The 57,671-nt window shown below is 70.3% G+C and carries 48 protein-coding genes and 1 pseudogene (2 of these 49 cut by a window edge); 30 read left to right on the forward strand and 19 right to left on the reverse strand.

All coding sequences use genetic code 11. The features are described 5' to 3' along the window. Both OG972_RS29755 and OG972_RS29760 read right to left on the reverse strand, forming a co-directional pair. Nucleotides 1-1,112 carry the 5' portion of a YhgE/Pip domain-containing protein gene (locus OG972_RS29755; protein ID WP_266986626.1) on the reverse strand. The gene continues 976 nt to the left of window position 1, outside the view, so the window shows 1,112 of its 2,088 coding nt (coding positions 1-1,112); the start codon lies at nucleotides 1,110-1,112; its stop codon lies beyond the left edge, outside the window. Further along, nucleotides 1,084-1,884, reverse strand: coding sequence for an ATP-binding cassette domain-containing protein (locus OG972_RS29760; protein WP_266986628.1), 801 nt, complete (start codon nucleotides 1,882-1,884; stop codon nucleotides 1,084-1,086). Before OG972_RS29760 ends, OG972_RS29755 begins: the two co-directional genes overlap by 29 nt. Before the next feature lie 164 nt (nucleotides 1,885-2,048). Here OG972_RS29760 and OG972_RS29765 point away from each other — a divergent pair, with 164 nt between their 5' ends. From OG972_RS29765 to OG972_RS29775, 3 genes are all read left to right on the forward strand, one after another. Then, nucleotides 2,049-2,603, forward strand: a complete 555-nt coding sequence (locus tag OG972_RS29765; RefSeq protein ID WP_266986630.1) for an SAV_6107 family HEPN domain-containing protein — start codon at nucleotides 2,049-2,051, stop codon at nucleotides 2,601-2,603. 102 nt (nucleotides 2,604-2,705) lie between these two features. After that, nucleotides 2,706-3,464: a bifunctional 2-polyprenyl-6-hydroxyphenol methylase/3-demethylubiquinol 3-O-methyltransferase UbiG gene (locus tag OG972_RS29770; protein WP_266986632.1), complete on the forward strand. Its 759-nt coding sequence runs from the start codon at nucleotides 2,706-2,708 to the stop codon at nucleotides 3,462-3,464. A gap of 272 nt (nucleotides 3,465-3,736) precedes the next feature. Further along, on the forward strand, nucleotides 3,737-4,129 hold the full coding sequence (locus OG972_RS29775; RefSeq protein ID WP_266986634.1) for a DUF3040 domain-containing protein: 393 nt from the start codon (nucleotides 3,737-3,739) through the stop codon (nucleotides 4,127-4,129). Nucleotides 4,130-4,463: 334 nt separating this feature from the next. On the opposite strand, the gene OG972_RS29780 is transcribed toward OG972_RS29775, so the two are convergent. The 4 genes from OG972_RS29780 to OG972_RS29795 form a co-directional block, all read right to left on the reverse strand. Further along, on the reverse strand, nucleotides 4,464-6,875 hold the full coding sequence (locus tag OG972_RS29780) for a DUF3488 and transglutaminase-like domain-containing protein (protein WP_266986636.1): 2,412 nt from the start codon (nucleotides 6,873-6,875) through the stop codon (nucleotides 4,464-4,466). A 10-nt stretch (nucleotides 6,876-6,885) separates the two neighbouring features. Continuing rightward, nucleotides 6,886-8,265, reverse strand: coding sequence for a DUF58 domain-containing protein (locus OG972_RS29785; protein ID WP_266986638.1), 1,380 nt, complete (start codon nucleotides 8,263-8,265; stop codon nucleotides 6,886-6,888). Beyond that, nucleotides 8,265-9,317, reverse strand: coding sequence for a MoxR family ATPase (locus OG972_RS29790; RefSeq protein WP_266986639.1), 1,053 nt, complete (start codon nucleotides 9,315-9,317; stop codon nucleotides 8,265-8,267). The genes OG972_RS29785 and OG972_RS29790 overlap by 1 nt, the downstream gene beginning before the upstream one ends. Nucleotides 9,318-9,557: 240 nt before the next feature. Beyond that, nucleotides 9,558-10,121: a carbonic anhydrase gene (locus OG972_RS29795; RefSeq protein WP_266986641.1), complete on the reverse strand. Its 564-nt coding sequence runs from the start codon at nucleotides 10,119-10,121 to the stop codon at nucleotides 9,558-9,560. A gap of 381 nt (nucleotides 10,122-10,502) precedes the next feature. On the opposite strand from OG972_RS29795, the gene rsmH reads away from it, so the two are divergent. From rsmH to OG972_RS29875, 16 genes are all read left to right on the forward strand, one after another. Then, nucleotides 10,503-11,468 (forward strand): 16S rRNA (cytosine(1402)-N(4))-methyltransferase RsmH, encoded by a 966-nt coding sequence (gene rsmH / locus OG972_RS29800; RefSeq protein WP_266986643.1) that lies wholly within the window; start codon nucleotides 10,503-10,505, stop codon nucleotides 11,466-11,468. Between the two features lie 49 nt (nucleotides 11,469-11,517). Beyond that, on the forward strand, nucleotides 11,518-12,114 hold the full coding sequence (locus OG972_RS29805) for a septum formation initiator family protein (RefSeq protein ID WP_266986645.1): 597 nt from the start codon (nucleotides 11,518-11,520) through the stop codon (nucleotides 12,112-12,114). A gap of 4 nt (nucleotides 12,115-12,118) precedes the next feature. Next, nucleotides 12,119-14,119, forward strand: a complete 2,001-nt coding sequence (locus tag OG972_RS29810) for a penicillin-binding protein 2 (RefSeq protein WP_266986647.1) — start codon at nucleotides 12,119-12,121, stop codon at nucleotides 14,117-14,119. 165 nt (nucleotides 14,120-14,284) lie between these two features. Continuing rightward, nucleotides 14,285-15,865: a UDP-N-acetylmuramoyl-L-alanyl-D-glutamate--2,6-diaminopimelate ligase gene (locus OG972_RS29815; protein WP_266986649.1), complete on the forward strand. Its 1,581-nt coding sequence runs from the start codon at nucleotides 14,285-14,287 to the stop codon at nucleotides 15,863-15,865. Nucleotides 15,866-15,869: 4 nt separating this feature from the next. Further along, nucleotides 15,870-17,276 carry a UDP-N-acetylmuramoyl-tripeptide--D-alanyl-D-alanine ligase gene (gene murF, locus OG972_RS29820; protein WP_266986651.1) on the forward strand — a complete coding sequence of 469 codons (1,407 nt, stop codon included), beginning with the start codon at nucleotides 15,870-15,872 and terminating at the stop codon, nucleotides 17,274-17,276. Beyond that, nucleotides 17,273-18,343 (forward strand): phospho-N-acetylmuramoyl-pentapeptide-transferase, encoded by a 1,071-nt coding sequence (gene mraY / locus OG972_RS29825; RefSeq protein ID WP_266986653.1) that lies wholly within the window; start codon nucleotides 17,273-17,275, stop codon nucleotides 18,341-18,343. The genes murF and mraY overlap by 4 nt, the downstream gene beginning before the upstream one ends. Then, nucleotides 18,340-19,758 (forward strand): UDP-N-acetylmuramoyl-L-alanine--D-glutamate ligase, encoded by a 1,419-nt coding sequence (gene murD / locus OG972_RS29830; protein WP_266986655.1) that lies wholly within the window; start codon nucleotides 18,340-18,342, stop codon nucleotides 19,756-19,758. Before mraY ends, murD begins: the two co-directional genes overlap by 4 nt. 113 nt (nucleotides 19,759-19,871) lie before the next feature. Further along, nucleotides 19,872-21,311 carry a putative lipid II flippase FtsW gene (gene ftsW, locus OG972_RS29835; protein ID WP_266986657.1) on the forward strand — a complete coding sequence of 480 codons (1,440 nt, stop codon included), beginning with the start codon at nucleotides 19,872-19,874 and terminating at the stop codon, nucleotides 21,309-21,311. 6 nt (nucleotides 21,312-21,317) lie between these two features. Next, nucleotides 21,318-22,412: an undecaprenyldiphospho-muramoylpentapeptide beta-N-acetylglucosaminyltransferase gene (gene murG / locus OG972_RS29840; protein WP_037697089.1), complete on the forward strand. Its 1,095-nt coding sequence runs from the start codon at nucleotides 21,318-21,320 to the stop codon at nucleotides 22,410-22,412. Between the two features lie 50 nt (nucleotides 22,413-22,462). After that, entirely contained in the window at nucleotides 22,463-23,251 is a 789-nt protein-coding gene (locus OG972_RS29845) for a cell division protein FtsQ/DivIB (protein ID WP_266986660.1), read from the forward strand. Nucleotides 23,252-23,526: 275 nt separating this feature from the next. After that, nucleotides 23,527-24,741, forward strand: a complete 1,215-nt coding sequence (gene ftsZ, locus OG972_RS29850) for a cell division protein FtsZ (RefSeq protein ID WP_266986662.1) — start codon at nucleotides 23,527-23,529, stop codon at nucleotides 24,739-24,741. Further along, a complete protein-coding gene (pgeF, locus tag OG972_RS29855; RefSeq protein WP_266986664.1) occupies nucleotides 24,738-25,487 on the forward strand; it encodes a peptidoglycan editing factor PgeF in 750 nt (249 codons plus the stop codon). The genes ftsZ and pgeF overlap by 4 nt, the downstream gene beginning before the upstream one ends. A 6-nt stretch (nucleotides 25,488-25,493) precedes the next feature. After that, nucleotides 25,494-26,213, forward strand: a complete 720-nt coding sequence (locus OG972_RS29860; protein ID WP_266986666.1) for a YggS family pyridoxal phosphate-dependent enzyme — start codon at nucleotides 25,494-25,496, stop codon at nucleotides 26,211-26,213. Nucleotides 26,214-26,339: 126 nt separating this feature from the next. Beyond that, nucleotides 26,340-26,957, forward strand: a complete 618-nt coding sequence (locus tag OG972_RS29865; RefSeq protein ID WP_266986668.1) for a cell division protein SepF — start codon at nucleotides 26,340-26,342, stop codon at nucleotides 26,955-26,957. 70 nt (nucleotides 26,958-27,027) lie between these two features. Then, nucleotides 27,028-27,312 carry a YggT family protein gene (locus OG972_RS29870; protein WP_037697102.1) on the forward strand — a complete coding sequence of 95 codons (285 nt, stop codon included), beginning with the start codon at nucleotides 27,028-27,030 and terminating at the stop codon, nucleotides 27,310-27,312. Nucleotides 27,313-27,361: 49 nt separating this feature from the next. Continuing rightward, complete coding sequence (locus OG972_RS29875) at nucleotides 27,362-28,492, forward strand: DivIVA domain-containing protein (RefSeq protein WP_266986671.1); 1,131 nt, start codon at nucleotides 27,362-27,364, stop codon at nucleotides 28,490-28,492. A 283-nt stretch (nucleotides 28,493-28,775) separates the two neighbouring features. Here the strand turns inward: OG972_RS29875 and ileS are convergent, their stop codons facing one another. After that, complete coding sequence (gene ileS / locus OG972_RS29880) at nucleotides 28,776-31,934, reverse strand: isoleucine--tRNA ligase (RefSeq protein ID WP_266986673.1); 3,159 nt, start codon at nucleotides 31,932-31,934, stop codon at nucleotides 28,776-28,778. Between the two features lie 538 nt (nucleotides 31,935-32,472). Between ileS and OG972_RS29885 the strand changes: the two genes are divergently transcribed. From OG972_RS29885 to OG972_RS29900, 4 genes are read left to right on the forward strand one after another with little or no spacing between them, the layout of a single operon-like run. Further along, nucleotides 32,473-33,318 carry a TraR/DksA C4-type zinc finger protein gene (locus OG972_RS29885; protein ID WP_266986675.1) on the forward strand — a complete coding sequence of 282 codons (846 nt, stop codon included), beginning with the start codon at nucleotides 32,473-32,475 and terminating at the stop codon, nucleotides 33,316-33,318. Between the two features lie 58 nt (nucleotides 33,319-33,376). Next, nucleotides 33,377-33,991: a signal peptidase II gene (gene lspA, locus OG972_RS29890; protein ID WP_266986677.1), complete on the forward strand. Its 615-nt coding sequence runs from the start codon at nucleotides 33,377-33,379 to the stop codon at nucleotides 33,989-33,991. A gap of 23 nt (nucleotides 33,992-34,014) precedes the next feature. Continuing rightward, complete coding sequence (locus tag OG972_RS29895) at nucleotides 34,015-34,956, forward strand: RluA family pseudouridine synthase (protein ID WP_266986679.1); 942 nt, start codon at nucleotides 34,015-34,017, stop codon at nucleotides 34,954-34,956. After that, nucleotides 34,953-35,432 carry a GNAT family N-acetyltransferase gene (locus OG972_RS29900; RefSeq protein WP_266986681.1) on the forward strand — a complete coding sequence of 160 codons (480 nt, stop codon included), beginning with the start codon at nucleotides 34,953-34,955 and terminating at the stop codon, nucleotides 35,430-35,432. The genes OG972_RS29895 and OG972_RS29900 overlap by 4 nt, the downstream gene beginning before the upstream one ends. 60 nt (nucleotides 35,433-35,492) lie before the next feature. On the opposite strand, the gene OG972_RS29905 is transcribed toward OG972_RS29900, so the two are convergent. Next, on the reverse strand, nucleotides 35,493-37,814 hold the full coding sequence (locus OG972_RS29905; RefSeq protein ID WP_266986683.1) for a hypothetical protein: 2,322 nt from the start codon (nucleotides 37,812-37,814) through the stop codon (nucleotides 35,493-35,495). Between the two features lie 239 nt (nucleotides 37,815-38,053). On the opposite strand from OG972_RS29905, the gene OG972_RS29910 reads away from it, so the two are divergent. Further along, complete coding sequence (locus tag OG972_RS29910; RefSeq protein WP_266986685.1) at nucleotides 38,054-39,640, forward strand: Na+/H+ antiporter; 1,587 nt, start codon at nucleotides 38,054-38,056, stop codon at nucleotides 39,638-39,640. A 53-nt stretch (nucleotides 39,641-39,693) separates the two neighbouring features. Here the strand turns inward: OG972_RS29910 and OG972_RS29915 are convergent, their stop codons facing one another. Further along, complete coding sequence (locus tag OG972_RS29915; RefSeq protein WP_266990786.1) at nucleotides 39,694-40,821, reverse strand: mechanosensitive ion channel family protein; 1,128 nt, start codon at nucleotides 40,819-40,821, stop codon at nucleotides 39,694-39,696. Between the two features lie 46 nt (nucleotides 40,822-40,867). On the opposite strand from OG972_RS29915, the gene OG972_RS29920 reads away from it, so the two are divergent. Next, nucleotides 40,868-41,437: a dienelactone hydrolase family protein gene (locus OG972_RS29920; protein WP_266986687.1), complete on the forward strand. Its 570-nt coding sequence runs from the start codon at nucleotides 40,868-40,870 to the stop codon at nucleotides 41,435-41,437. Nucleotides 41,438-41,495: 58 nt separating this feature from the next. Here the strand turns inward: OG972_RS29920 and OG972_RS29925 are convergent, their stop codons facing one another. The 5 genes and pseudogenes from OG972_RS29925 to OG972_RS29945 all read right to left on the reverse strand — a co-directional run bounded on the left by OG972_RS29925 (nucleotide 41,496) and on the right by OG972_RS29945 (nucleotide 46,275). Then, on the reverse strand, nucleotides 41,496-42,479 hold the full coding sequence (locus OG972_RS29925; protein WP_266986689.1) for a zinc metalloprotease: 984 nt from the start codon (nucleotides 42,477-42,479) through the stop codon (nucleotides 41,496-41,498). Nucleotides 42,480-42,932: 453 nt separating this feature from the next. Further along, nucleotides 42,933-43,202 (reverse strand): annotated as a pseudogene (locus OG972_RS29930) (alkaline phosphatase D family protein); the annotation flags it as partial. 91 nt (nucleotides 43,203-43,293) lie between these two features. Beyond that, entirely contained in the window at nucleotides 43,294-44,109 is an 816-nt protein-coding gene (locus OG972_RS29935; protein ID WP_266986691.1) for a DsbA family protein, read from the reverse strand. A gap of 42 nt (nucleotides 44,110-44,151) precedes the next feature. Beyond that, nucleotides 44,152-44,883 (reverse strand): hypothetical protein, encoded by a 732-nt coding sequence (locus OG972_RS29940; protein WP_266986693.1) that lies wholly within the window; start codon nucleotides 44,881-44,883, stop codon nucleotides 44,152-44,154. A 66-nt stretch (nucleotides 44,884-44,949) separates the two neighbouring features. Then, entirely contained in the window at nucleotides 44,950-46,275 is a 1,326-nt protein-coding gene (locus OG972_RS29945; protein ID WP_266986695.1) for a DUF2252 domain-containing protein, read from the reverse strand. A 169-nt stretch (nucleotides 46,276-46,444) separates the two neighbouring features. On the opposite strand from OG972_RS29945, the gene dnaE reads away from it, so the two are divergent. Then, nucleotides 46,445-49,981, forward strand: a complete 3,537-nt coding sequence (gene dnaE, locus OG972_RS29950; RefSeq protein WP_266986697.1) for a DNA polymerase III subunit alpha — start codon at nucleotides 46,445-46,447, stop codon at nucleotides 49,979-49,981. 89 nt (nucleotides 49,982-50,070) lie between these two features. Here the strand turns inward: dnaE and OG972_RS29955 are convergent, their stop codons facing one another. Continuing rightward, nucleotides 50,071-50,244: a hypothetical protein gene (locus tag OG972_RS29955; RefSeq protein WP_266986699.1), complete on the reverse strand. Its 174-nt coding sequence runs from the start codon at nucleotides 50,242-50,244 to the stop codon at nucleotides 50,071-50,073. A 223-nt stretch (nucleotides 50,245-50,467) separates the two neighbouring features. Here OG972_RS29955 and OG972_RS29960 point away from each other — a divergent pair, with 223 nt between their 5' ends. From OG972_RS29960 to OG972_RS29975, 4 genes are all read left to right on the forward strand, one after another. Beyond that, nucleotides 50,468-51,733, forward strand: coding sequence for an NYN domain-containing protein (locus OG972_RS29960; protein WP_266986701.1), 1,266 nt, complete (start codon nucleotides 50,468-50,470; stop codon nucleotides 51,731-51,733). A 94-nt stretch (nucleotides 51,734-51,827) separates the two neighbouring features. Further along, the gene (locus OG972_RS29965) at nucleotides 51,828-52,802 is read left to right on the forward strand and encodes an ABC transporter ATP-binding protein (RefSeq protein ID WP_266990788.1); all 975 of its coding nucleotides are present in this window, start codon (nucleotides 51,828-51,830) and stop codon (nucleotides 52,800-52,802) included. A gap of 19 nt (nucleotides 52,803-52,821) precedes the next feature. Continuing rightward, nucleotides 52,822-53,715, forward strand: coding sequence for an ABC transporter permease (locus OG972_RS29970; RefSeq protein WP_266986702.1), 894 nt, complete (start codon nucleotides 52,822-52,824; stop codon nucleotides 53,713-53,715). A gap of 34 nt (nucleotides 53,716-53,749) precedes the next feature. Then, complete coding sequence (locus OG972_RS29975; RefSeq protein WP_266986704.1) at nucleotides 53,750-54,484, forward strand: ABC transporter permease; 735 nt, start codon at nucleotides 53,750-53,752, stop codon at nucleotides 54,482-54,484. A gap of 300 nt (nucleotides 54,485-54,784) precedes the next feature. Here OG972_RS29975 and ybaK read toward each other — a convergent pair whose 3' ends face one another. The 4 genes from ybaK to OG972_RS29995 all read right to left on the reverse strand — a co-directional run. Continuing rightward, nucleotides 54,785-55,294: a Cys-tRNA(Pro) deacylase gene (gene ybaK, locus OG972_RS29980; protein ID WP_266986706.1), complete on the reverse strand. Its 510-nt coding sequence runs from the start codon at nucleotides 55,292-55,294 to the stop codon at nucleotides 54,785-54,787. A gap of 17 nt (nucleotides 55,295-55,311) precedes the next feature. After that, nucleotides 55,312-56,061 (reverse strand): LON peptidase substrate-binding domain-containing protein, encoded by a 750-nt coding sequence (locus tag OG972_RS29985; RefSeq protein ID WP_266986708.1) that lies wholly within the window; start codon nucleotides 56,059-56,061, stop codon nucleotides 55,312-55,314. A 5-nt stretch (nucleotides 56,062-56,066) separates the two neighbouring features. Next, nucleotides 56,067-57,104, reverse strand: a complete 1,038-nt coding sequence (locus OG972_RS29990) for a hypothetical protein (protein WP_266986710.1) — start codon at nucleotides 57,102-57,104, stop codon at nucleotides 56,067-56,069. A 232-nt stretch (nucleotides 57,105-57,336) separates the two neighbouring features. Further along, nucleotides 57,337-57,671: the final stretch of an oxidoreductase gene (locus OG972_RS29995; protein ID WP_266986712.1), read on the reverse strand. The gene runs 1,267 nt beyond the window's last position; the window shows 335 of its 1,602 coding nt (coding positions 1,268-1,602); its start codon lies beyond the right edge, outside the window; its stop codon occupies nucleotides 57,337-57,339.

The following is a 57,671-nucleotide window of genomic DNA, read 5'->3' on the forward strand; positions in this document are numbered from 1 at the left end:
TTCTGCAGAGTGGTGAGCTGCCCGCGCAGCTTCTTCAGGTCCCCGTTCTGGTCCTTCACCAGGACGTTCACGTCGTCGGCGACCTTCGCGACGTCGGCGGCCGCGGTCGTGGCGCGCTTCAGCGGGGGACAGACGGTGGGGTCGGGGAGCGGCTGCTCCGTGCAGCGGGTGCGGTAGACATCGGCCAGATCGTCGGAGGCGTTGTGGGCGGCGGTCGCCGCGGTGGGCGCCGCCTTCACCAGCACGTCGAGGTTGTCCCGCACGGTCTGCGAGGAATCGGCGACCAGCCGGGCGGTGTCACCGATCGACTTGCCGTTGTCCTTCAGGAACGGGCGGACGTCGGCAGCCACGCCGTTGACCTTGTCGGCGAGGAGCTGGGTGCCGTCGGCGACCTGCCGGGAGCCGGTTTCGAGGTCTCCAGCGCCCTTGTCCAGCTTGACGATCCCGCTCTCCAGGCGCCCGCTGCCCGCCTTGGCGTCCTTCAGCCCGTCCGCGAGGTCCTTCGAGCCCTTCTTGGCCTTGACGATCCCGTCCTTGAGGTCGTCGGCGCCCTTGGCCGCCTCGGCCGTCGCGTCGTGGAGGTCGGAGAAGGAGATGAAGATCCGGTCCAGGAAGCCGCGCGAGGCGTTGGTCGAGGCGGCGGTGCGGACCTCGGAGAACACCGTCCGGGAGATCTGCCCGACGATGTAGTTGTTGGCGTCGTTCGTCCGGACCTGGAGAGCGCCGGTCTCGGGGGAGTCACCCGAACTGGACGCGATCCGCTTGCTGAAATCCGACGGCATGGTCAGCGAGAGGTAGTAGGTACCGTCCTCGACGCCCCGGCCGGCCTCGGCGGAGCTCACCTCGTGCCACTCGAAGACCTTGGAGTCGAGCAGCTTGGCGGTGATCTCGTCACCCGCCTCGACGCGCTTGCCGGCCGCGGTGGCGCCCTTGTCGTCGTTGACCAGCGCGACGGGGATCTTGTCGAGGCGGCTGTACGGGTCCCAGAAGGACCACAGGTACAGGGCGCCGTAGAGCAGGGGCAGCAGCAGGAGCGCGACGAGTGCGGCGCGGGGCAGCTTCCCTCTGCCGAAACGCTTCAGCTCAAGCGCGGCCAGTCTCGGCGATCGCATCGGCCGTCCCCTTCTCGGTCGCCGTCGCCACAGGAGCGTCGGTGGTCTCTGCGGTGTCGGTGGTGTCCGTGGCCCCGGTGCCGTCCGTGCGCACGGTGATCGCGCCCTCGGGGGCCTGGCTGCAGACGGCGATCACGGTCGTCCCGCCGGCGGCGACGGAGCGCAGCATCTCCCAGGCTTCGGCGCGCTCGGCGTCGGAGAGCTTGAGATCGGTGTCGTCCACGGCGAGCAGCCGTGGGCGGCCGATCAGCGCGAGGGCGACGGACAGCCGCAGCGCCTCCAGCCGTTCCAGATCGCGTACGGAGGTCCGCTCGGCCTTGGGCAGGGTCGTGGGGTCGAGTCCGGCGGCGTCCAGTGCGGCGTCGATCCGGGCCCGGGCCGTGCCGGCGCGCTCGGCGCGCGGGCGGAGCAGGGCACGCAGCGAGCCGTCGAAGCGGCGCTGCAGGAGGGCCCGCTCGCGCAGGTGCTCGGAGACGGTGAGGGCCGGGTCGAGCTCGCTGACGCCGGGGACCGGGCCGAGGGCGCTGATCCTGCGTACGGCGGCCATCTGGCGCGGCAGGCGCAGACCGCCGATCTCCGCACGGCCCTCGGAGGGACGCATCCGGCCGGTGAGGGCGAGCAGCAGACAGGTGCGGCCGGAGCCGGACGGGCCCTCGATCGCGACCAGTGCGCCGGGCCCGGCATCGATCCGCACGCTCCGGAAGGCCCAGCCACGTGGTCCCTTGAGCCCGAAGTCCTCGGCGGTGACAGCTGCCCCGTGCGGGCTGTCCACAGATCCTCCCTTTTTGAACTGACCAGTCAGTTCAAAAGGTAGCCCGAACTCGCGAGCGAAGCAAAAGTGCAGGTCAGGGGCCGATCGGGGCCGATTGTCAGTGGTGTCCCCCACGATGGATACATACGGCCACGGAGCCGTCACACGACGACAGGAGGTTCGTCATGGCCAACTCGTCCGCAGCAGCCGCCTCTCGGCGCCGCGCAGGCGGCCCTGCCCCCTCACCGACCGGCCCCGCCCCGTCCTCTCCATCGAGCGGTCCGGCGAACGACGTCCACCCCGTGCTGCGCCGCGCCACGGCGCCGCCCGCAGCCCTCGACCTGCTCGCCCAGGCCCGCATCGGCCTCGACGAGGCCGCCGTGCTCACCGTGCCGAACGAGCGCTATGCCACCGCCCACCTCGCGGCCCTGCGCACCGCCGCCGCCGTGCTCGCCGCACGCGGACGGCCCGAGACCACCAGGCGGAGGCGGGAAAGGATCCGCAGCGCCTGGGAAGTCCTTCCGGAGATCGCCCCGGAACTCACCGAATGGAGCGCCCTCTTCGCCTCCGGGGCCCGCCGCCGGGCCCGCGCGGAAGCGGGTATACCGGGGGCGGCCAGCAGTCGTGACGCCGACGACCTGCTGCGCGACGCGGCCATGTTCCTGCGCCTCGTCGAGCGGCTGCTGGTCCTCCAGCCGACACTCCCACAGGCCCGGAAGGAGCGGCCCGACGCGGGATGACGGCGGCGGTGGCCCGAGGCAATAGGGTGGACAGCACCTGCATCACCTGCACTGTTCACGCTCCGCCGTCAGCGGCGGCACCGTGCCGAGGAGTCATCTGCCGTGTCGGACCAGCTGCGCCCCCGCGCCTCCCTCCGTACCGCCGTGGTCTGGGACGTCCTGAAGGACGCCCTCGGCCGCCAGGTCAAGGCGACCGGCCGGGACGCCCTGGACGTCCTGGACACCGGTGGCGGCACCGGCAACTTCGCGGTGCCGGTCGCCCGGCTCGGCCACAAGGTCACCGTCGTCGACCCCAGCCCCAACGCGCTTTTCGCGCTGGAGCGCCGCGCCGCCGAGGCCGGGGTCGCCGACCGTGTCCGCGGCGTCCAGGGCGACATCCTCGGTCTGTTCGAGGTGGTCGACCGCGGTGGGTACGACGCGGTGCTCTGCCACGGAGTCCTGGAGTACGTCGACGACCCCGCCGAGGGCGTACGGAACGCGGTCGACGCACTCCGCCCGTCCGGCGAACTCAGCCTGCTCGCCGCCGGACTCGGCGGCGCCGTCCTGGCCCGGGCGCTCGCCGGGCACTTCACCGAGGCCCGGCGGGCGCTCACCGACCCGGCGGGCCGCTGGGGCGAAGGCGACCCGGTGCCCCGGCGGTACACCGCGGAGCAGCTCACCGAACTGGTCTCCGCAGCGGGCGTCGAGGTCGGCGCGGTCCACGGTGTACGGGTCTTCGCCGACCTCGTACCCGGCGTCCTCGTGGACACCGAATCCGGTGCGATGGATGCACTGCTCAAGCTGGAGAGCGCCGTCGCGGAACTGCCGGCCTTCCAGTCGGTCGCGACCCAGCTGCACGTTCTGGGCACCAAGGGCGCCTGAGGGGCGGCTGCAGCGCGGCTGATCAGCAACGCAGCTGCAGACGGAGTACGCCCCAGGACGCCCGATCGGGGGCTGCGCCACGTATGATCGGGGGAGACCATCCGGCATGACGGATCGGAGGTTGGGGAATCTACGCCTCAGCAGCTGAGCCGTCGTGGCGGCCCGGACTGGCTGATTGGCGATGAGGGCGGGTTTCACGGGGGCGAATCCCTGCCTATCCTGGAAGGGCCGCATACCGGCCGCCCCCCGCGGCCGACGACGAGGAGGACTCCGTGCCGCTCTCGGAGCACGAGCAGCGAATGCTCGAGCAGATGGAGCGAGCGCTGTACGCCGAAGATCCCAAGTTCGCGACAGCGCTCGAGGGAAGCGGGCTGCGTACGTACACCCGACGACGGGTCTACCAGGCGGTCGCAGGCTTCCTGGTGGGTATCGCGCTCCTCATGGCCGGAATGGTCGCCCAGCAGATCTGGATCAGCGTGGTGGGATTCCTCGTCATGCTGGGCTGCGCGGTCCTTGCGGTCACTGGTTGGCGCAAGGCGCCCAAGCCCGGCGAGCAACAGGCAGCCGGCGGCGGGAGCGGGCGCCGACAGTCCAAGCAACGCCGAACGGTGATGAACCGGATCGAGCAGCGGTGGCAGCGACGCCGCGACGAGCAGGGCCAGTAACGCTTCGGAAAACCGTGGGTGAGGGGCGGCCGCAGAAATGCGGCCGCCCCTCACCCATGTTCGCCCGGGGCTGTGACCGCTCACGGGTGTTTCCAGGCCCTGCCCGGCGCCGATCAAGTACGTCCTGTACGAGGACGATCCTCCGCCTTGCGATGCACCGCACCGGACGCCGCAGGCTGATCCACGAAGATCGACCGGACAGGACCTGAGCGCCGGACGGGCCGCGGCCGCTCGACGGGCTTGTGAAATCAAGCCCGTCGAAGGGACCCGCCATGCCCTTGAGGCTGTGGGGTAGCTCCAGGGCACGGCGCAGGCGCAGGCCGCGCGCCATGCCTCAGCTCTGCTGCCGGGACGGCCACCGCAGCCAACCGCCCCACCGCGCAGCCCACCTGCTGGTGAAAGCCGACCGGCGTTCCGAGAGCGCGTCCATCACCCGAATGGCCGAGCGCGGTGCCATGACCGCCCGGATCCGGGTGAAGCGGTCGGCGGAGATCCGCAAGCTGTTCCGCACCGTCTCCACGTCCTCGGCGAACCCGGCGCCCGTCCGGGGCTGCGGGGCGTAGAGCACCTGCTCCACCGCCCCCGCCACCCGGTGCACCGCGGCCGCCGCCTCCGTGTCGAGCCGCCCCAGCCGGACCACCCGGGCCGCCGTCTTCCGCGGGGTCTGTGAGTCGTCCGGCTCGATGCCGTGGTCCCACGCGGTATCGATGATCTCCAGCCAGGCCGCCAGCGTTCTGGCCGTCACATCGGCAGGCGTGCGCCCGGTGGACGACGCCAGCCTCCGCCTACGCACCCGTACCCGCCACAGCATCGGCAGCAACGGCAGCGTGATGACCACCAGCGCGGCCAAAGCCACCCAGACAACGGTGCTCGTCGGGGTCCCCGAGTCCGTCGGCCCCGCGGCGGCCGGCGCCACCGCGTTGCCGCACTCGCCCAGCTTGCGCAGCTGCTGCGGGCAGCTCTGCGAGGCGGACGGTACGGCGGACGGCGCCGCCGAGGCGCCCTGCTCGGGCCGGCTCGGGTCGGCTGCGCCGCCCGCCGGGGCGTCCGGCTGGGTATAGCCGGGCGCGCTGCCACGCGTTGGGGTCGGCTCGAACCGGGTCCATCCGACGCCCTCGAAATACAGCTCGGGCCAGGCGTGCGCATCGCGCAGCCCCACCGACACCGCACCGTTCGACTGCACGGTGCCGGGAGTGAAGCCCACCGCGACGCGGGCCGGAATGCCCAGTGTCCGCGCCATCGCGGCCATCGTGAACGAGAAGTGGACGCAGAAGCCCCTCTTGTCCCTGAGGAACCGGCCGATCGCGGCCGAGCCGGTGCCGGAGGTCACTGTGGTGTCGTAGCTGAAGCCGCCCTCCGAGGCGAAGTAGTTCTGCAGCTTCACCGCTCGCTCGTAGTTGTTGGCGGCGCCCTTCGTCACCCGGTCCGCCGTCTTCTTGACCACCTCCGGCAGCGAGCCCGGCACCTTGGTGTACTCCCGCAGCATCTCGGAGGGCGCGTCGGGAGCCGCGGCGAGCTGGTCCGCCGTCGGCTGCACGACCAGGCTCGACACCTCGTACCGCGCGCCGCTGGTCGTCTGGCCGCGGTCGCCGACGAGGGTGCGCCCCGCGGGTTCGTACCGCCAGCGCCCGCCGATCCTGACCTCGGTCGCGGGGTAGGGGAGCGGCAGATAGGTCTGCTGGTAGGAGCGGGAGGAGGAGATGTTCGACCGGATCTCCGTGACAGCGACATCCGGACTCAGCCCGTCCGGCCCCGGGATCCGCTTCGGCACATCCTTCAGGCTGCGCCGGGAGGCCCGCCACTCGCTCCCGTTGAACTGGTCCAGGGCCAGAATCCGCAGATAGAAGTCCTGCGGGTTCCGGGAATTGGTGCGATACGACATCACCTCCCGGTTCTCCGGCTGGTTCAGATTGTTCTGCAGCGAGACCAGCGGGTTCACCGCGGAGATCGTGCCGCCGCCACCGCCCTTGCCGTTCCCGCTGCCGGTCCCCGCGAGGAGCCCGCCGTCGAGAGCGGGCAGGGCCGCCGGTACGGCCAGTGCGATGCCCAGCGCCAGCGCACCGATCCGCCGCCCGGTGCGGACCGGGGCGAGCGCCCGGCCGCCCGACACGTCGAGACCGGCCGCCCCACCGCTCGGTGACCGCCCCGCACCGCCGAAGACCCGCCCCCACTGGGAGATCCGGTCCCGGCCCTCGGCCAGCAGGAGCAGCAGATAGCCGCAGGCGGCGAGCAGGAACCAGAGCCAGCCCGCGCCGCCGCCGCCGGACAGTCCCGCGGCGACCGAGTAGAGCGCCAGGAGCGGCAGCCCGGCCGGGGCCGCGCTGCGAAACGTCACCGCGAGGGTGTCCACGGCCAGACCGATCAGCAGTACACCGCCGACCAGCATCAGCCGGATGCCCGCCGTCGCGGGCGCCGGGATGGCGTACTGCCCCACGTCGTCCGCGCCCGCCCGCAGCAGGTCCGCCAGGTGCCGTACGGCCTCGGGGCCCGGCAGGAAGCCGACCAGGGCCTGCTCCCGTGCGAACACCGCGGTCAGCAGCACAAGGGTGACCAGGAACTGTGCCGTGACGATCAGCAGTCGTGGCAGCGGCACCCGGCGGGCGAGCGCGCCCACCCCGCTCTGGATCGCCAGCAGGACCGCGGCCTGCAGGATCCATCCGGCCGGGTCGACCAGCGGCAGCATCGAACCCGCCGCCAACAGCGTCGCCGCAAAGGCGCACAGCGCCAGCCGACCGCGACCGCTCATGACCGTCCCCTCATGACCATCCACCGGTGAAACCTGTCGTGCCGCCCGGTGCGCCGCCCGACAGCGCGGACTGCGTCACGGAGCTCTGCTGTCCCGCCTGCTGCCACAGCTGGGCGAGATCCGCCCCCGGCCCCACCGCGACCGCCGTCCAGCCCGACTCGCGCAGCAGTCGCAGGCGCTCCTCGGACGCCGTGAGCGCCGCGTCGGACGCGCTGCCGTGCATCCAGGCGGCACTGTCCAGGACGAATGCGACGGCGCCGCCGCTGCGCTGCCGCATTCGGGCGGCCACCGCCGTCTGCTCGTCGTCCAGATCGCCGAGGAACGCGACCAGCAGCCCTTCGTTACCGCCGCGCAGTACGTCGTACGCGCGTGACAGACCGCCTCCGTCGGAGTGGTCGACAACCGCGAGGGTGTCCATCATCAGTCCCGCGGACTCCTGGGTCGATCCGGCGAAGCCGCCCTCGCCCTCGCCCGGCACCGAACTGCCGTCGTCGGTCAGCAGCCGCACTGCGAAGCCCCGCTCCAGCATGTGCACCAGCGCGGACGCCGCCCCCGACACCGCCCACTCGAAGGGCGAGTCGGGCCCCGTCCCCTGATAGGCGATCCGCCGGGTGTCCAGCAGCACCGTGCACCTGGCCCGCTGGGGCTGCTCCTCGCGGCGCACCATCAGCTCGCCGTAGCGCGCGGTGGAGCGCCAATGGACCCGGCGCAGGTCGTCGCCGTGCCGGTAGCCGCGCGGAATCACGTCGTCCTCACCGGCCAGAGCGAGTGAGCGCTGTCGCCCCTCGCCGTACCCGGACGCCTCGCCCGACAGCCGCACCGGCGGCAGCGGCTGGGTCCGTGGGACGACGACCAGGGTGTCGTACGCACTGAACGACCGGGTCAGCTCGCACATCCCGAACGGATCGCTCAGCCGCAGCTGCAGCGGCCCGAGCGGATACCGCCCGCGCAGATCCGACCGGACCCGGTAGGACACCTCGCGCCGACCGCCCGCCTCCACCCGGTCCAGGACGAACCGGGGGCGCGGCCCGAGCACATAGGGCACCCGGTCCTGCAGCATCAGCAGCCCGGTGGGCAGCCGGGACACGTTCTCCATCCGCAGGTGCACCCGTGCCTCGGTGCCCGCGGGCACTCGGGACGGGGAGAGCCGTCGGGTGCCCGCGACCCGGTAGCGGGTGCGGAGGAGCACCGTCACACAGACCAGCGGAAGCACGCTGAGCAGTAGCCCGACCCGCAGCAGATCACCTTGGCCCAGCACATACGCGCAGATCGCGGCCGCGATTCCGGCAGCGAGGAAGGACCGCCCGCGCGTGGTCAGCCCGCCCAGTGCGGCCCGCAGACCGCCTTTGCCCTCGCCGTCCTCCATCGAGGCGGACCCCCCGGCCGTCATCACGCCCGCCGTGCGCCGGGCGGCTGCTGCCGGCCGTACACCGGCCGGCCCGGCTGGTGCTGCGGCGCCGGGACCGACGTACCGCCGGCCGCGGTCGGCACCGGCGTCTGCTGGAGGATCTCCAGCACGACCTGCTCCGCGGTGCGGCGGTTCAGCTGGGCCTGCGCGGTGGGCAGCAACCGGTGCGCGAGCACCGGGACGGCCAGCGCCTGCACATCGTCGGGCAGACAGTAGTCCCGCCCGGTCAGCGCCGCGGACGCCTTGGCGGCTCGCAGCAGATGCAGGGTGGCGCGCGGCGAGGCGCCGAGTCTGAGATCCGGGTGGCTGCGGGTGGCGCCGACCAGCTCCACCGCGTACCGCCGCACCGACTCGGCCACATGGACCGTCCGCACGGCTTCGATCAGCTTCACGATGTCGTGGGCGTGCGCCACCGGCTGCAGATCGTCGAGCGGTGAGATGCCGCCGTGCACATCGAGCATCTGCAGTTCGGCCTCCGCACTGGGGTAGCCGATCGACACCCGGGCCATGAACCGGTCGCGCTGGGCCTCGGGCAGCGGATAGGTGCCCTCCATCTCGACCGGGTTCTGGGTGGCCACCACCATGAACGGGTCCGGCAGTTCGTAACTGTGCCCGTCGATGGTGACCTGGCGCTCCTCCATCGACTCCAGCAGAGCGGACTGGGTCTTCGGCGAGGCGCGGTTGATCTCGTCGCCGATCACGATCTGGGCGAAGATCGCGCCCGGCTTGAATTCGAAGTCGCGCCGCTGCTGGTCGAAGATCGACACACCGGTGATGTCCGAAGGCAGCAGGTCCGGCGTGAACTGGATGCGCCGCACCGAGCAGTCGATCGACCGCGCGAGCGCCTTGGCCAGCATCGTCTTGCCGACCCCGGGGACGTCCTCGATGAGGAGATGCCCCTCCGCGAGCAGCACGGTCAGCGAAAGCCGTACGACCTCAGGCTTGCCTTCGATCACACTCTCCACCGACCTGCGCACCCGCTCCGCTGTGGCGGTCAGATCTGTGAGGCTCGCTCGATCGTCATAGGTCGTCACCCGGCCCTCCTCGGCCCTGTCCCGCGCTCTCAAGGAGCAGGGGGTACCCCATTCACGGGCCGATGCGCTGTAGTTGGCCCGGCCCACCCCGATGTACGGACACCCTCCGGACAGGTCCGGCGGGTGTCACACACGCATTCTTGTTGCCGTTACCGCTTCGTGTCACTCGCCTGTGGACAAGTGGATGCGAAATGTCGGGGTCCAGGCCATTTTCGGTACCCGCCGGACGTGCGATCAGGGTCAGGCGACGGGAAGGATCTCGCGGAGCAAGCCGCTGGTCACGTCGAAGACGAAGCCGCGGACGTCGTCCGTGTGCAGCAGGAACGGCGAGGTGCGGACGCGCTGCATGGACTGCCGTACGTCCTGATCCGCGTCCTTGTAGGCCTCCACGGCCCAGACCGGGCGCTGGCCGACCTCCGCCTCCAGCTCCTGCCGGAACTCCTCGGTGATCGATTCGAGGCCGCAGTTGGTGTGGTGAATCAGGATGATGCTGCGGGTGCCGAGGGCTCGCTGGCTGATGGTGAGCGAGCGGATCACGTCGTCGGTGACCACGCCGCCCGCGTTGCGGATGGTGTGGCAGTCGCCGAGCGCCAGGCCGAGCGCGTCGTGCAGGTCGAGCCGGGCGTCCATGCAGGCGACCACGGCGACCTTCAGCACCGGCCGTGCGTCCATGCCGGGGTCGTCGAAATCGGCCGCGTAACGGATGTTCGCCTCGACCAGCCGGTCGGTGACGGTTCCGCCGGTACGGGCCTGACCGGCAGCGGGTGCGGAGAGCTCGGCGTGGGGGTGCGCGGAAGTCGACATGGATACGACGTTAGCTCGCACAGTTCGCTCCGGCGTGCTGTGAGAGCGGACAAAGAACGTCAACGAGGCTTGTTGTGAGGTAACCCACAAGCCTCACAACGAATCGCTCGACCGGGTGACGGAGAGGGCGGGGCGACGCGCTGCCCCGTTGATTGATCGGGAATCGATCGAATGGCAGGGTGGACTAAAGTGACCGGAAGTTACCGACACCCTGCACATCCCGAAGAATTCCCCTGTGTGCGCGGCGTACGTACGGCCCGGCCCTCTCCCGCTCGCCGGTCGGCTGACGCCACTTCCCCGGCGCCGGTGGACCTCCCCTTCCGAGCGGGCGGGGACCAGGCCGTACGTGCAGCCACACGGGACCTGAGCCTGAGAGGGCGCATGAGCCAGACCCGACACGTCCCGGTGATGCTCCAGCGATGCCTGGACCTGTTGGCCCCGGCTCTGGAAGCACCGGGCCCGCAGCAGCCCGTGGTCGTCGACTGCACCCTCGGCCTCGGCGGTCACAGCGAGGCCCTGCTCGCCGCCTTCCCGTCCGCCCGGCTGATCGCTCTGGACCGGGACAAGGAAGCGCTGCGGCTCTCCGGCGAGCGGCTCGCCCCGTACGGCGACCGGGCCACACTGGTGCACGCCGTCTACGACGAACTGCCCGAGGTGCTCGCCCGGCTCGGCATCCCCAAGGTCCAGGGCATCCTGTTCGACCTCGGTGTCTCCTCCATGCAGCTGGACGAGGCCGACCGCGGATTCGCGTACGCCCAGGACGCCCCGCTCGACATGCGGATGGACCAGACGACCGGCATCGGCGCGGCCGAGGTGCTCAACACCTACCCGCCGGGCGAGCTCGTCCGGATCCTGCGCGCGTACGGCGAGGAGAAGCAGGCCAAGCGGATCGTCTCCGCGATCGTGCGCGAGCGCGAGAAGGAGCCGTTCAGCAACAGCGCCCGGCTCGTCGAGCTGATCCGGGACTCGCTGCCGCAGGCCGCCAAGCGCACCGGCGGCAACCCGGCCAAGCGCACCTTCCAGGCGCTGCGCATCGAGGTCAACGGCGAGCTCACCGTCCTGGAGCGGGCGATCCCGGCCGCGGTGCAGTCTCTTGCCGTCGGTGGCCGGATCGCCGTTCTCTCCTACCACTCGCTGGAGGACCGCCTGGTCAAGCAGGTGTTCGCGGCGGGCGCCGCCAACACCGCGCCGCCCGGACTGCCCGTCGTCCCCGAGCGTTACCAGCCCCGGCTCAAGCTGCTGACCCGCGGCGCGGAACTGCCCACGGAGGAGGAGGTCGCCGAGAACCGGCGAGCCGCCCCCGCCCGGCTGCGCGGCGCCCAGCGGATCCGCGAGGAGGAGCGGTGAGCGCGGCCGGTCCGGCCGGCACGGCACCGGGAGAGCCCGAGGTGGCGCGGTGAGCGGACCGGCCGGACAGCTGAAGGGGCGGGCCGCCCGGCTCGCCCGGCTGATGCCCTCCGGGCCCAGCAACGCGGCCCGTACACCCTTCGTCCTGCTGGTCGTGCTGCTCCTCGGCGGCGGACTGATCACCCTGCTGCTGCTGAATTCCGCGCTCAATGAGGGTTCGTTCAGGCTGAGCGAACTGAAGAAGCGGACCACCGAGCTCACCGACGAGCAGCAGGCGCTCCAGCACGACGTCGACGGGTATTCGAAGCCCGACGCACTGGAGCGCCGCGCCCGCGAACTGGGCATGGTGCCCGGCGGCAGCCCCGCCTTCCTCGAACCCGACGGCACGGTCCGCGGCGTCCCCTCCGAGGCCACCGCCCCGCCGACTCCCGCGGCCCCCCGGCAGACCCAGCAGGCGGCGCCCCCGCCGCCCGCCGCTGCCTCGCCCACGTCCACAGCGTCGGTCACCGGCTCGCCGTCGGCGCCGCCCGTGACGAAGCCCAGCACCTCGGCAGCCCCGCCCGCGACGAAGCCCAGCACCTCCGCAGCCCCGCCCGCGCAGCCGCGTACCCCGGCAAACCAGTCCTCGACGAGCCCCGGCAGGTGACGCAGTGCCCTCCAAGGAACCACCGCGCCGCCGGGTCCCCGGCCCCGCGCGTCCGCGTAGCGCCGCAGCCGGCTCCGGCCGTCCCCGCCCCGCCGCCCGCCGCCCGTCGTCCGCCGCGGCCGCGCCCCGCGCAAAGGGCCGCCGCACCCCGCGCAAGGGATCGGCGCGCCCGCTGCGGCTGGGCAGCCCGCGTCCCCGGCTCCGCCTGGTCAGCCTGGCGCTGACGCTCGTCATGCTGGCGTTCGTCGTGCGGCTCCTGCAGGTGCAGGCCGTCGATGCCAGTGCGTACGCGGCCAAGGCCGACAAGAACCGCTACCTGGAGTACACGGTCGCCGCCGAGCGCGGTGAGATCACCGACCGCAGCGGGATCGCCATGGCCACCAGCGTCGACGCGTACAACATCACCGCCGACCCCAAGATGTTCACACCCGAGGACAGCAAGGCCCCGGACGCACCGGAGCAGGCCGCGGTCCTCCTCGCACCCATCCTCGGCGTCGAGGCCGGGGAGCTGACGAAGAAGCTGTCGAAGCCGAAGAGCCGGTACGTGGTGCTGGCCCGCCGCCAGACCCCGCAGGTCTGGAAGCAGATCAAGGACCTCAAGTCCGTTTTCGCCGAGAAGGCCCAGAAGGACAGGGCGAACGGCGGTACCGGGGCCAATGTGCTGGCCGGTGTCTTCCAGGAGACGACCACCAAGCGGGTCTACCCCAACGGCGGGCTCGCCGCCGGGATACTGGGTTACGTCAATGCCGAGGGCAAGGGTGCGGGCGGCCTCGAGTCACAGCTGGACAAGGAGCTTGCGGGCGAGGACGGCAAGATCAGGTACGCCCAGTCCGGCGGCCGCCGGGTGCCCACCGCGGGTACCAGCGAGGTTCCGGCGGTCGCAGGTTCCGACATCGAGCTGACCATCGACCGGGACATCCAGTGGGCCGCGCAGAAGGCCATCTCGGACCAGGTGAAGAAGTCCAGGGCGGACCGCGGCTATGTGATCGTGCAGAACGCGAAGACCGGCGAGGTCCTCGCCATGGCCAACGCCCCGGGATTCGACCCCAACGACCTCTCGCAGGCCGACGCGGCGTCGCTGGGCAACGCGGCGCTGCAGGACGTGTACGAACCGGGCTCCACCAGCAAGGTCATGTCCATGGCCGCCGTGCTGGAGGAGGGGGCGGCCACCCCCGGCACCCATGTCACCGTCCCCAACCGGCTGCACCGCGGCGACCGGCTCTTCAAGGACGACATCGACCACCCCACCTGGTACCTGACGCTCAACGGCGTACTCGCCAAGTCCAGCAACATCGGCACCATCCTGGCCACCGGGCAGCTCGGCAGGACCCAGCCGAAGTCCAACAAGGTCCTCTACTCGTATCTGCGCAAATTCGGCATCGGCCGCCCGACCGGACTGGACTACCCGGGTGAGACGCCCGGCATCCTCGCCAAGCCGCAGGACTGGTCGACCTCGCAGCAGTACACGATCCCGTTCGGCCAGGGACTCTCGCTCAACGCCATGCAGGCCGCCTCGGTCTACTCGACGATCGCCAACGGCGGCGTCCGGGTCCAGCCCACCCTGATCCGCGGAACCAAGGGCGCGGACGGCCGCTTCATCCCCGCTGCCGCCCCCGAACGGACCCGGGTGATCAGCAAGAAGACCGCGAAATCACTCGCGGGCATGCTGGAGTCGGTGGTCGGTGACGAGGAGGGCACCGGCACCAAGGCCCGCATTCCCGGATACCGGGTCGCGGGCAAGACCGGCACGGCCAACCGGGTCGACCCGGTCCGCGGCGGCTACCACGGCTACACCGCGTCCTTCGCGGGCTTCGCACCCGCCGACGACCCGCAGATCACCGTCTACTGCGCGATCCAGAACCCCACCGAGGGAAGCTACTTCGGCGGCCAGATCTGCGGTCCCATCTACAAGCAGGTCATGGAGTTCGCGCTGAAGACGCTCCAGACCCCACCGTCCGGCAGCGAGTCAGCCCGGCTGCCGGTGTCCTTCAATCCCGGCGAGTGAACTCGGGGAAACCAGCCAGTGACAACCATCACCCCCGAACCCGGGAACCGGAACGGGAACCACCGCAACCCTGCCCCCTCACTTAGCGAGGCGCCGGGTGCGCCCGGTACGCTCACCGCCGTGCCCCACGCTGAACAGTCCCAAACCACCCCGAAGGACGCCCCTGTGACCTACCCGGGAGCGCCCCGCCCGGATCGGCTGCGGCCGACCCCCCTCGGTGAACTGGCAGCCCGGCTGGGAGTCGATCCGCCGGGATCCGGTGAGGTCACCGGCATCACCCACGACTCGCGGGCGGTACGGCCCGGCGATGTGTACGCGGCGCTGCCCGGCGCCCGGCTGCACGGCGCCGACTTCGTCGCCCAGGCGGCCGGTCTCGGCGCTGCAGCGGTCCTCACCGACCCGGCGGGCGCCGAGCGCGCCGTCGCGACCGGGCTGCCGGTGCTGGTCACCGAGAACCCGCGCGGCCGGATGGGCGAACTCGCCGCCGAGATCTACGGGCGGCCCGGCGCCGACCTCCTCCAGATCGGGATCACCGGGACGTCCGGGAAGACCACCACCGCGTACCTCATCGAGGGCGGCTTCCGTGGCGCCGGACGCAGCACCGGCCTGATCGGCACCGTCGAGACGCGGATCGGCGACGAGCGCATCAAGTCCGAGCGCACCACCCCCGAAGCCACCGATCTCCAGGCCCTTTTCGCCGTCATGCGCGAGCGCGGCGTCGACGCGGTCACCATGGAGGTCTCCAGCCACGCACTGGTGCTCGGCCGCGTCGACGGCTGCGTCTTCGACGTCGCCGTCTTCAACAACCTCAGCCCGGAGCACATGGAGTTCCACTCCGGCATGGAGGACTACTTCCAGGCCAAGGCGAAGCTGTTCACCCCGCAGCGGAGCCGGCAGGGCGTCGTCAACTTCGACGACGAGTACGGCCGCAGGCTGGTCACGGAGGCAACCGTCCCGGTCGTCACCTTCTCCGCCGAGGGCCACCCGGACGCCGACTGGCGCGCCGAGGACGTCGAGGTCGGGCCGTTGGGCTCCGCCTTCACGGCCGTCGGTCCCAAGGACGAACGGATCACGGCCAGGGCCCCGTTGCCCGGCCCGTTCAACGTCGCCAACACCCTCGCCGCGATCGTCACCCTCGCCGTCGCGGGTGTCGACCCGCAGACCGCGGCCGACGGCGTCGCCGCTGTCCCCGGCGTCCCGGGCCGGCTGGAGCGGGTGGACGCCGGCCAGCCGTACCTCGCGGTCGTCGACTACGCGCACAAGACCGACGCCGTCGAGTCGGTCCTGCGCTCGCTGCGCAAGGTGACCGAGGGCAAGCTGCACATCGTGCTCGGCTGCGGTGGCGACCGCGACACGACGAAACGCGGCCCGATGGGCGCCGCCGCGGCCCGCCTCGCCGACACCGCCGTACTGACCTCCGACAACCCTCGCTCCGAGGACCCCCTGGCCATCCTTGCCGCGATGCTTTCGGGCGCCGCCGAGGTGCCCGCACACGAGCGCGGTGACGTCCTCGTCGACGCCGACCGGGCCGCCGCCGTCGCCGCCGCGGTCGCCCGCGCCCGGCCCGGCGACACCGTGCTGATCGCCGGCAAGGGGCACGAACAGGGCCAGGACATCCACGGAGTGGTACGCCCCTTCGACGACCGTACGGTGCTGCGCGCGGCCATCGCACGGTCCCTGGGGCACGGGAGCGCCGAGGGCGCCCCGGAACTCGCCCACACCCACGAGAACAACAGTCAGGGATGACCAAGTGATCGCCCTTACCCTCGCCGAGATCGCCGAAATCGTCGGCGGGCAGTCGCACGACATACCCGATCCGGCAGTGACCGTCAGCGGGCCCGTCGTCATCGACTCCCGAGAGGTACAGCAAGGCAGCCTGTTCGTCGCCTTCGCCGGCGAGCGGGTCGACGGCCACGACTACGCGCAGCGCGCCGTCGAGGCGGGCGCGGCAGCCGTACTCGCCGCCCGCCCCGTCGGTGTTCCGGCGATCGTCGTCGACGACGTCGTGGCCGCGCTCGGCACCCTCGCCCGGACCGTCGTCGAACGCCTCGGCACCACTGTCGTCGCCCTCACCGGCTCCGCGGGCAAGACCTCGACCAAGGACCTGATCGCCCAGCTCCTGGAGCGCAAGGGCCCCACCGTCTTCCCCGCGGGCAACCTCAACAACGAGATCGGCCTGCCGCTCACCGCCCTGCGCGCCACCGAGAAGACCGAGCACCTGGTCCTCGAAATGGGTGCCCGCTACATCGGCGACATCCGCTACCTCACCGGCCTGGTCCCGCCGCGGATCGGCCTCGTCCTCAACGTCGGCACCGCGCACATCGGTGAGTTCGGCGGCCGCGAGCAGATCGCGATCGCCAAGGGCGAGATGGTCGAGGCGCTCCCGGAGGACGGAGTCGCCGTCCTCAACGCCGACGACCCGCTCGTCCTCGCCATGTCCTCCCGTACGAAGGCCCGGGTTCTGCTCTTCGGTGAAGCCGCGGATGCGGACGTACGGGGAGAGAAGGTCCGTCTCACCGACGACGGCCGCCCCGCTTTCACGCTCCAGACACCCACCGGGTGCAGCGATGTGACCATGCGCCTGTACGGTGAGCACCACGTGTCGAACGCGCTCGCCGCGGCCGCCGTCGCCCATGAGTTGGGCCTGCCCGTGGACGAGATCGCCGTCGCGCTCTCCGAGGCGGGCACCCTCTCCCGCTGGCGCATGGAGGTCACCGAGCGTCCGGACGGCGTGACGTTCGTCAATGACGCCTACAACGCGAACCCCGAATCCATGCGAGCAGCGCTGCGCGCGCTGGCCGCCATGGGGAAGGGGCGGCGTACGTGGGCGGTGCTCGGCCCCATGGCCGAGCTCGGCGACGCCTCGCTCGCCGAGCACGACGCGGTCGGGCGGCTCGCCGTCCGGCTCAACGTCAGCAAGCTCGTCGCGGTCGGGGGCAGAGAAGCCTCCTGGCTGCAACTGGGCGCATACAACGAGGGTTCGTGGGGTGAGGAGTCGGTGCACGTGTCCGACGCACAGGCGGCCGTCGACCTGTTGCGCAGTGAACTGCGCGCGGGAGACGTCGTGCTGGTGAAGGCGTCCCGGTCGGCCGGCCTGGAACAGGTCGCCCAGGCACTGCTGGAGAACTCGACCGAGGGCGAGGTCACCGGCCGATGAGGCAGATCCTCTTCGCGGGGGCCATCGGGCTCTTCCTGACCCTGGTCGGTACCCCGCTGCTCATCAAGCTCCTGGCCCGCAAGGGATACGGGCAGTTCATCCGTGACGACGGCCCGCGCAGCCACGGCAGCAAGAAGGGCACGCCCACCATGGGCGGCATCGCCTTCATCCTGGCCACGCTGATGGCGTACTTCCTGGCGAAGGTGATCACCGGCGAGCAGATGCGCTTCTCCGGTGTGCTGGTCCTCTTCCTGATGACCGGGATGGGCCTCGTCGGGTTCCTCGACGACTACATCAAGATCGTCAAGCAGCGTTCGCTGGGTCTGCGGGCCAAGGCGAAGATGGCCGGTCAGTTGATCGTCGGTATCGCCTTCGCGGTGCTGTCGCTCCAGTTCGCCGACGGCCGCGGCAACACCCCGGCCTCCACCAGGCTGTCGTTCGTCACGGACTTCGGCTGGTCGATCGGCCCGGTGCTGTTCGTGGTCTGGGCGCTGTTCATGATCCTCGCCATGTCCAACGGCGTGAACCTGACGGACGGTCTGGACGGCCTGGCCACCGGCGCGTCGGTGATGGTCTTCGGCGCGTACACGTTCATCGGGCTGTGGCAGTTCCAGGAGTCCTGCGCCAACGCGGTCTCCCTGACCAACCCCAACGCCTGCTTCGAGGTACGCGACCCGCTCGACCTCGCGGTCGTCGCCTCCGCGCTGATGGGCGCCTGCTTCGGCTTCCTGTGGTGGAACACCTCGCCCGCCAAGATCTTCATGGGCGACACCGGTTCGCTGGCACTCGGCGGTGCGCTCGCCGGTCTCGCGATCTGCTCCCGCACCGAGTTCCTGATGGCCATCCTCGGCGGCCTCTTCGTGATGATCACCATGTCCGTGGTCATCCAGGTCGGTTCCTTCAAGATGACCGGCAAGCGGGTCTTCCGGATGGCGCCGCTCCAGCACCACTTCGAACTCAAGGGCTGGTCCGAAGTCCTTGTCGTGGTCCGCTTCTGGATCATCCAGGGCATGTGCGTGATCGTCGGACTCGGTCTCTTCTACGCAGGGTGGGCAGCCGCCAAGTGAGCAACCAGGACTGGCAGGGCAAGCACGTCACCGTCGCCGGACTCGGTGTCAGCGGGATCCCCGCTGCCCGTGTCCTGCACGGCCTCGGCGCCGTTGTCACGGTGGTCAACGACGGGGACGACGAGCGTTCCCGTGCGCAGGCCGCAGAGCTGGAGGCGCAAGGGATCACCGTGCGCCTCGGCGACGGGGCGACCCTGCCCGAGTCCACCGAGCTCATCGTCACCACCCCCGGCTGGAAGCCGGACAAGCCGCTCTTCGCAGCAGCCGCCGAGGCGGGCGTCCCGGTCTGGGGCGACGTCGAGCTCGCCTGGCGGCTGCGCGGTCCCGATGCGGCACCCTGGCTCGCGGTCACCGGCACCAACGGCAAGACCACGACCGTCCGGATGCTCGCCTCGATCCTGGAGGCGGCCGGGCTGCGCACCGCCGCCGTCGGCAACATCGGCGTCTCCCTCCTCGACGCCGTCCTCGGTGACGAGACCTACGACGTACTCGCCGTGGAGCTCTCCAGCTACCAGCTGCACTGGGCGCCCTCGCTGCGCGCCCACTCCGCGGCCGTACTCAACCTGGCCCCGGACCACCTCGACTGGCACGGCTCCATGGAGGCGTACGTCGCGGACAAGGGCCGGATCTACGAGGGCAACCGGATCGCCTGCGTCTACAACGCGGCCGACCCGGCCACCGAGGACCTGGTCCGCGGTGCGGACGTGGAGGAGGGCTGTCGCGCCATCGGCTTCACCCTCGGTACCCCGGGCCCGTCCCAGCTGGGCGTCGTCGACGGCATCCTCGTCGACCGCGCCTTCGTGGCCAACCGGCAGAAGCAGGCCCAGGAGCTCGCCGAGGTCGCGGACGTCAACCCGCCCGCCCCGCACAACATCGCCAACGCCCTGGCGGCCGCGGCACTGGCCCGCGCCTTCGGCGTCGAACCCAGGGCGGTACGGGACGGTCTGCGGGCCTTCCGCCCCGACGCGCACCGCATCGAACACGTCGCGGATGTCGCATCGGTGGCGTACATCGACGACTCCAAGGCCACCAACACCCATGCCGCGGGGGCCTCCCTCGCGGCCTATGACCCGATCGTCTGGATCGCCGGCGGCCTCGCCAAGGGTGCCACGTTCGACGAGCTGGTGACCGGCGCCGCCAAGCGGCTGCGGGGCGTCGTACTGATGGGCGCCGACCGGGCGCTGATCCGCGAAGCCCTCGCGCGACACGCCCCCGAGGTCCCGGTCGTCGACCTCGACCGGACCGACACTGGGGCGATGTCCGAGGCGGTCCGCGAGGCGGCACGGCTCGCCCGGCCGGGAGACACCGTACTGATGGCCCCGGCCTGCGCTTCGATGGACATGTTCGCCAATTACAACAAGCGGGGCGAGGCATTCGCGGACGCGGTCCGCGCACTCGCCGACGAGAGCGCCTGACGGGCGCGGCCTCCGCGCCGTACTGTCCCGGACAACCGGGTTCGGGCGGCTCCGCCGCACGCCCTGGCCCTCGGCAGCAGCCCCGGGCACGAGCAGTGGAGGGGACAGCGACAATGCCGGCCGACGAGAGCTCCGCCGCGCACGGCACGGGCCGCCCACGGGAGGCCGCGGGGATCGGCCGGGTGCTCGCCCCACCCTTCCTGGCCGGACCCCCGGCGCCCGTCGGCCTTGCCCTGCGGGGCAGGCTGGCGGGCACCCGGCAGCCCGTCGTACCGCGCTCCAGGAGCCGCGGCGGCTCCGGCCCCCGCGTCCCCCGTGGCGGCGGTGTGCGGCGGCTGTACGAGCAGGCGCGCCGGGCCTGGGACCGCCCGCTGACCGCGTACTACCTGATCCTCGGCGCCGGGCTGCTGATCACCGTGCTCGGACTGGTGATGGTCTACTCCGCCTCGATGATCAAGGCGCTGGAGCTGTCGAAGCCCGGCACGTACTTCTTCCGCAAGCAGTTCCTCGCCGCCCTCATCGGCTCCGGACTGCTGATCATGGCCTCCCGAATGCCCGTCAAACTCCACCGGGCGCTCGCCTACCCGCTGCTGATGGGCACGGTCTTCCTGATGGTGCTGGTCCAGGTGCCCGGGATAGGGATGTCGGTCAATGGCAACCAGAACTGGCTCTACCTGGGCGGCCCCTTCCAGCTCCAGCCCAGTGAGTTCGGCAAGCTCGCCCTGATCCTCTGGGGCGCCGACCTGCTCGCACGCAAACAGGACAAGCGGCTGCTGACGCAGTGGAAACACATGCTGGTGCCGCTCGTCCCGGTCGCCTTCATGCTCCTCGGGCTGATCATGCTCGGCGGCGACATGGGAACTGCGATCATTCTCACCGCGATCCTGTTCGGCCTGCTCTGGCTGGCCGGGGCGCCCACCCGGCTGTTCGGCGGGGTGCTCGCCGTCGCGGGAGTACTGGCCTTCCTGCTGATCAAGACCAGTCCGAACCGGATGTCCCGGCTCAGTTGCATGGGCGTGAGCGAACCCGGACCCGACGGCTCGTGCTGGCAGGCCGTCCACGGCATCTATGCTCTGGCATCCGGTGGATGGTTCGGATCCGGGCTGGGTGCGAGTGTGGAAAAATGGGGCCAACTGCCCGAACCGCACACCGACTTCATCTTCGCCATCACCGGGGAGGAACTGGGGTTGGCGGGGACGCTGTCGGTGCTCGCCCTCTTCGCGGCTCTAGGCTATGCGGGTATCCGCGTGGCCGGACGCACGGAGGACCCCTTCGTGAGGTACGCCGCGGGAGGTGTGACCACCTGGATCACGGTTCAGGCCGTGATCAACATCGGTGCGGTGCTCGGCCTGCTGCCGATCGCCGGGGTCCCGCTCCCGCTGTTCTCCTACGGAGGATCGGCCCTGCTGCCGACCATGTTCGCGGTGGGGCTCCTGATCGCGTTCGCGCGTGAGGATCCTGCTGCGAAGGCGGCCCTGGCCATGCGAAGGCCCGGGGTGAGATGGAAGACGATGAGACGGCGCGGCAAGAAGCGTCCGTCCGGAGAGCGGTGAATTTCGGTGCATGTCGTACTCGCCGGTGGGGGGACCGCCGGCCACATCGAGCCCGCGCTTGCCCTCGCGGATGCCCTGCGCAGGCAGGACCCGAGCGTGGGAATCACTGCCCTCGGCACGGAGCGCGGACTCGAGACCAGGCTCGTACCCGAGCGGGGGTACGAACTGGCGCTGATCCCGGCCGTGCCGCTGCCCCGCAAACCCACCCCCGAACTGATCACCGTGCCGGGACGGCTGCGCGGCACCATCAAGGCCGCCGAGCAGATCCTGGAACGCACGAAGGCGGACTGCGTGGTCGGCTTCGGCGGCTATGTCGCCCTGCCCGGCTACCTCGCCGCCAAGCGGGCCGGGGTGCCGATCGTGGTCCACGAGGCCAATGCCCGGCCGGGACTGGCCAACAAGATCGGTTCGCGGTACGCGCACGGGGTCGCCGTCTCCACGCCTGACAGCAAGCTGCGCGGTGCCCGCTACATCGGCATCCCGCTGCGCCGCACCATCGCCACCCTGGACCGGGCCCGGGTCCGGCCGGAGGCGCGCGACGCGTTCGGTCTCGACCCCAACCTGCCCACGCTGCTGGTCTCCGGCGGCTCGCAGGGCGCCCGCCATCTCAACGAGGTGGTCCAGCGGGTCGCCCCGCTGCTGCAGCGTTCCGGGATCCAGATCCTGCATGTGGTCGGCCCGAAGAATGAATTGCCGCGCATCGACAACATGCCCGGGATGCCGCCCTACATCCCGGTACCGTACGTGGACCGGATGGATCTCGCGTACGCCGCTGCCGACATGATGCTCTGCCGCGCGGGCGCGATGACCGTCGCCGAACTCTCCGCCGTCGGGCTCCCCGCCGCCTACGTCCCGCTGCCCATCGGCAACGGCGAACAGCGGCTCAACGCCCAGCCGGTGGTCAACGCCGGCGGCGGTCTGCTGGTGGACGACGCGGCGCTCACCCCCGAGTGGGTGCAGGGCAACGTCCTGCCGGTGCTTGCGGACCCGCACCGGTTGTACGAGATGTCCCGCGCCGCCGCCGAGTTCGGCCGCCGGGACGCCGACGACCTGCTCGTCGGCATGGTGTACGAGGCGATTGCCGCACGCCGCAACGCGTGAGGCGGACGGGTCCGGGGGCGGTGCCCCTGGACCCGGCATAAGGAGCGAGCGTGGCCGGACCGACGACCGCCCAGCGCGGTGCAGGGCAGCAGACGGACGACCAGGCCCGCCCGCCGCGCCCCACCGGGCGCAGACGGCCCAGCCGCAGACTGCTGCTCGTGATCGCCGTGGCCGCCCTGCTGCTCGCCTCGGGGGTCGTCTGGGCGCTCTACGGCTCGTCCTGGTTCCGGGTGGAACACGTCAGGACCACCGGTGTCGACGTGCTGACCCCCGCGGAGGTGGAGTCCGCCGCGGCGGTGCCGATCGGCGCCCCGCTGGTCTCCGTGGACACGGACGCCATGGCCGGCCGGTTGCGCCAGAAGTTGCCTCGTATCGACTCGGTGGATGTCGTACGGTCATGGCCGCACGAAATCGGACTTAAAGTGACCGAACGACAGCCGGTCCTTTTGGTGAAAAAGGGCGCAAAGTTCATTGAAGTGGACACAAAAGGAGTCCGTTTCGCCACGGTGGACAAAGCGCCCGGGCGCGTACCCCTGCTCGAATTGACACCCGCCCAGTCAGCCAGCCTGCGCCGCTTCGGCAGTGGCCGGCTGGTGCGGGAAGCGGTCCGGGTCGCGGGCGGACTTCCCCGCGCAGTCGCCAAGGACACGCAGGTCGTACGGGTCACCTCGTACGACTCGATCTCCCTGCAACTGACCGGGGGTCGCACGGTGGTCTGGGGCAGCAGCGAGGAGGGGGCGGTGAAGGCAAGAGTTCTCACCGCTCTCATGAAAGCGGCTCCCAAAGCGGGATATTTCGACGTGAGTGCACCCACCGCTCCCGCCGTCTCGGGTAGTTGACGCACATTTGGCCTGGCCAGCACCCTGGTTGGTCAGCGCTACGGGTGATCACATAGGGTGAAAAGAAAAACGGGAGGTTCGGCGTGTTCGTTGAACGTGCGCCACTTGTCGACTTAGTGTCCTGTTCGGAAGAGTCCAAGAAGCAGACACACTGGTAACCCTAAACTTCAACGTTAGGGTTTGGGTCGGCGTCGGACCGTCCCAATCGGCATCCGTCGTCGCGGCGGGACTACCGCGAAGCGACGACACGTAAATCGAGGCGAGAGGCCTTCGACGTGGCAGCACCGCAGAACTACCTCGCAGTCATCAAGGTCATCGGTGTCGGCGGCGGTGGTGTCAATGCCATCAACCGAATGATCGAGGTCGGTCTCAAGGGCGTCGAGTTCATCGCGATCAACACTGATGCGCAAGCCCTGTTGATGAGCGACGCCGACGTCAAGCTCGACGTCGGCCGTGAACTCACCCGTGGCCTCGGCGCCGGGGCGAACCCGGCCGTCGGTCGCAAGGCGGCAGAGGACCACCGTGAGGAGATCGAAGAGGTCCTCAAGGGGGCCGACATGGTCTTCGTCACCGCCGGAGAGGGCGGCGGCACCGGCACCGGCGGCGCACCCGTCGTCGCCAACATCGCGCGCTCGCTCGGCGCCCTGACGATCGGCGTGGTTACCCGCCCGTTCACCTTCGAGGGCCGGCGTCGCGCGAACCAGGCGGAGGACGGCATCGCCGAGCTCCGCGAAGAGGTCGACACCCTCATCGTCATTCCCAACGACCGACTGCTGTCCATCTCGGACCGCCAGGTCAGCGTGCTCGACGCGTTCAAGTCGGCCGACCAGGTGCTGCTCTCGGGTGTCCAGGGCATCACCGACCTCATCACCACCCCGGGTCTGATCAACCTCGACTTCGCCGACGTCAAGTCGGTCATGTCCGAGGCCGGATCGGCGCTCATGGGCATCGGCTCGGCCCGCGGCGACGACCGTGCGGTGGCCGCGGCGGAGATGGCGATCTCCTCGCCGCTCCTGGAGGCGTCCATCGACGGCGCCCGCGGTGTCCTGCTCTCCATCTCCGGCGGCAGTGACCTCGGCCTCTTCGAGATCAACGAGGCGGCCCAGCTGGTGAGCGAGGCGGCACACCCCGAGGCGAACATCATCTTCGGTGCGGTCATCGACGACGCGCTGGGAGACGAGGTCCGGGTCACCGTGATCGCCGCGGGCTTCGACGGCGGGCAGCCGCCCGCCCGTCGTGAGAACGTCCTGGGTGCGGGTGCCGGGAAGCGTGAGGAGTCGGTGCCGCCGGTCCGGGCCGCCGAGCCGATGCGCCAGACGGGCGGGCTCGGTTCCGTCACGCAGCGGGAGGAGCCCCAGGCCCCGGCCGAGTCCGTGCCGGTGGCGAACGAGACCCCGATGTCGCCGGTGTCGACGCCGCACGTCCCGCCGGCCCGTCCCTACCAGGACTCCCAGGCCGAAGAGCTGGATGTCCCGGACTTCTTGAAGTGATAGCTCAGCACCACGCAGTGACCCCGGAGTCATCGGGGTATCGCGCTCACTTCGCCTTCACCGACAGGTGGGGTGGGGTGAGCGCCGCTCCGTACGGGGAACTCAACCTCGGCGGCGCGGTCGGCGACGAACCCGCAGCCGTTCTCGCCAACCGGGAGGCGGCCGCCCGGGGTCTCGGTCTCGATCCGGTGCAGGTCGTCTGGATGAACCAGGTGCACGGGCGGGACGTGGCCGTCGTCGACGGACCCTGGGGAGAGCGTGCGGAGGCCCCCGCGGTGGACGCGGTGGTGACCGCGCGGCGCGGACTCCCCCTCGCCGTTCTCACCGCAGACTGCACCCCCGTACTTCTCGCCGACCCGGTCGCCGGGATCGCGGCGGCGGCACACGCGGGCCGCCCCGGTCTGGTCGCCGGAGTCGTCCCCGCCGTCGTCGAGGCCATGGTCGGGCTCGGCGCGGACATCTCCCGGATCACCGCGCACACCGGACCGGCCGTCTGCGGACGGTGTTACGAAGTCCCGGCGGAGATGCGATCCGATGTCGCCGAAGCCGTTCCCGCGTCGTGGTCCGAGACGAGTTGGGGGACCCCGGCCGTGGATGTCACCGCCGGAGTCCACGCCCAACTCGAGGCCCTGGGGGTGCGCGACCGGCACACGTCGCCGGTCTGCACCCTCGAATCGGGCGACCACTTCTCGTACCGCCGCGACCGCACCACTGGGCGGCTCGCCGGATATGTCTGGTTGGACTGATAGGGCATGACGGACCGTAGGACTCAACTCGCCGCAAATCTGGCACAGGTGGAGGAGCGTATTGCCTCCGCCTGCATCGCCGCCGGTCGCAAAAGGGAAGAAGTGACCCTCATTGTGGTCACGAAGACGTACCCCGCGAGCGATGTGCGGATCCTGCATGAACTCGGTGTGCGTCACGTCGCGGAGAATCGTGACCAGGACGCCGCACCCAAGGCAGCCGCTTGTGCGGATCTGTCGCTCACATGGCACTTTGTCGGACAACTGCAGACGAATAAGGTTCGTTCTGTGGCGAGTTATGCCGATGTCGTGCAGTCCGTGGACCGGGTCAAGTTGGTCACGGCCCTCTCGGCCGCCGCGGTGCGCGACGGGCGCGAACTCGGGTGCCTCATCCAGGTCGCACTCGACGCGGAGAGCGGCGAGCGCGGGGCCCGGGGCGGCGTCGCGCCGGACGGAATCGACGAGTTGGCTGCCGCGGTGGAGGCGGCGCCGGGGCTTCGGCTCGACGGTCTGATGACCGTGGCGCCGCTCGCCGGACCGTACGAGGGACGGCAACGGGCAGCATTCGACCGGCTGATGGAATTCTCATCCCGCCTGCGCGGAAACCATCCGGCTGCGAACATGGTCTCTGCGGGAATGAGTGCGGACCTCGAGGAAGCGATTGCGGCCGGAGCGACACATGTACGCGTCGGTACCGCGGTACTCGGAGTCCGACCCGGGCTCCGGTAACGTCGCCAAGCAAGTCGGACCACAGCAGAAAATATGGTCATTCCCGCCGATGGCGGGCAGGCCTGAGTGGATCGCGGGGCACTTGGCGACAGATGCCGATCCACCACAGAGCGGAGGACTCAGAGCATGGCCGGCGCGATGCGCAAGATGGCGGTCTACCTCGGCCTCGTGGAGGACGATGGGTACGACGGTCCGGGGTTCGACCCCGACGACGAATTCGAACCCGAGCCGGAGCCGGAGCGCGACCGGCGGAGGCATCAGCCCGCGCATCAGGTGGAGCGGGACCGCGAGCGGGACGAGCCGGTGCGAGTGGTGCAGCCGCCCGCACAGCGTGAACCGGTTCAGATCTCGGCGGAGAGCGTGCGACCCGCCCGGATTGCACCCGTGGCATCCATCACACCTGAACGCCCGAACATGGAGAAGAACGCACCGGTGATCATGCCCAAGGTTGTGTCCGAGCGGGAGCCCTACCGCATCACCACGTTGCACCCCCGGACCTACAACGAGGCCCGTACCATCGGGGAACACTTCCGTGAGGGCACTCCGGTGATCATGAATCTCACGGAGATGGACGATACGGACGCGAAGCGACTTGTCGACTTTGCCGCAGGACTCGTCTTCGGTCTCCATGGCAGCATTGAACGGGTGACGCAGAAGGTGTTCCTGTTGTCGCCTGCTAACGTCGATGTCACGGCGGAGGACAAGGCCCGCATCGCTGAGGGCGGATTCTTCAACCAGAGCTGAGAACACGACACCGGGAACAACCCGGCCGCAAGGCCGGAGCTACGAGAGCCAGGGGAGAGGGAAGCGCGAAATGGGCGTCGCACTGCAGGTTGTCTATATCGCGCTGATGTGTTTCCTCATCGTGCTGATCTTCCGGCTGGTCATGGACTACGTCTTCCAGTTCGCACGTTCATGGCAGCCCGGCAAGCCGATGGTGGTGCTTCTCGAGGCCACCTACACTGTCACCGATCCACCGCTCAAGCTTCTGCGGCGGTTCATTCCGCCGCTGCGTCTCGGGGGCGTGGCACTCGACCTGTCCTTCTTCGTTCTGATGATCATCGTCTACATCCTGATCTCGATCGTGACCAGGCTGTGAACGATACGGTCTTGCCGACTGCCGACGACTACGTAGAGGTGAAGAAGAGATGCCGCTGACCCCCGAGGACGTGCGGAACAAGCAGTTCACGACCGTCCGCCTCCGAGAAGGCTATGACGAGGACGAGGTCGATGCCTTCCTCGACGAGGTCGAGTCCGAGCTGACCCGCCTGCTCCGTGAGAACGAGGACCTGCGCGCCAAGCTGGCCGCTGCCACGCGTGCCGCCGCGCAGAACCAGCAGCAGCAAGGTATGCGCAAGCCGGAGCCGCAGGACCGTCCCGGTGCACCGGTGCCCGCCGCCATATCTGGTCCGCCGGTCCAGCAGCAGCCCCCGCAGATGGGTCCGCCCCAGCTGCCCGGTGGTGCTCCGCAGCTGCCCGCCGGTCCCAGTGGTCACGGTCCCCAGCAGCACGGCCCCGGCCCGCAGGGCCAGCACGGCCCCGGCCCGATGCAGGGCGGTCCCATGGGTGGCCCGATGGGCGGTCCCATGGGCCACGCGCCGCAGCAGCAGATGCAGCAGATGCAGCAGCCGCAGATGCAGCAGCCCGGTCAGGGCCCCGGTGGCGACAGTGCCGCCCGTGTCCTCTCGCTCGCGCAGCAGACCGCCGACCAGGCGATCGCGGAGGCCCGTTCCGAGGCCAACAAGATCGTCGGCGAGGCGCGCAGCCGTGCCGAGGGCTTGGAGCGCGACGCGCGTGCCAAGGCGGACGCGCTGGAGCGGGACGCGCAGGAGAAGCACCGCGTGGCGATGGGCTCGCTGGAGTCTGCCCGCGCGACGCTGGAGCGCAAGGTCGAGGACCTGCGTGGCTTCGAGCGCGAGTACCGGACCCGGCTGAAGTCGTACCTGGAGAGCCAGCTGCGTCAGCTGGAGACCCAGGCCGACGACTCGCTGGCCCCGCCGCGGACTCCGGCAGCCGCTTCGCTGCCGCCGTCGCCCTCGCTGGCTCCGGCCGGTGCGGGTGCCATGGGCCACACCATGGGCGGCAACCACGGTGGTCACGGCGGCCCGCAGATGGGCGGCAACCCGTCCATGGGCGGTGGGCCCTCCTACGGAGGCCAGCAGCAGATGTCGCCGGCGATGACTCAGCCGATGGCACCGGTGCGGCCGCAGGCGCCGCAGCCGATGCAGCAGGCGCCGTCGCCGATGCGTGGGTTCCTGATCGACGAGGACGACAACTGAGCGGGTTGCGCGCGCTGAGCGCGTAGCCGTCGGCAGGCTGAGGGCCGGGCCCCGGGGTTTCCCCGGGGCCCGGCCCTTTGCCGTGGGCGGGGGTGGGGGAGCCTGCTGAGCCTGTTCCCCTACGCGCCCCCTTCCGGACTGGGGCTCCGCCCCTGACCCCGCGCCTCGAACGCCGACAAGGCCCCGGTTATGGGGGCGGGGCCCCGGTTTCGGGAAGGGGCGCGTAGGGGAACAGCGAAAGGCCCGGCCGGAACGTGTCCGGCCGGGCCTCTCGTGGTGTGGGTTACTGCTCCGTCTTGCGGAGGCGGAACGTCAGCGCCAGGCCCTCGTCCTCGAACGGAGTGCCGTACGCCCCGTCCGCCTCGCCCTGCGCGTAGTCCAGCGCCAGCACCTCGTCCGCGATGAGCGCCGCATGCTCGGTCAGCGCCTCGACCGTCGCGGGGGACGTGGACGTCCAGCGGACGGCGATGCGGTCCGCCACGTCCAGGCCGCTGTTCTTGCGGGCCTCCTGGATCAGCCGGATCGCGTCACGGGCCAGGCCCGCACGCCGCAGCTCCGGGGTGATCTCCAGGTCGAGCGCGACCGTCGCGCCCGAGTCGGACGCCACCGACCAGCCCTCGCGCGGCGTCTCGGTGATGATCACCTCGTCGGGGGCGAGGGTGACGGTCTCGCCGTCGACCTCGACCGACGCCGTGCCCTCGCGCAGGGCCAGGGAGAGCGCCGCCGCGTCGGCGTTCGCGACCGCCTTCGCGACCGCCTGGACGCCCTTGCCGAACCGCTTGCCCAGCGCGCGGAAGTTCGCCTTCGCGGTCGTGTCGACCAGCGAGCCGCCGACCTCCGAGAGGGAGGCGAGCGAGGAGACGTTCAGCTCCTCGGTGATCTGGGCGTGCAGCTCGGGGGAGAGCGACTCGAAGCCCGAAGCCGCGACCAGGGCGCGGGACAGCGGCTGGCGGGTCTTGACGCCCGATTCGGCGCGCGTGGCGCGGCCGAGCTCGACCAGGCGGCGCACCAGCGCCATCTGCGTGGAGAGCGCCGGGTCGATCGCGGCCAGGTCCGCCTTCGGCCAGGAGGACAGGTGCACCGACTCCGGGGAGTCCGTGGTCACCGGGACGACGAGGTCCTGCCAGACCCGCTCGGTGATGAACGGGGTCAGCGGGGCCATCAGACGCGTGACTGTCTCGACGACCTCGTGCAGCGTGCGCAGCGCCGCCTTGTCGCCCTGCCAGAAGCGGCGGCGGGAGCGGCGCACGTACCAGTTGGACAGATCGTCCACGAACGCGGACAGGAGCTTGCCGGCGCGCTGGGTGTCGTAGCCCTCCAGCGCCTGCGTGACCTGGTCCACCAGCGCGTTCAGCTCGCTGAGCAGCCAGCGGTCGAGGACCGTGCGGTCCGCCGGGGCCGGGTCGGCCGCGGACGGCGCCCAGTTCGACGTGCGCGCGTACAGCGCCTGGAAGGCGACCGTGTTCCAGTACGTGAGGAGGGTCTTGCGCACGACCTCCTGGATTGTGCCGTGGCCCACGCGCCGCGCCGCCCACGGGGAGCCGCCCGCCGCCATGAACCAGCGGACCGCGTCCGCGCCGTGCTGGTCCATGAGCGGGATCGGCTGGAGGATGTTGCCCAGGTGCTTGGACATCTTCCGGCCGTCCTCGGCGAGGATGTGGCCCAGGCAGACCACGTTCTCGTACGAGGACTTGTCGAAGACCAGCGTGCCGACGGCCATCAGCGTGTAGAACCAGCCGCGGGTCTGGTCGATGGCCTCGGAGATGAACTGCGCCGGATAGCGGCTCTCGAAGAGCTCCTTGTTCTTGTACGGGTAGCCCCACTGCGCGAACGGCATCGAACCCGAGTCGTACCAGGCGTCGATGACCTCCGGGACGCGGTACGCCTCCAGCTGGCAGTTCTCGTGCGAGCAGGTGAACGTGATCGCGTCGATGAACGGACGGTGCGGGTCCAGGTCCGACTGGTCGGCGCCGGTGAGCTCGGTGAGCTCGGCACGGGAGCCGACACAGGTGAGGTGGTTGTCCTCGCAGCGCCAGATCGGCAGCGGGGTGCCCCAGTAGCGGTTGCGGGACAGCGCCCAGTCGACGTTGTTGTTCAGCCAGTCGCCGAAGCGGCCGTTCTTGACCGAGTCGGGGAACCAGTTGGTCTTCTCGTTCTCTTCGAGGAGCCGGTTCTTGATGGCGGTCGTACGGATGTACCAGGACGGCTGCGCGTAGTAGAGCAGCGCGGTGTGGCAGCGCCAGCAGTGCGGGTAGCTGTGCTCGTAGGGGACGTGGCGGAAGAGCTTGCCGCGAGCGGCCAGGTCCTCGGTGAGCGCCTCGTCGGCCTTCTTGAAGAAGACGCCGCCGACCAGCGGCAGGTTCTCCTCGAAGGTGCCGTCGGGGCGGACCGGGTTCACGACCGGCAGGCCGTAGGCGCGGCAGACCTTGAGGTCGTCCTCACCGAAGGCAGGGGACTGGTGGACCAGACCCGTACCGTCCTCGGTCGTCACGTACTCGGCGTTGACGACGAAGTGCGCCGGGGCGCTGTCGCTCGGGAAGTCGACGAGGGCGAACGGGCGCTCGTACGTCCAGCGCTCCATCTCGCGGCCGGTGAAGGACTGGCCGGTGAGCTCCCAGCCCTCGCCGAGTGCCTTCTCCAGGAGGGGCTGGGCGACGACGAGCTGCTCCTCGCCGTTGCTCGCGACGACGTACGTGACGTCGGGGTGCGCGGCGACGGCGGTGTTCGAGACCAGGGTCCACGGGGTGGTCGTCCAGACCAGCAGCGCGGCCTCGCCGGCCAGCGGGCCGGAGGTGAGCGGGAAGCGTACGAAGACCGAGGGGTCGACGACCGTCTCGTAACCCTGCGCCAGCTCGTGGTCCGAGAGGCCGGTGCCGCAGCGCGGACACCACGGGGCGACGCGATGATCCTGGACCAGCAGGTCCTTGTTGAAGATCTCCTTCAGGGACCACCAGACGGAGTCGACGTACGACGGGTCCATCGTGCGGTACGCGTCGTCCAGGTCGACCCAGTAGCCCATTCGGGTCGTGAGCTCGGTGAACGCGTCGGTGTGGCGGGTCACGGACTCGCGGCACTTGGCGTTGAACTCGGCGATGCCGTACGCCTCGATGTCCTTCTTGCCGTTGAAGCCCAGCTCCTTCTCGACCGCGAGCTCGACCGGCAGTCCATGGCAGTCCCAGCCGGCCTTGCGGCCCACGTGGTAGCCCTGCATGGTGCGGAAGCGGGGGAAGACGTCCTTGAAGACGCGGGCCTCGATGTGGTGGGCGCCGGGCATGCCGTTGGCGGTCGGCGGGCCCTCGTAGAAGACCCACTCGGGGCGGCCATCGGACTGTTCGAGGCTCTTGGCGAAGACCTTGCTCTCGCGCCAGAAGTCGAGCACAGCGTGCTCCAGCGCGGGAAGGTCGACCTGGGCGGGTACCTGGCGGTACTGCGGCGATGTCATGGGCGAGATTCCTCCGGCGGACGTTTTCCACTTCCGTCGGAGGGACGAGAACCGTGCGGTTCCCGCGGTACCACCCTCCTTGGCCCCGGGTGTGCGCCCGTGGCCCCCTCATTGGGGTCGCGATGCCGGTTCTACTTGCCTTGCGGCGTTCTTCCGACGGCTCCGGGTGATCTTCACGACGCGCTCGCCCCCCGGGCTTCCACCGTCCCCGGGTCGCTCCTGGCTGCGTACGACGCTACTCGTCCCATCCACGCCTCTCGCTGGGCCCAGTGTACGGGCCCGTACGGGCGACGGCCGACCGGTTTATCCGGGGGGCGCGGGCGTGACCCGAATGGCGACACGGGGCGTGCGGAGTCCCGGCGGGGCGTGGAGGGCGGATTACCGGGCGGGGAGCTGGGAACAACGGTTTCAGGCGCGCGCTGATCCGACACGGGGAGGGGCGATTCGGCGGCGTGCCCCGTTGCCGCGGGGCTGGGGCCGATTTATCGTCCCAGCACGATTCGCGTGCAAGATCACAATATGTGAAGGGGCCGCGGCCATGGTGGCGAAGAAGACCGCCGTACAGAAGTCGGCGTCAGCGAGATCCACGGGCGCGGCGGCCGGGGAGACCGACGCAGACGCGGGCACGGAGACCGTCCTGGAGCCGGTTCCGGTGAAGGCCGCGGCGAAGAAGACCGCGGCGAGGAAGGCTGCGGTGAGGAAGACCGCGGCACGGAAGACGGTCGCGCACGAGGCGGACGGAGAGCGAACGGCCGACGGTGACACAGGCGGCGGGCACGCGGCACCTGGCACGAAGGCCGCGGCGAGGAAGAACGCGGTCAAGAAGGCTTCGAAGAAGGCCGCTGCGGCGGCCATGGGGGCGGCCGAGGCCGCCGAGCAGACGGGAGCCCACACGGTGGTAGCCAAGAAGAGCGCAGCCCGGACCCGCACGTCCGGCAAGGACGCGGCGCCGGTGCCGCCCGCCCGGATCGCCGCCGCGACGGCGCCCGGGGATCTGGCCGTACGGCCGGGCGAGGACCCCTGGACGCCCGAGGAGGTTGCGGAGGCCCGGTCCGAGCTGACCAGCGAGGCCATGCGGCTCCGCAGCGAGCTGGAGGCGTCGGGTGCGGCGCTCGCCGGGCTGATGCGCGACTCCGGTGACGGGGCCGGTGACGACGAGGCGGACACCGGCACGAAGAACATCACCCGTGAGCACGAGATGGCGCTCGCCGCCAACGCCACGGAGATGCTGGAGCAGACCGAGCGGGCGCTGGCCCGGCTCGACGCGGGGACCTACGGACTGTGCGAGATCTGCGGCAATCCGATCGGCAAGGCGCGGATGCAGGCGTTCCCCCGGGCGACGCTCTGTGTCGAGGACAAACAGAAGCAGGAGCGTCGCGGCTGATTCAGGGAGGTGTGTCGTACCCTCGTCTTCGGTCAGGAACCTAGGTTGAGGGACTCACGTGGCAGAGGCGGAGCGCATCATCGGTACGCCGGACATCCCTGATGCTGAGGGGACCGGGGGCCCCGAGGACGTGGTACGGGGTGAGCCCGGGGAGACGGGCGCGGACCGGGCCGGGGCCCCCGGCAAGGGCAAGCGGAAGATCATGGTGCTCTTCGGCGTGGCCGTCTTCGCCTATCTGCTCGACCTGATCAGCAAGATGATCGTGGTCGCGAAGCTGGAGCACCAGCAGCCCATCGAGATCTTCGGCCGGTGGCTGCGCTTCGACGCGATCCGGAACGCGGGCGCCGCTTTCGGCATCGGCGAGGCGTTCACGGTGATCTTCACCGTCATCGCGGCGACGGTGATCGTGGTCATCGCCCGCCTCGCCCGCAAGCTCTACAGCCTGCCGTGGGCGATCGCGCTCGGTCTGCTGCTCGGCGGTGCGCTCGGCAACCTCACCGACCGTATCTTCCGTTCGCCCGGTCTCTTCGAGGGCGCGGTGGTCGACTTCATCGCCCCCGCGCACTTCGCCGTCTTCAACCTCGCGGACTCCGCCATCGTCTGCGGCGGCATCCTGATCGTGATCCTTTCCTTCAGGGGCCTGGACCCGGACGGCACCGTGCACAAGGACTAGCAGGGGCAAGGCATACTCGACTGGTGAGTACGTATCCCGAGGTCCGCACCCTGCCCGTTCCCGACGGTCTGGAAGGCGAGCGTGTCGACGCCGCCATTTCCCGCATGTTCGGCTTCTCCCGCACCAAGGCCGCCGAGCTGGCCGCTGCCGGGAAGGTGCTGGTGGACGGCGCTGTGGTCGGGAAGTCCGAGCGGGTGCAGGGCGGTGCCTGGCTGGAAGTGGAGATGCCGCAGGCACCCGCTCCGGTGCAGATCGTCGCCGAGCCCGTCGAGGGCATGGAGATCGTGCACGACGACGACGACATCGTCGTGATCGTGAAGCCGGTCGGGGTCGCGGCCCACCCGAGCCCCGGCTGGACCGGCACGACGGTCATCGGCGGTCTCGCCGCGGCCGGTTACCGGATCTCGACCTCGGGCGCCGCCGAGCGCCAGGGCATCGTCCACCGCCTCGACGTCGGCACCTCGGGCCTGATGGTCGTCGCCAAGTCCGAGCGGGCCTACACGCTGCTGAAGGGCCAGTTCCGCGACCGGGTCGTCGAGAAGAAGTACCACGCGCTGGTCCAGGGACACCCGGACCCGATGAGCGGCACCATCGACGCCCCCATCGGGCGCCACCCCACGCACGACTACAAGTGGGCGGTCACGGCCGAGGGCAAGCCCTCCGTGACGCACTACGACCTGATCGAGGCGTACCGGTCCGCGAGCCTGCTCGACATCAAGCTGGAGACGGGCCGTACGCACCAGATCCGGGTGCACATGTCCGCCCACCGTCACCCCTGCGTCGGCGACCTGACGTACGGCGCCGACCCGACGGTGGCCAAGCGCCTCGGGCTGACGCGGCAGTGGCTGCACGCGGTCCGGCTCGGCTTCGAGCACCCGTCGGACGGCAACTGGGTGGAGTTCGCCAGCAGCTACCCGGACGACCTGCAGCAGGCCCTCGACAGGATTGCGGCGGAAAGCCAGTGACCACCGGAACCCCGGCCCCGTACACCACGCGCACAGCCGTGGACGAGAGCGACCTCGCGGCCTGTTTCCAGGTCCGCAAGGAGGTCTTCGTCGGCGAGCAGAACGTGCCCGAGGAGATCGAGTACGACGCCTACGACGCGGACGCGCTGCATGTGATCGCCGTCGCGGCGGACGGCACGGCGCTCGGTACGGGACGGCTGCTGCACGGCGCGGGCGTGGCCGCCAAGACCGGTGGCGACCTCACCGTCGGCTCGCTCGGACGTCTCGCGGTGACCAGCCGGGCGCGCGGTCTCGGGGTCGGCGCGGCGCTGGTCCGGGCCATCGAGGACGCGGCCCGCGGTCTCGGTCTGGCCGCTGTGGACCTGCACGCCCAGACCCATGCGCTCGGCTTCTACGAGCGGCTCGGGTACGTGGCGTACGGCCCCGAGTTCCCGGATGCGGGGATCCCCCACCGGGCGATGCGCCGCAGCCTGTAGATCACACCGGGCGCCGCTCCGGTCGTACGAACCGGAACGGCACCCTCGCCCACGTCTCCGTCAGCCCGGCAGACCCCAGCGCGTCCAGGCCCCGTTCGACGGCACGTCGCGCGGACCCGGCTCCGGGCGACGCGCGCCGTGCGGTGTGATCACCGCCGTGCCACCGCGTGGCAGGGTGACCGTGATCCGGCCCGGACCGGCGTCCCGCCAGTGCAGCGGGCGCCCGTGCCCGTCCCGTACGTCGATGCGGCCCGTGATCGAGTGCTCCAGGGTCAGCGGGGCGCCGGCCTCGCTGTGCACCCGTACCCAGCGCGTGGCGCCGCCGGCGCGGTCCGCGTCCACCAGGAACGCGCCCTGGGTGCGCAGCGACGCGATCGAGGCGTCCGCCCAGCGCTCCGAGACGGACGGGAAGACCTTCACCACCCCTTCGTGCCCCTGCACCACCATGTCGAGCATCGACTGCGCGGCCGAGAGCGGGGACTCCAGGGCGAGGTTCTTGCCCTCCCGGTACATCGTGTTGACCGTCATCCGGCAGTCCGCGACGACCTTCAGATCCGTGAAGAACGTCAGGTGGTCCAACGCCTTCTCGGGCTCGTCCATGACCGAGTACATGGACGAGGCGGTCGCGTAGCTGTAGCCGTGCCACAGTTGCTGCATGGAGACCCAGTGGTCCATGGAGCGCCGCATCACCTCACGGTCTTCCGCCCGGTCCCAGTTCCGTTCGCGCAGCGGGTAGAGCCAGAGCAGATGCGAGTGGTGCCGGTGCGAGTCGGCGAGCGGGACATCTTTGCCGATCATGACTCCGGCCGCCGGGTCCTCGGCGTACGGGGTGAGCTGGCGCTCGATGTCCTGCCAGCGCTTCAGCCGCGGATCGTTGTTCCGCAGCAGTTTCGCCGAGGCGATGAGAGTGCGCACACCCCAGCGGATGAGCGAGAGGTCGTACGTGCAGTCCGCGGCGTCGGCGTACTCGGGGGAGCGGGTCTCCAGCAGATGCAGCCTGCCGTCCGGGCCCTCGTGCAGGAAGTGCGCATAGAAGTTGATGGCCCTGGCGAGGATCGGGTACACCACGTCGCGCAGGACTCCGAGGTCCATCGAGTGCCGGTAGGACTGCCAGACGTTGTGCAGCGCCCAGGTGAGGTTGCCGAAGTTGTCGGAGATGTGGTCCGAGCCGGGCGCGCCCACGTCGTAGGTGTCGCCGGCGCGCAGCTGCCAGTCGGAGGGGTGGCCCAGCGCATAGCTCTCGCCGTCGCGGTATTCGGCCGGGACGGAGGCCGGCAGGTTGTGCTCGAAGCGGCGGAAGGCGTTTGTCACGGAGTCGAGTTCGGGATGGTTGGAGCCGTGGATCGGTGCCATACCGATCTGGACGTTGAGGTTCCACCAGACCGCGGTCCAGTTGTTGCCGATCTCCGGGAACCACGGACCCCACTCGGAGATCGTCGGTCCCTCGGCGCGGGTCGACGCGGCGAGCTTGTAGAGCTGGATGAGGTAGAAGCTCTGCAGCCGCTTGTCCGGTACGGAGAGAAAGCTGCGCCGGTAGTACGCGTGCCACCAGCGGCGGTGACGGTCCACCAGTTTCTCCGGACCGACGGTGAGCGTACGGTCCACCGCACGTAGCGCCTCGTCCGTCGCCTCCGTCACCTGGCCGGGGAACCGGTACACGAGGTGTGCGGCGAGCAGCCTGCCGGTCCCCTCGCTCCGTTCGCGCCAGGTGATGCTCCAGCCGCCACCCGCGAGCAGCGGCTGCTCGACGAAGCCGTCGCCGACCCGGGGGTCGGGGTTGGGCGTGTAGTCCGCCGGTTTGCCGCTGCTGCGAGTGGTCGCGGCGCGCAGCCACTGGAAGGACCAGGCCGCGGACTCCTCGCCGGGGGTGGGCCGGGTGGAGATCAGCAGGGCGCCGGTGTCGTTCTGCACGAGGGCGGAGAAGGTGAGGGAGCCGCGGGTGGTGGTGACGGTGCCGCGCAGCTCGGCGTCGTACGGGTCCAGCGTCCAGTCGACGTCCGTGATCTCGCCGGCGAGGGTCAGAGTGAAGTAGCCGATGGGGAGCCGGGAGAAGCCGATGCCGCCGCGCCACTGGCCGCGCTGGTCCTGCACCTGGCTGTGACTGATCATCAGCTTCAGGGTGTCGGCGGTCCTTCCCGCGTACAACTGGGCGCCGAGGTAGCCGTTGGCGAGGAAGGGAGCCTCCTGCCAGCCGGCCGGGAGCCGGCGCCAGGTCAGGGCGGCATCGCGGACGGTCTGCTCGTACGGGTCGGTGTGCGGGCTGCCGGAAGCTGCGGGGGCGGTGCCGGGTGCGGCCCAGGCGGTACGGGATCCGGCGAGCCAGAGGGCGGTGGTGCCGGCCGCCGCGGTGCCCACGAAGTGCCTTCGGGAGAACTCGGTCACGGTCTCTCCAGTCAGTCATATATGTGGTGGGGATTCTCGTCCCTGAATCGCGCATGTTGCATACTGCCCGCCCGGTGGAGGTGACGGAAGAGGGTTGACCGGGGAGACATCGGATCAATGGATGGTCAAGACGGTGAGAAGGAGGGGGTGTTGTCCGCTTTACGGACATTGCGTGGCACGCTGGAACCACTGATCGACCGACCACCGGGTTCCGCTCGGCATGCTCCGGAAGGCACATCGTGGACCAACTGGCACTGCTCCTCCTGCTGTTGCTCGGAGCCGTGGTCATGGTGCCACTGGGGGAACGTCTCGGGCTGCCCGCCCCGGTGCTGATGACGCTCGCCGGAGTCGGCATGGCGTTCCTCAGCTTCGTGCCGAATGTGGACATCCCGCCGGAGATCATTCTTCCCGCGCTGCTGCCGCCGCTGCTCTACGCCTCCGCGCAGCGCACCTCCTGGCGGCAGTTCGCCGCCAATAAACGACCGATCTTTTTGCTGGCCGTGGCACTGGTCTTCGTGACGACGGCAGCCGTCGCCGCCGTCGCCAACGCGATCGTCCCCGGGCTGCCCCTCGCCGCGGCCGTGGCCCTCGGCGCGCTCGTCGCCCCGCCCGACCCGGTCGCCGCGACCGCCGTCGCGGGATCGCTCGGGCTGCCGCGCAGGCTCGTCTCCATCCTGGAGGGCGAGGGACTGTTCAACGACGTGACCGCGATCGTGCTCTACCACGTGGCGATCGCCGCCGCCGTGAGTGGCACCTTCTCGCTGCCGGAGGCCTTCGGGCTGCTGATCCTCTCCGCCGTGGTCGCCGTGGCCGTCGGTCTGGCGGTGGGCTGGCTGACCATCAAACTCATGGGACTGCTCGGCGATGCGACGCTCCAGGTCGGGCTGACGCTGCTGGTGCCGTTCGTGAGCTATGTGCTCGCGGAGGAGCTGATGGGGTCGGGCGTGCTCGCCGTGCTCACCACCGCGCTGTTCCTCGCCGAGCACACCGCCGACGCGGACGACGTGCTGGGCCGGCTCACCGGCCGCAGTTTCTGGGAGATCGTCGACACCCTCGTCACCGGCGTCGCCTTCGGCCTGATCGGTCTCGAACTGCACAACGTCTTCGGCACGTCGCACGGACACGGCTGGCAGATCGCCGGCTGGGGCCTGGTGGTGGTCGCGGTCGTCGTCGGCGTACGGCTGCTGTGGCTGCTGCCCGCCACCTGGCTGGCCAAGCGGCTGCACACCCGCCGTGACTACAGCGAGGAGATCCCCACCAGCTGGCGCGAGACCGTCGTGATGTGGTGGGCCGGGATGCGCGGGGTGGCCTCCGTCGCGCTGGCCCTCGCGATCCCGCTGGAGACGGACGACGGGAAACCGTTCCCCGGCCGGGACGAGATCGTCTTCATCGCCTTCGTCGTGATCATGGCGACCCTGGTCGTTCAGGGACTCACCCTGCCGTGGCTGGTACGGAAGCTCGGCGTCCGCGCCGACACGGGCGCGGAGGCGGCACTGGAACGGGACCTCGCGATCCGCGCCGCGAAGGCCGCGAGGCACCGGCTCAAGGAGATCGAGGAGGTCGAGGAGTTCCCCGAGGAGGTCGTGGAGCGGCTGCTCCGGCTGGCGTACGACGTGGGGGCGCGGATCAGCCCCGACATGGTCGACGAGGACCGGCGGGAGGCGTACGCGAAGCGCGCCGAGCGGTTCCGGGCGGTCAACCGGGTGCAGCGCGAGATGATGTCCGCCGCCCGGCACGCGGTGCTGTCCGCGCGCAGCGAGCCGGGGACGGACCCGGAGGTGGTCGACCGGGTGCTGCGGCAGCTGGACGTACGCAGCCTGCGCTGACTCGGGCGCCCCCGCGGCCGGTGCTTCCGGCCGGTGCTCCGGGCCCGCGTCACTCAGCCGCGGCCGGTCCGGGGCGCCACCTCGTGCGTATCGGACGGCTTGGCGTCGTGCGGGTGGGGCAGATCGGGCCACTGTCCGCCCGGGGGCAGCGCCGCGGGCGCCGTCGCGACCCGCGGCAGCGCGTACGGATGATGGTCGCGCAGCCAGCCGATCAGCTGCTCCCGGACGGCGCAGCGCACCGTCCAGATGTCGTCCGCGTCCTTCGCCGTGACCACCGCGCGCACTTGCATCGTCGACGGAGTGGTGTCCGTGACGGCGAGGGACCAGTCGCGGCCGTCCCAGGCACCGCACTCGCCCAGGATGTCCCGCAGCTGCTCACGCATCGCGGCGACGGGGGCGCTGTGGTCGAGGTGGAAGAAGACCGAACCGGTCATCTGGACGCCGCCGCGCGACCAGTTCTCGAACGGTTTGCTGGTGAAGTACGAGACCGGCATCGTGATCCGCCGCTCGTCCCAGGTCCGTACCGCGAGGAAGGTCAGCGTGATCTCCTCGACGGTGCCCCACTCGCCGTCCACCACCACCGTGTCGCCGATCCGCACCATGTCGCCGAAGGCGATCTGCAGCCCCGCGAAGAGGTTGCCGAGCGTGGACTGGGCGGCGATGCCCGCGACGATGCCGAGGACACCGGCCGAGGCCAGCATCGAGGTGCCGAAGGTCCGCATCGCGGGGAACGTCAGCAGCATCGCGCCGGCCGCCACGGTCGCCACGATCGCGGTGACCACCCGCTGGATGAGTGTCACCTGCGTACGGACCCGCCGCACCCGCGCCGGATCGCGGGTGTTCGCCGCGTACCTGGCGTACACGGAATCGACGACCGCCGTCGCGATCCGGACCACCAGCCACGCCGATGTCCCGATCAGCACCAGCGTCAGGACCTGGCCGATCGCGGCCCGGTGGTTCATCACCATGTCGAGCCCGGTATGCGTGTAACTGCCTCTCAGCAGCGCCGTGCAGAGCACCAGCAGCAGCGGGATCCGGCAGCGCCTCAGCAGACCCCACAGCGGTGTGTCGGGATGCCGGGCGTCGGCGCGCCGGAGCAGCACATCGACCCCCCAGCCCACCAGCAGCGTGAGCACCACCGAGCCACCGACCGCGACCAGCGGACGCAGTATGTTCTCCATCCCGTGGTTCTCCATGCCGTCGACCGTAGCTGGCACCATTGCTCCCATGAACATCATGCTTTTCCACTCGACGTACGGGCTGCGCCCCGCGGTGCACGCGGCCGCCGCCCGGCTGCGCGGCGCAGGGCACGAGGTGCACGTGCCCGATCTCTTCGACGGGCACACGTTCGAGACCGTCGAGGAAGGCATGGCCTTCAAGGACGAGCTGGGCAAGGACGAGTTGCTCAAGCGCGCCGTGCTGGCCGCCGCCCCCTATTCCGAGCGCGGTCTCGTCTACGCCGGCTTCTCCTTCGGCGCCTCCACCGCGCAGACCCTGGCACTCGGTGACGAGAAGGCGCGCGGGCTGCTGCTCCTCCACGGCACGTCGGACATTGCGGAGAACGCGGAGGTCGACGAGCTGCCCGTGCAGCTGCATGTCGCCGACCCCGACCCGTTCGAGACGCAGGACTGGCTGAACTCCTGGTATCTGCAGATGCAGCGGACCGGCGCCGATGTGGAGATCTACCGGTACCCCGGCGCGGGCCATCTCTTCACGGACCCGGAGCTGCCGGACTACGACGCGGCGTCGGCCGATCTGACGTGGAAGGTCGCCCTCGGCTTCCTCGCGACTCTGTAGACGGACGGGGCCCCGCACACCGTGACGGCGTGCGGGGCCCCTCGTCGTGACGCCGGGATCAGGCGCGGTAGGCGGTCCAGCTGTCGCTCATCCGCTGCACCTGGCCCGCGGTGAACTGGTACATGCACGAGTCGTAGGTGTAGTCCATGAAGTTGTGGATCGGGTCGACCCCGGTCTTGTTGGTGCAGGTGTCGCGTCCGGTCGGGCACGCGAACGCGGCGCTCTTCTCGGCGGGCGTGTCGGACACGTAGTCGCCGTTGCCGTTACAGCCGCCCTGGAACGTGTGGTAGAGCCCCATCCAGTGGCCGACCTCGTGGGTGGCGGTGTCCCCCTCGTTGTAGTTGGTGGCCGAGCCGCCCGGCAGCGAGGTGTCGAGGATGACCACGCCGTCCATGCTCGGGCTGGAGTTGTACGAGCTGGGGAAGGTCGCCCAGCCGAGCAGCCCGCCGCCGAGGTTGGCGGTGTAGACGTTGAGCGCGTTCTTGCCACCCTTGCGCAGGGCCGTCTTCATGTCCTTCTCGGCAGAGGAGCCCGAGGAGAGGTTGTACCAGGTGGCGTTGTCCGTGTAGTCGGTGCCGGCCAGCGAGAACTGGAAGCCGGAGTTGGTGTTGCCGGTGCCCTGGCCGCCGTATGCCGCGTTCAGCACGCTCATCTGGCTGCTGATGTCGCCGGAGGTGAGCTTGCCGGTGGTGCCGGAGTGGATGACGTGGAAGTAGACCGGGATGGTCGCTCCGGCGGCGAGCGTGGCGCCGCTGACCCGGCGGTCCGCGAGTCTCGCCTTGAGCTGCGTGTCCATGGCCTTGGCCTGGGTCGCGGTGAGTTCGTTGGGGTCGGAGGCGTGCTGGGTGCCCGAAGGACGGGCCTCGCGCGCGGTGGCGTCGGTGCTCGCGCACTTCTCCGCCGAGGCGGAGGCGGTGGACACCTTGGCGGCGGCCGCGCCGGAGGGAGCGGAGAGCGGTGCCAGGGCCAGGGTTCCGGCCAGGACGGCGATGCCGATCGCACGGTGACGTATACGCGGCGATATACGGGCAAGAGTGCGCACGAGTACTCCTCGCTGAAGCGTGGGGGAGGGATTTCCTCACCTGCCGCCGGGAGATTACGTGCGCATGTCACATCTTGAGGAGCGCCGATCAAGCCCAATCAACTGTGGAACAAACCGGGGAAACGGGAAGAAATAATTCTGTCCGTTCCAGAGTTTGAGACCTGGACGTAACGTAGTGCGTTACCCCGGCGGGTGGTGTGTCCCCATTGGATCCAGGGAACACGCCACCCGCCGTAGCGATGTAATACGCCGTCAACATGGCCTGCCGTGGCCGAAACCAGACGTTTCAGCGCACCGGGCGGTCCACCCGCTCGACCTTCTGCGTGCCGCCGAGTGTCCGGTACGAGCGCGTTCAGGCGGAGCTCGCGTCCCGCTTCGTCTTGTCGGAGACCACGTAGTAGTCCATCTGCGAGCGCTCGGCGGTCACATCCAGGACGCCGTAGCCGTGCGAGTCCATGTCCCGTGCCGGGTCCGGTGGTCGGCAAGGGTGAGGATCTCGTGGGTGGGCTCGTGCTGCCGTACGACGAACTTCGTGTCCGGGTAGCTCCCCGACGCGTACTCGTAGATGCAGTCGCCGAGATGGAGGACCGCGTCGAGATCGGCTCGGGCGGCGAGATGGCGGTACGGGGAGAAGTAGCCGGACTCCCAGTTGGCGCAGGACACCACATCGAAGCGCACCCCGGGTACGGCCGTGCCGGGAGCGGGAGCCGTTCGGGTGCGGCCGGCCGATCAGAGGTCACCCGACAGGCTCTAAGGCGAACGGGCGGGCGAACAAAGGAAGTTCGCCCGCCCATAGGGAAACCGTTGCCGGTCGTCAGCCCTTCAGCGCCTTGGTGATCGCGGTGTTGAAGTCGGCCACGCTCATCGGAGCGTTCTCGCTGCCCTCGCTGGTGAGCGTCTTGCCGTCCATCTTCAGCGTCGGGGTGCCCTTCACGCCGCTCTTGTCGAACGTCGCGGACATCTTCATCGCCCAGTTGTCGTACGTGCCGTCGTTGACGTCCTTCTGGAACGCCTTGTTGTCCTTCAGCTCGTCCACCGTGTTCGCGACCTTGATCAGGTACGAGTCCTTGGCGAACTTGTCGTCGGACTCCTCCGGGTGGTACTTCGCGGAGTAGAGCGCGTACTTGTAGTCGAGGAACGCCTGCGGGCTGACGTCGAGCGCCGCGCCCAGCGCGCTGAGCGCGTTCTTGGAGCCCTCGCCGTTGTCGCTGTTGTCGATGAACGTGGCGCCGATGTACTTGACCTTGTACTTGCCGGCGTCGACGTCCTTGTGGACCGTCTCGCCGACCGCCTGCTCGAACTGGGCGCAGATCGGGCAGCGCGAGTCCTCGTACAGTTCGAGGGTCTTCTTGGCGGTCGACTTGCCGATCACGACGGTCGTGCCGTCGGTGCCCGACGTGTTCTTCGGCGCGGTGACGTTCTTCGCGTCGGCCGCCGCCTCCCAGTGACCGGGCTTGTTCAGCTGCATCACGCCGTAGCTGACGCCGCCGGCGATCGCCAGCACGGCGACCACCGAGACGCCGACGATCACCTGCTTGCGGACCTTGTCCTTCTTGGCCTGGCGCTCGCGCTCCGCGCGCAGCCGCTCGCGGGCGGCTGCCTTGTTGGCCTGGCTGTTGCGCTTGCTCATGGTTGTTTCTCCGTGGTGTGGGGTTGTCGGGGATGTCCGGGCTCAGGCGGTGGCGCAGGCCGAGCGAGGCGGTCCCCTCCGTCCCACGGAGTGCACGAGGAGGCGGGCGTGCGCGAGCAGGTGCGGGCGGTACGGGGCGGGCCCGGCGGCACGCCGTACGGAGCGGCGGACCGTGCCCGCCACGGCGACCGCGATCAGCAGCGGCCGGAACGCCGTGGCGGCGACTGCTCGCAGCAGACCGGCGAGCGCGGACTCGCCGCGTCGCAGCCATGCCGCGGCCAGCAGGCCGACCGACACATGGGCGGCCAGCAGCAGCCACGGCACAGCGGGACCGGGAGAGGCCAGCAGGGCGGCGGCGCCATGTCCGGCACCGGTCACCGAGGCGAGCGGGGTGCCGACCGCGCCGACCGTGCCGAGCTGCGCCCCACCGGCATCGACCTCGCCGCCGCCGCACAGGACATCGACGCCGACCGAACGCAGCGGACCCGCGATCGGGCCGCCCGCCGCTCCGTAACAGAGGTGCTGGCCGGTGGTGAAGACCGTGTCCGCGGCCAGCTCCAGCGGCACCAGCAGCCCGGCGATCGCGCCGAAACCGCGCTCCCGGCCGGCCAGCGCGTACGCCGCGGCGAAGACCAGACCGGCCAGCCCGCCGACCACGGTCAGCGGCAGTGGGACCTGGGAGAGCAGCACATGGGACGCAGCGGAGAGCGTCACGACGAGCGCTGTGAATAGCGCCGCGCGTACGACTCTGAGCTGCGTCCCGGATATGTCCATCGTCCGAGAGTGTGCCATGTGAACCTGTCAGCGCCGCCTAAAGGGGGTGTGGCATCACGAGGAGACCTACAGCCCCGGGATGCGGCCGTTGCGGAAGAGGTCCACGAAGATCTGGTGGTCGGCCCGTGCCCGCGCCCCGTAGCTGTGCGCGAAGTCCACCAGCAGTCCGGCGAAGCCCTCCTCGTCCGCCGCGATCGCCGCGTCGATCGCCCGCTCCGTGGAGAACGGCACCAGCGAGTGGCCGCTCTCGTCGTCCGCGGCGGAGTGCATCGTCGCCGTCGCCCGGCCGAGGTCGGCGACGACCGCCGCGATCTCGTCGGGCTCGTCGATGTCGGACCAGTCCAGGTCCACCGCGTACGGCGAGACCTCGGCGACCAGCTGACCCGCACCGTCCAGCTCGGTCCACCCCAGCCACGGGTCGGCGTGCGCCTGCAGGGCGCGCTGGGAGATGACCGTGCGGTGCCCCTCGTGCTGGAAGTAGTCGCGCACGGCCGCGTCGGTGATGTGCCGGGAGACCGCCGGGATCTGCGCCTGCTTGAGATAGATCACCACATCGTTCTCCAGGGCGTCGCTGTTGCCCTCCAGAAGGATGTTGTACGAGGGCAGCCCGGCCGAGCCGATGCCGATGCCGCGACGGCCGACGACGTCCTTCACCCGGTACGAGTCGGGGCGGGTCAGGCTCGACTCGGGCAGCGTCTCCAGATAGCCGTCGAACGCCGCCAGCACCTTGTAGCGCGTCGCCGCGTCCAGATCGATCGCGCCGCCGCCGTCCGCGAACCGGCGCTCGAAGTCCCGGATCTCCGTCATCGAGTCGAGCAGCGAGAACCGGGTCAGCGACCGGGCTTCGTGCAGCGCGGTCAGCAGCGGGCCCTCAGCGGTGTCCAGCGTGAACGGGGGCACCTCGTCGTTCTTCGCGCCTGTTGCGAGCGCGTGGATCCGCTCGCGGTAGGCCGCCGCGTAGACCCGGACGAGCTCACTGATCTGGTCGTCGCCCAGCGCCTTCGCGTACCCGATCAGCGCGACGGAGGCGGCGAACCGCTTGAGGTCCCAGGTGAACGGGCCGATGTACGCCTCGTCGAAGTCGTTCACATTGAAGATCAGCCGGCCGTTCGCATCCATGTACGTGCCGAAGTTCTCCGCGTGCAGATCGCCGTGGATCCACACCCGGCCGGTCCGGTCGTCCAGGTACGGGCCGCCGTGCCGCTCCCGCTCCAGGTCGTTGTAGAACAGGCACGCCGTGCCGCGGTAGAAGGCGAACGCCGAGCCTGCCATCTTGCGGAACTTGACCCGGAAGGCAGCCGGATCGGCGGCCAGGAGCTGGCCGAAGGCGGTGTCGAAAACCTCGAGAATCTGCTCCCCGCGCTGCGCTGCGCCGGTCTGCGCTTCCGACATTTCTGGGTGCCTCCTGGTACCTGGCGTGCATGACAAACGGGACGGGCGTCTCCGTCCCCTCAACGCGCGACGGTACCCGGGAGTGCCCCTCGGTTGTCGGACCGGAGACGTAGACTTCCACGCTGTCCCCCCAGTCCGTCATTGCTTGTTTCCCCGGAGGCCCGACGCCGTGACCAAGCCGCCTTTTACGCACCTCCACGTCCACACCCAGTACTCGCTGCTGGACGGTGCCGCGCGGCTCAAGGACATGTTCGCTGCCTGCAATGAAATGGGCATGTCGCACATCGCGATGACGGACCACGGCAACCTGCACGGGGCGTACGACTTCTTCCACCAGGCGAAGAAGGCCGAGGTGACGCCGATCATCGGCATCGAGGCCTACGTCGCCCCGGAGTCGCGCAAGCACAAGCGGAAGATCCAGTGGGGCCAGCCGCACCAGAAGCGCGACGACGTCTCGGGTTCGGGTGGCTACACCCACAAGACGATCTGGGCGGCGAACAAGACCGGTCTGCACAACCTCTTCCGGCTCTCCTCGGACGCGTACGCCGAGGGCTGGCTGCAGAAGTGGCCGCGCATGGACAAGGAGACCATCGCCCAGTGGTCCGAGGGGCTGATCGCGTCCACCGGCTGTCCGTCCGGCGAGGTGCAGACGCGGCTGCGGCTCGGCCAGTTCGACGAGGCGGTCCAGGCGGCCTCCGACTACAAGGACATCTTCGGCGAGGGCAAGTACTTCCTGGAGCTGATGGACCACGGCATCGAGATCGAGCGCCGGGTCCGTGACGGACTCCTCGAAATCGGCAAGAAGCTCAACATCCCGCCGCTCGTGACGAACGACTCGCACTACACGTACGCCAGCGAGGCCACCGCGCACGACGCGCTGCTCTGCATCCAGACCGGCAAGAACCTCTCCGACCCCGACCGTTTCCGGTTCGACGGCACGGGCTACTACCTCAAGACGACGGACGAGATGTACGCCGTCGACTCCTCCGACGCCTGGCAGCAGGGGTGCGCCAACACCCTGCTGGTCGCCGAGCAGATCGACACCAGCGGGATGTTCGAGAAGCGCGACCTGATGCCGAAGTTCGACATCCCGGACGGCTTCACCGAGGTCACCTGGTTCCAGGAGGAGGTCCGGGTCGGCATGAACCGGCGCTTCCCGGGCGGCGTCCCCGAGGACCGGCAGAAGCAGGCCGAGTACGAGATGGACGTCATCATCCAGATGGGGTTCCCGGGGTACTTCCTCGTCGTCGCGGACTTCATCATGTGGGCCAAGAACAACGGCATCGCGGTGGGCCCCGGGCGTGGCTCCGCGGCCGGTTCGATCGTCGCGTACGCGATGGGCATCACCGACCTCGACCCGATCGAGCACGGACTGATCTTCGAGCGGTTCCTCAACCCCGAGCGTGTCTCCATGCCCGATGTCGACATCGACTTCGACGAGCGTCGGCGCGTCGAAGTGATCAGGTACGTGACGGAGAAGTACGGCGCCGACAAGGTCGCCATGATCGGTACGTACGGCAAGATCAAGGCCAAGAACGCGATCAAGGACTCCGCCCGCGTCCTCGGCTACCCGTACGCGATGGGCGACCGGCTCACCAAGGCCATGCCCGCCGACGTCCTCGGCAAGGGCATCGACCTCTCCGGCATCACCGACCCCAAGCACCCGCGGTACAGCGAGGCGGGCGAGATCCGGGGGATGTACGAGAACGAGCCGGACGTCAAGAAGGTCATCGACACCGCCAAGGGTGTCGAGGGGCTGGTCCGGCAGATGGGTGTGCACGCCGCCGGCGTGATCATGTCCAGTGAGCCCATCGTCGACCACGCCCCGGTCTGGGTGCGGCACACCGACGGCGTCACCATCACGCAGTGGGACTACCCGCAGTGCGAGTCGCTCGGCCTGCTGAAGATGGACTTCCTCGGCCTGCGCAACCTCACGATCATGGACGACGCCATCAAGATGGTGAAGGCCAACAAGGGCATCGACCTGGAGATGCTCGCCCTTCCGCTGGACGACCCCAAGACGTACGAACTGCTCTGCCGCGGTGACACGCTCGGCGTCTTCCAGTTCGACGGCGGTCCGATGCGTTCGCTGCTGCGCCAGATGCAGCCCGACAACTTCGAGGACATTTCCGCCGTCTCGGCCCTGTACCGGCCGGGCCCGATGGGCATGAACTCGCACACGAACTACGCCGAGCGCAAGAACGGCCGCCAGGAGATCACCCCGATCCACCCGGAGCTGGAGGAGCCGCTCAAGGAGACGCTCGGCCTGACCTACGGCCTGATCGTCTACCAGGAGCAGGTGCAGAAGGCCGCCCAGATCATCGCCGGGTACTCGCTCGGCGAGGCCGACATCCTGCGCCGCGTGATGGGCAAGAAGAAGCCCGACGAGCTGGCGAAGAACTTCGTGCTGTTCCAGGCGGGCGCCAAGAAGAACGGCTTCTCCGACGCGGCGATCCAGGCGCTGTGGGACGTACTGGTCCCGTTCGCCGGGTACGCGTTCAACAAGGCGCACTCCTCCGCGTACGGACTGGTCACGTACTGGACCGCGTACCTCAAGGCGAACTACCCCGCCGAGTACATGGCGGCGCTGCTGACCTCGGTCAAGGACGACAAGGACAAGTCCGCGGTCTACCTCAACGAGTGCCGCCGCATGGGCATCAAGGTGCTCCCGCCGAACGTCAACGAGTCCGAGTCGAACTTCGCCGCCCAGGGCGACGACGTCATCCTCTTCGGGCTGACGGCCATCCGTAACGTCGGACAGAACGTCGTCGACTCGATCATCCGGTGCCGCAAGGCGAAGGGGAAGTACAGCAGCTTCCCCGACTTCCTCGACAAGGTCGAGGCGGTGGTCTGCAACAAGCGGACCGTCGAGTCACTGATCAAGGCCGGCGCCTTCGACGAGATGGGCCACACCCGCAAGGGCCTCGTCGCCCACCACGAGCCGATGATCGACAACGTGGTGCAGGTCAAGCGCAAGGAGGCCGAGGGGCAGTTCGACCTCTTCGGCGGCGGCGAGGAGGACAGCGACGAGCCGGGCTTCGGACTCGACGTCGAGTTCTCCGACGTCGAGTGGGAGAAGTCGTACCTGCTGGCCCAGGAGCGCGAAATGCTCGGGCTGTACGTCTCCGACCACCCGCTCTTCGGTATCGAACACGTGCTGACCGACAAGTCCGACGCGGCGATCTCCCAGCTCACCGGTGGCGAACACGCCGACGGGGCGATCGTCACCATCGGCGGCATCATCTCCGGACTCCAGCGGAAGATGACCAAGCAGGGCAACGCCTGGGCCATCGCCACCGTCGAGGACCTGGCCGGTTCCATCGAGTGCATGTTCTTCCCGGCCACGTACCAGCTGGTCTCCACCCAGCTCGTCGAGGACACCGTCGTCTTCGTCAAGGGACGGCTCGACAAGCGCGAGGACATTCCGCGGCTGGTCGCCATGGAGATGCAGGTCCCCGACCTCTCGTCGGCCGGGACCAACGCGCCGGTGGTGCTCACCATCCCGACGGTCAAGATCACCCCGCCGATGGTCGCCCGCCTCGGCGAGGTGCTCAGCAACCACCGCGGCAACACCGAGGTACGGATCAAGCTCCAGGGCCCCCGCAAGACCACCGTCCTCCGGCTCGACCGGCACCGGGTCCAGCCCGACCCGGCGCTCTTCGGCGACCTGAAGGTGCTGCTCGGCCCGTCCTGCCTGGCCGGCTGAGCGGCTCCCGCAACGCACGAGAGAGGCGCCCCGCGATGCGGGAGCGCCTCTCTCGGCTACCGGCCTGTGGCCGGACCGGAGACGACCGGTCAGTTGTGGCCGAAGCGCCGCTGCTGCTTACGGGCAACATCAGCAGGGCTGCCCTGGGCTTGCGACTGGGACTGCGACTCGTAAGCTGTCGACTTCGTCTCCTCCGCGCCGCGCTCCGGTATGGACGCGCGGTTCTGCTGGCTGCCCTGCTTGCGGTTCTTGTTCTTGGCCATGGTGTTCCTCCTGTGCGGAATCTCGGGGCCAGGACCGCTGTCAGATTCACATACCGGCATTTACAGCGCATGTTGGATCATTACCGTGCGTAGTGAGGGGGTATCATGCGCCGTTTTCCGCATCCGCCACGCCGATGATCGAGTTCCGGCCGTTAACCCTCACGCCGTCGGGCAGACTTCGAGGAAACCCTGAGCAGAACCCATTCCCGAATTCCGGAAGAGGGTGGAACGCGTGGACCGTTGCGTCGTCCTGGTGGACGCCGGCTACTTGCTGGGCGCCGCCGCGAGTCTGCTGGCGGGAGAGCCCGCCCGTTCCCGCATCACCGTCGACCACGCGGCGCTGATTCAGGGCCTGCGCGAGCGAGCCGAAGCCGATACGGAGCAGCCGCTGCTACGGATCTACTGGTTCGACGGCGCCCCCGACCGCGTACCGCAGCCCGAACACCGCAGGCTGCGCGTCATGCCCAGGGTGACCGTGAGGCTCGGGGCGCTCACCCGCAGTGACGGACGCTGGGCGCAGAAGGGCGTCGACGCCGCCATGCACGCCGAGCTCACCGAACTGGCCAGGAACCGCGCCTGCTCCGACGTCGTCCTGGTGACCGGCGACGGCGATCTGCTGCCCGGACTGATGTCCGCCAAGGAACACGGTGTGGCCGTCCATCTCTGGGCCGTGCAGGCCGCCGACGGCGACTACAACCAGTCCGAGGACCTGGTCGCCGAGGCCGACGAACGCCGGGTGCTCGACCGGGCCTGGATCACCCAGGCCGTGCGGGCCAAGGACAACGGCGGCAGCTGCGCCCCGCCCCCCGCAACCCGCCCCGAGATCGCCGCGATCCTCTCCGCGCCACTGCCCGAGGCTGCCCTCGCCGCCTCCGCCGAACGCGCCTCGGAGGCCCAGGCGGCCGCCGCACGCAACGGCGCGGCGGCGCCCACCGGCGAGGAAACCGCGCACTCCCCGGCCGCTCCCGGCGGCAAGGGTGTCCCCACCCCCAAGGACCTGGCGGGCACCCTGCGCGGCCCCGGCACCCCGATCGCCGCCGCACAGCCCGCGGCGCAGCCCCCGGCGACCGCGACCCTGCGCTGGTCCTCCGACAAGGGCTGGATGGAGCGCGGCGGACCGCTCGGCGAACCCGCCGAGACCGCCTCGCTGCCCACCCTCGCCCAGCTCACCTCCGCCGAGCAGCGCTGGGCGGACCGTGAGGAGGACATCACCACGGTCGGCGGTGACCCGTTCGAGGTGGGTCAGGTCTTCGCCCGGCGCTGGATGGAACGGCTGCCGGAGACCGTCCATCTGCAGAAGCTGTCCACCATGTACCCGCGGATCCCGCACCGCATCGACGGCGAGCTGCTGCGGTACGCGGCGCGGTTCGGCCTGCTCGCCCACAAGGACGACCAGATCGACGAACACGACCGATACGCGATCCGGGCGGGTTTCTGGCGCGAGATCGACGTACGCGCGGCTGCCGAACACGCCCCCGTGGTGGAGTAGTCCGGCAGCCCGGGCGCAATAAGGGGCGTCCGACCCCGTACTCTCGTACCTCGTGAGTACGGGCACAGCACAGGCGCAGACGGCGACCGGGACCGTGTGCGCGGTGCGTGATCTGGTCAAGACCTATCCCGCCGCCCGCGGCCGCCGCGGCGCGCCCGCCACCCCCGAGGTGCGCGCGACCGACGGGATCAGCCTCGACGTCCGACGCGGTGAGATCTTCGGACTTCTCGGGCCCAACGGTGCGGGCAAGTCCACCCTCGTACGCCAGCTCACCGGGCTGATGCGGCCCGACTCCGGCAGCGTCGAGATGCTCGGGCACGACCTCGTGCGCCACCCCGAGCGGGCCTCCCGGCTCATCGGCTACCTCGGGCAGGAGTCCACGGCCCTCGACGAGCTGACCGTTTCGCTCGCCGCCGAGACCACCGGGCGGCTGCGCGGACTCGCGGTACGGGAGGCACGCGCCGCGCGCGACGCCGTACTCGAAGAACTCGGCCTCACCGACATCGCGGCGCGCCCCCTGAAGAAGCTTTCCGGCGGGCAGCGGCGGCTTGCCTGCTTCGCCGCCACCCTGGTCGGGGAGCGGCCGGTCCTCATCCTGGACGAGCCGACGACCGGGATGGACCCCGTCGCCCGGCGCGCCGTCTGGGCCGCCGTCGACCGGCGCCGCGCCGAGCACGGTACGACGGTGCTGCTGGTCACCCACAACGTCATCGAGGCCGAGACCGTCCTCGACCGGGTCGCCGTCCTCGAACGCGGCAAGGTCATCGCCTGCGACACGCCCACCGGCCTCAAGGAGCGAGTGGCGGGCGAGGTCCGGGTCGAGCTGGTGTGGCGCGACCGCGCGCCCCTGGACGTTCCCGAGGTGGCCGTGCTGCGGCAGTCCGCTCAGGAGTCGGGGCGCCGCTGGGTGCTGCGGCTCGGGCCGGACGAGGCGCGGGCGGCGGTCGCCGCGGTGACCGGCGGGGCCGCGTTCGCCGCACTCGACGACTTCACTCTGGCGACGCCGAGCCTGGAGGACGTCTACCTGGCGCTCGGCGGGGACGCCACGCAGGGGCTGGTGAAGGCATGACCGTGGCGATCGGGTACGGATGTACGGCCGGGCAGGGACCGAACGGGAGCGGCACCAGGTGACGAGCATTGTTCCTGCGGAGGCGGCCGGTGCTCGGACGACGGCCGGAAGCGGTTCTGCCGCCGAGGGAGGGACCGAGGACCGCACCGGTGGCGTTGCCGCGCCGCTCGCGCCCCGGGCCCGGCTGTTTCCCTCGCTCGCGGCCGTGTACCGCGCCCAGCTGTCCCGGGCCAGAGTCGCCCGCATCCCGCTGCTCTTCGTGGCGACCTTCCAGTCCGTCGGGATCATGATCCTGATGCGCGGCGTCGTCGACGGCGGATCCGAGGCACGGGCCGTCGTCGCCGGATCCAGCGTCCTCGTCGTCGCCTTCGTCGCGCTCAATCTGCTCGCCCAGTACTTCGGGCAGCTACGGGCCGGCGGCGGGCTCGACCACTACGCCACCCTGCCGGTGCCGCCCGCCGCGGTGGTGCTCGGTGCGGCGGGGGCGTACGCCTCCTTCACTGTGCCCGGCACGATCGTCACCGCGGTCACCGGGAGCGTGCTCTTCCAGCTGCCGATGACCCACCTGTGGGTGCTCGTCGCCGTCATTCCGCTCGCCGGGGCCGCGCTGTCCGGGCTGGGCGCCGCGCTCGGACTGCTCGCGCCCCGGCAGGAGCTCGCCACACTGCTCGGACAGCTCGGCATGTCGGCGGCGCTGCTGCTGGGGGTGCTGCCGGCCGGCCGGATGCCCGCGCCGATCGGCTGGGCGCGCGATCTGCTGCCCTCGACGTACGGCGTCGAGGCCCTGTCCCGGTCGTTCGACGCCCATCCCGACTGGGCGGTCGTCGTTCTCGATCTTGCCGTCTGCGCCGTCGTCGGTGTCCTCTCCCTGGCCGTGGCGACCTGGGCGTACCGCAGGGCAGCGGTCCGGTGAGGCGCGGCACAGGAGCGCCTGGCACGATGGCAAAGTGACCGCACCTCTGACACCGCCCCACCAGCCCTCGTCCAATGGCCCCTGGCAGACGCCGCCGAGGGGCGGTGGCTCCGGTCCGGGGACCTTCCTGGAGTCTCAGGAGGAGCGCGATCCGCGGGCGGATCTGCGGCGGGCGGCCGTCGTCGCCGTCCTGCTGACGGTGGCCGGCGTCGGGCTCGGACTGCTGTGGCTGTGGCTGTCGCCTCGGGTCCCGCTGATCTCCGACGGCCAGGCGGTCTTCCTCAAGGACAGCGAGGGCGAGGAGGCGATCGGGAGCGACGGGACGTTCGTGCTGCTCGCGCTCGCATTCGGGGCGGTGTCCGCGGCGCTGACCTTCTGGTTCCACCGACGTGGCGGGATCGCGCTGGTCGTGGGGCTCGCCCTGGGCGGGCTGCTCGGGTCGCTGGTGGCCTGGGGGGTGGGCGTCTGGCTCGGACCGGAACGTGATGTGGTCGCCCATGCGCGTGAGGTCGGCAAGGGCGTGGTGTTCGACGCACCGCTCGACCTCCATGCGAAGGGTGCGTTGCTGGCCTGGTCGCTGGCGGCGATGGTCGTTCATCTGGCGCTGACCGCGGCGTTCGGGCCGCGGGATCCGGAGCCGGACTGGGGAGTCTGGGGTGTGCCGGGGGGCGGGCAGGGGGGTGCGGGCTCGGCGGGGCCGTCACCTTCGCCTTCGTCTCCGTCCTCGCCTTCGCCTTCGTCCTCTCCGTCGCCTCCGACGGAGTCGTAGCGGGGCGGGGCGGGTGGGACTACGGGGGTAGGGCCGCTGCGCGGGTCCTCACCCCACCCCGCCCCTTCCCGCAGCCGGGGCTCTGCCCCGGACCCCGGTCCTCAATCGCCGGACGGGCTGGAAGTGCCCCCGGGAGGGCTGGGGGTGCCCCCGGGGGCTGAGGGCCCACCGGGGCTGGACGTGACCCGGGCTGGGTGTGCCCTGGAGCTCGATGTGACCCCGCGGCTGGAAGTGACCTGGGCTGGAAGCGACCCGGGGCTGCGAATGCCCCCTGGGTGAGTGCCCCCGGGGCCGCTTGCGCTACGCCCGGCCGATGGCCGCGAACACTGCCCCCGTCAGCGAAGCCAGCTCCTTCGGGGCCAGTTCCACCTCCAGGCCGCGGCGGCCCGCCGATACGCAGATCGTCTCGTGGGACTGCGCCGACTCGTCCAGTACCGTCGGCAGCCGCTTCCGCTGGCCCAGGGGGGAGATGCCGCCCCGGACATAACCCGTCGTGCGTTCCGCCGCCGCCGGGTCCGCCATCGCCGCCCGCTTGCCGCCGACCGCCGCTGCCAGGGCCTTCAGGTCCAGGGAGCCGGCCACTGGGACGACCGCCACGGTCAGGGTGCCGTCCACGTCGGCCACCAGGGTCTTGAAGACCCGGTCGGGGGAGACGCCCAGCGCTTCCGCCGCCTCCTCACCGTACGAGGGGGAGGCCGGGTCGTGCTCGTACGCGTGGGTCGTGAAAGGGGTGCCCGCCGCGGTCAGGGCGACCGTCGCCGGAGTGCCGCCGGAGCCGGGCTGCTGGTGCTTCTTCGGCTTCTTTGCCACGGGGCAGGGTCCTCGCATCAGTTGGGGTGGGTCGGCGCCCTGGTCAGGTCGACTGCGGGCAGGGACGGCAGGTGCCGGATGACGGCCGTCTCGGAGCGCAGGAGCGTCAGTTCCTCGCGCAGGCGCGTCGCCGTGTCCGGTGCCTGCAGCAGTCGCTGCTTCGACGGGATGTCGAGGACCGCGGCGGCGGCCACCAGGTACGAGACGACCGACGGTTCGTCCGGCAGTTCCGCGCCCGTCGTCAGGGAACGCTCGCTCGCTCCGGCCAGTCGCTTCTGGTAGCTGCGGAACGCCCGCAGTACGCCCTCGGCAAGCGCGCCCGCCTCGTCGCCGGTGTCCTCTTCGAGCTCTTCGACCTCGGCCGTCAGGTAGGGGCCGCCCGCGTCGACCGAGAGCAGCTTGACCCGGGTGGTGCCGGTCGCCAGGACCTCGAAGCTGCCGTCCGCGCGTTCCCGGATCTTCGCCGCGTCCGCGACACAGCCGACCCGGTGGAACGTCTGGATCGGGTCGGGGCCGAAGCCGTCCGCGGGACCGCGCTCGGTGGCGGAGGGCACCGTGGTGGCGTCCGGCATTCCGGCGGCGGTGGGAGCTATCTCGCGGCCGTCGCGGATCGCGACGACCACGAAGCGGCGCGGTTCGTCCTCATCGGTCTTCAGCAGCTCGCGCATCAGGGCGCGATAGCGCTCCTCGAAGACGTTGAGCGGCAGCACGAGGCCGGGGAACAGCACCGCGTTCAGCGGGAAGAGGGGCAGACGAGCGGTGGTCACAACGGTCAAGCGTAATGGCCGCGCGACCCGCTGTGGTCGGCCCGGTACCGCAAAGGCATCCCGGATGCCACCTGGAGGCGTACCCCGTCCCGCGCGTCCAGGAACTGGCCGAGCGGATCGTCGGAGACCAGCGACCACGGGAACGACGTCGCATGGGGCCCGATCAGCCGGAACTGTTCCAGCGCCTCGTCCCAGCGACCCCGGACGACCAGCACGTACGCCAGCAGGTTGCGGACCTCGGCCGGCCATGGATCGCCCGGCTCATACGAGGCGGACAGCGCGATCGCCAGATCCGCGGCCCTGTCGATCCGCTCCTCCAGCACCGAAGTGGTCCGTGTCTCGGGGGCGGCGATCAGGAGCGCGAACGCGGCCCGTACCGGCAGCGCCTGCACCAGTGAGCTGGGCAGAGAGTCCTCCGCGGCCTGTTCGGCGAAGTCGAAGCACTCGCGGTGCGAGCCGTACCAGGCGGCGGAGAGGTACTGCAGCGCCGCGACATGGCAGCCGTAGTGGTGCGAGGAGCGCCGGACGGCCTGCTCCCACAGCGCCTCGAAGGCGGCGTGCGGGGCATGCGTGCCGCGGGCGTGGTCGAGTGCGAGCCGCCAGGGCACCGGGTCGCGCGGATCGCTCTCGGCCGCCGCGGTGATCAGTGGTGCCACGTCGCGCAGCTGCTCGGCGCGGGCCGGCGACTCCCAGGCCCGCCGGACCGCCAGCTCGGCCTTGACGAGCAGTGCGTCCGGGTCGTGCGGGGCGGCGGCGAGCCAGTCGGCCAGCCAGCTGTCGCGGTGGCGGGCGAAGGTGACGAGTCGGCCGAGGTAACGGTCGCGGTTCTCCCACTCGGCGGCGTCCCGGGTGGTGGCGAGGAGCTTGGCGGCCGGCTCGTACTCCCCGAGGGCGGCGGCGACGAGCGCGGGGGAGAGCCGCTCGTCGGGGGCGTCGAGCAGCACCGCATCGTCTGCGGGCAGTCCGGTGGACAGCTGCGGCGCGTGCCGGATCATGCGCGCGGTACGGAGCAGGGCGCGAGGGAATGACATGGTGCAGACCATTGAAAAGCGCTGGTCGAGGCGGCGCCAGAGGGGCGCTGTGAAGCTTTGGTGCCGAGTGCATGGGTTGCCCCGATGAGGGTCAATAAAGAGTAAAGGATGCGGCGGAATCTGGCTTGATTATTTTGCTTCGGTGGTCGGTACCCGTGCTGGTCGGTCGAGGGAGACCGGTCGTCGTCGTGTCCGCCGGGCCTTTGCCTGCGGGCAGCGGGCGGCCCGTCCCGGCCGGGCCCGGTCAGCCGCGGCGCAGCAGCCGGGACGCGCCCGCCGCCACCGTCGTGGCCAATATCCACCCCAGCAGCACCAGCGCGGCCGCGGCCCACTGCCAGCCGCCCTCCATCCGCCAGTACCCGTCCTGTCCGAGGTTGATGACGGGCACCAGCAGATCCAGCGCGTACAGCGCCGCGTTCCACTCCGGGTGCTCGTCCTGCTTGATCGCCGCCGGTTCGTACTGCGAGAAGGCCACCGCCCCGGCCGCCCACAGCACCGCCATCCACACCGCCGCCCGCCCGGGCCGGTAGCCGTACGCCACCGTCCAGTCCTGCAGGATCCCCCACAGCTTCGCGGCGG

The sequence above is a fragment of the Streptomyces sp. NBC_01669 genome, assembly GCF_026339735.1.
GTDB lineage: Bacteria > Actinomycetota > Actinomycetes > Streptomycetales > Streptomycetaceae > Streptomyces > Streptomyces yanii.

Coding starts and splice junctions, on each gene's coding strand:
- OG972_RS29765 (WP_266986630.1), top strand. CDS start 2,049: ATGGCCAACTCGTCCGCAGCAGCCGCCTCTCGGCGCCGCGCAGGCGGC.
- OG972_RS29780 (WP_266986636.1), bottom strand. CDS start 6,875: ATGAGCGGTCGCGGTCGGCTGGCGCTGTGCGCCTTTGCGGCGACGCTG.
- OG972_RS29785 (WP_266986638.1), bottom strand. CDS start 8,265: ATGACGGCCGGGGGGTCCGCCTCGATGGAGGACGGCGAGGGCAAAGGC.
- OG972_RS29795 (WP_266986641.1), bottom strand. CDS start 10,121: ATGTCGACTTCCGCGCACCCCCACGCCGAGCTCTCCGCACCCGCTGCC.
- rsmH (WP_266986643.1), top strand. CDS start 10,503: ATGAGCCAGACCCGACACGTCCCGGTGATGCTCCAGCGATGCCTGGAC.
- mraY (WP_266986653.1), top strand. CDS start 17,273: ATGAGGCAGATCCTCTTCGCGGGGGCCATCGGGCTCTTCCTGACCCTG.
- ftsW (WP_266986657.1), top strand. CDS start 19,872: ATGCCGGCCGACGAGAGCTCCGCCGCGCACGGCACGGGCCGCCCACGG.
- OG972_RS29860 (WP_266986666.1), top strand. CDS start 25,494: ATGACGGACCGTAGGACTCAACTCGCCGCAAATCTGGCACAGGTGGAG.
- OG972_RS29865 (WP_266986668.1), top strand. CDS start 26,340: ATGGCCGGCGCGATGCGCAAGATGGCGGTCTACCTCGGCCTCGTGGAG.
- OG972_RS29870 (WP_037697102.1), top strand. CDS start 27,028: ATGGGCGTCGCACTGCAGGTTGTCTATATCGCGCTGATGTGTTTCCTC.
- OG972_RS29875 (WP_266986671.1), top strand. CDS start 27,362: ATGCCGCTGACCCCCGAGGACGTGCGGAACAAGCAGTTCACGACCGTC.
- ileS (WP_266986673.1), bottom strand. CDS start 31,934: ATGACATCGCCGCAGTACCGCCAGGTACCCGCCCAGGTCGACCTTCCC.
- OG972_RS29885 (WP_266986675.1), top strand. CDS start 32,473: ATGGTGGCGAAGAAGACCGCCGTACAGAAGTCGGCGTCAGCGAGATCC.
- OG972_RS29915 (WP_266990786.1), bottom strand. CDS start 40,821: ATGGAGAACATACTGCGTCCGCTGGTCGCGGTCGGTGGCTCGGTGGTG.
- OG972_RS29920 (WP_266986687.1), top strand. CDS start 40,868: ATGAACATCATGCTTTTCCACTCGACGTACGGGCTGCGCCCCGCGGTG.
- OG972_RS29935 (WP_266986691.1), bottom strand. CDS start 44,109: ATGAGCAAGCGCAACAGCCAGGCCAACAAGGCAGCCGCCCGCGAGCGG.
- OG972_RS29940 (WP_266986693.1), bottom strand. CDS start 44,883: ATGGACATATCCGGGACGCAGCTCAGAGTCGTACGCGCGGCGCTATTC.
- OG972_RS29945 (WP_266986695.1), bottom strand. CDS start 46,275: ATGTCGGAAGCGCAGACCGGCGCAGCGCAGCGCGGGGAGCAGATTCTC.
- OG972_RS29955 (WP_266986699.1), bottom strand. CDS start 50,244: ATGGCCAAGAACAAGAACCGCAAGCAGGGCAGCCAGCAGAACCGCGCG.
- OG972_RS29970 (WP_266986702.1), top strand. CDS start 52,822: ATGTACGGCCGGGCAGGGACCGAACGGGAGCGGCACCAGGTGACGAGC.
- OG972_RS29990 (WP_266986710.1), bottom strand. CDS start 57,104: ATGGTCTGCACCATGTCATTCCCTCGCGCCCTGCTCCGTACCGCGCGC.